At 60.1% G+C, this 55,793-nt stretch carries 55 protein-coding genes and 4 tRNA genes (1 of these 59 cut by a window edge); 42 read left to right on the forward strand and 17 right to left on the reverse strand.

Annotated features, from left to right (window positions below):
• Positions 1-63: 63 nt before the first annotated feature.
• Entirely contained in the window at positions 64-1,131 is a 1,068-nt protein-coding gene (gene arsB / locus BXU06_RS00685) for an ACR3 family arsenite efflux transporter (RefSeq protein ID WP_077302529.1), read from the forward strand.
• Here the strand turns inward: arsB and BXU06_RS00690 are convergent.
• On the reverse strand, positions 1,121-1,315 hold the full coding sequence (locus BXU06_RS00690) for a hypothetical protein (protein ID WP_150125053.1): 195 nt from the start codon (positions 1,313-1,315) through the stop codon (positions 1,121-1,123). The genes arsB and BXU06_RS00690 overlap by 11 nt on opposite strands.
• A 218-nt stretch (positions 1,316-1,533) precedes the next feature.
• Between BXU06_RS00690 and BXU06_RS00695 the strand changes: the two genes are divergently transcribed.
• Positions 1,534-2,004, forward strand: coding sequence for a hypothetical protein (locus BXU06_RS00695; RefSeq protein ID WP_077296040.1), 471 nt, complete (start codon positions 1,534-1,536; stop codon positions 2,002-2,004).
• Between the two features lie 282 nt (positions 2,005-2,286).
• Here BXU06_RS00695 and BXU06_RS00700 read toward each other — a convergent pair whose 3' ends face one another.
• Together BXU06_RS00700 and BXU06_RS00705 are read right to left on the reverse strand one after the other, a co-directional pair.
• The gene (locus tag BXU06_RS00700) at positions 2,287-3,183 is read right to left on the reverse strand and encodes a pyridoxamine 5'-phosphate oxidase family protein (protein ID WP_150125054.1); all 897 of its coding nucleotides are present in this window, start codon (positions 3,181-3,183) and stop codon (positions 2,287-2,289) included.
• Positions 3,184-3,186: 3 nt separating this feature from the next.
• Positions 3,187-3,819, reverse strand: a complete 633-nt coding sequence (locus BXU06_RS00705; protein WP_077296041.1) for a glutathione S-transferase family protein — start codon at positions 3,817-3,819, stop codon at positions 3,187-3,189.
• A 110-nt stretch (positions 3,820-3,929) separates the two neighbouring features.
• Here BXU06_RS00705 and BXU06_RS00710 point away from each other — a divergent pair, with 110 nt between their 5' ends.
• A complete protein-coding gene (locus BXU06_RS00710; RefSeq protein WP_077296042.1) occupies positions 3,930-4,838 on the forward strand; it encodes a LysR family transcriptional regulator in 909 nt (302 codons plus the stop codon).
• Positions 4,839-5,083: 245 nt separating this feature from the next.
• The gene (locus BXU06_RS00715) at positions 5,084-5,962 is read left to right on the forward strand and encodes a DUF4157 domain-containing protein (protein ID WP_077296043.1); all 879 of its coding nucleotides are present in this window, start codon (positions 5,084-5,086) and stop codon (positions 5,960-5,962) included.
• 72 nt (positions 5,963-6,034) lie between these two features.
• Here BXU06_RS00715 and BXU06_RS00720 read toward each other — a convergent pair whose 3' ends face one another.
• Entirely contained in the window at positions 6,035-7,024 is a 990-nt protein-coding gene (locus BXU06_RS00720; RefSeq protein ID WP_077296044.1) for an IS5 family transposase, read from the reverse strand.
• Positions 7,025-7,176: 152 nt separating this feature from the next.
• Between BXU06_RS00720 and BXU06_RS00725 the strand changes: the two genes are divergently transcribed.
• The 5 genes from BXU06_RS00725 to ruvB all read left to right on the forward strand — a co-directional run bounded on the left by BXU06_RS00725 (position 7,177) and on the right by ruvB (position 11,230).
• Entirely contained in the window at positions 7,177-7,803 is a 627-nt protein-coding gene (locus BXU06_RS00725; RefSeq protein ID WP_171982070.1) for a DNA/RNA non-specific endonuclease, read from the forward strand.
• Between the two features lie 109 nt (positions 7,804-7,912).
• Positions 7,913-8,878, forward strand: coding sequence for a prenyltransferase (locus tag BXU06_RS00730; protein WP_077296046.1), 966 nt, complete (start codon positions 7,913-7,915; stop codon positions 8,876-8,878).
• Between the two features lie 4 nt (positions 8,879-8,882).
• Entirely contained in the window at positions 8,883-9,473 is a 591-nt protein-coding gene (gene ruvA / locus BXU06_RS00735; protein ID WP_077296047.1) for a Holliday junction branch migration protein RuvA, read from the forward strand.
• Positions 9,470-10,135, forward strand: coding sequence for a phosphatase PAP2 family protein (locus tag BXU06_RS00740; RefSeq protein ID WP_077296048.1), 666 nt, complete (start codon positions 9,470-9,472; stop codon positions 10,133-10,135). Before ruvA ends, BXU06_RS00740 begins: the two co-directional genes overlap by 4 nt.
• Before the next feature lie 48 nt (positions 10,136-10,183).
• Entirely contained in the window at positions 10,184-11,230 is a 1,047-nt protein-coding gene (gene ruvB, locus BXU06_RS00745; protein ID WP_077296049.1) for a Holliday junction branch migration DNA helicase RuvB, read from the forward strand.
• 58 nt (positions 11,231-11,288) lie between these two features.
• On the opposite strand, the gene BXU06_RS00750 is transcribed toward ruvB, so the two are convergent.
• Positions 11,289-11,975, reverse strand: a complete 687-nt coding sequence (locus tag BXU06_RS00750; RefSeq protein WP_077296050.1) for an enoyl-CoA hydratase/isomerase family protein — start codon at positions 11,973-11,975, stop codon at positions 11,289-11,291.
• 150 nt (positions 11,976-12,125) lie between these two features.
• Here BXU06_RS00750 and BXU06_RS00755 point away from each other — a divergent pair, with 150 nt between their 5' ends.
• The 4 genes from BXU06_RS00755 to BXU06_RS00765 all read left to right on the forward strand — a co-directional run bounded on the left by BXU06_RS00755 (position 12,126) and on the right by BXU06_RS00765 (position 16,960).
• Complete coding sequence (locus BXU06_RS00755) at positions 12,126-14,285, forward strand: UvrD-helicase domain-containing protein (protein ID WP_077296051.1); 2,160 nt, start codon at positions 12,126-12,128, stop codon at positions 14,283-14,285.
• 49 nt (positions 14,286-14,334) lie between these two features.
• Entirely contained in the window at positions 14,335-16,155 is a 1,821-nt protein-coding gene (locus tag BXU06_RS00760) for a tetratricopeptide repeat-containing response regulator (protein ID WP_077296052.1), read from the forward strand.
• A gap of 266 nt (positions 16,156-16,421) precedes the next feature.
• Complete coding sequence (locus BXU06_RS17635) at positions 16,422-16,574, forward strand: hypothetical protein (RefSeq protein ID WP_171982071.1); 153 nt, start codon at positions 16,422-16,424, stop codon at positions 16,572-16,574.
• Positions 16,575-16,744: 170 nt separating this feature from the next.
• Positions 16,745-16,960: a YdcH family protein gene (locus tag BXU06_RS00765; RefSeq protein ID WP_077296053.1), complete on the forward strand. Its 216-nt coding sequence runs from the start codon at positions 16,745-16,747 to the stop codon at positions 16,958-16,960.
• Positions 16,961-17,050: 90 nt separating this feature from the next.
• On the opposite strand, the gene BXU06_RS00770 is transcribed toward BXU06_RS00765, so the two are convergent.
• The 5 genes from BXU06_RS00770 to BXU06_RS00790 are packed head-to-tail and all read right to left on the reverse strand — an operon-like array spanning position 17,051 to position 20,542.
• Entirely contained in the window at positions 17,051-17,941 is an 891-nt protein-coding gene (locus BXU06_RS00770; RefSeq protein ID WP_077296054.1) for a patatin-like phospholipase family protein, read from the reverse strand.
• The gene (bioC, locus tag BXU06_RS00775) at positions 17,938-18,852 is read right to left on the reverse strand and encodes a malonyl-ACP O-methyltransferase BioC (RefSeq protein WP_077296055.1); all 915 of its coding nucleotides are present in this window, start codon (positions 18,850-18,852) and stop codon (positions 17,938-17,940) included. Before bioC ends, BXU06_RS00770 begins: the two co-directional genes overlap by 4 nt.
• A 19-nt stretch (positions 18,853-18,871) precedes the next feature.
• Positions 18,872-19,642 carry a pimeloyl-ACP methyl ester esterase BioH gene (gene bioH / locus BXU06_RS00780; RefSeq protein ID WP_077296056.1) on the reverse strand — a complete coding sequence of 257 codons (771 nt, stop codon included), beginning with the start codon at positions 19,640-19,642 and terminating at the stop codon, positions 18,872-18,874.
• Positions 19,639-20,274 carry a class I SAM-dependent methyltransferase gene (locus BXU06_RS00785; RefSeq protein WP_077296057.1) on the reverse strand — a complete coding sequence of 212 codons (636 nt, stop codon included), beginning with the start codon at positions 20,272-20,274 and terminating at the stop codon, positions 19,639-19,641. Before BXU06_RS00785 ends, bioH begins: the two co-directional genes overlap by 4 nt.
• A 31-nt stretch (positions 20,275-20,305) precedes the next feature.
• A complete protein-coding gene (locus BXU06_RS00790; protein ID WP_077296058.1) occupies positions 20,306-20,542 on the reverse strand; it encodes an addiction module antidote protein in 237 nt (78 codons plus the stop codon).
• A gap of 69 nt (positions 20,543-20,611) precedes the next feature.
• Between BXU06_RS00790 and BXU06_RS00795 the strand changes: the two genes are divergently transcribed.
• The gene (locus BXU06_RS00795; RefSeq protein WP_077296059.1) at positions 20,612-21,601 is read left to right on the forward strand and encodes an IS5 family transposase; all 990 of its coding nucleotides are present in this window, start codon (positions 20,612-20,614) and stop codon (positions 21,599-21,601) included.
• 290 nt (positions 21,602-21,891) lie between these two features.
• On the opposite strand, the gene BXU06_RS00800 is transcribed toward BXU06_RS00795, so the two are convergent.
• Positions 21,892-22,812, reverse strand: coding sequence for a DMT family transporter (locus BXU06_RS00800; protein ID WP_077296060.1), 921 nt, complete (start codon positions 22,810-22,812; stop codon positions 21,892-21,894).
• 119 nt (positions 22,813-22,931) lie between these two features.
• Here BXU06_RS00800 and BXU06_RS00805 point away from each other — a divergent pair, with 119 nt between their 5' ends.
• The 11 genes from BXU06_RS00805 to BXU06_RS00850 all read left to right on the forward strand — a co-directional run bounded on the left by BXU06_RS00805 (position 22,932) and on the right by BXU06_RS00850 (position 34,156).
• Entirely contained in the window at positions 22,932-23,825 is an 894-nt protein-coding gene (locus BXU06_RS00805) for a LysR substrate-binding domain-containing protein (RefSeq protein WP_171982072.1), read from the forward strand.
• Positions 23,826-23,950: 125 nt separating this feature from the next.
• On the forward strand, positions 23,951-25,141 hold the full coding sequence (gene dapC, locus BXU06_RS00810) for a succinyldiaminopimelate transaminase (RefSeq protein ID WP_077296062.1): 1,191 nt from the start codon (positions 23,951-23,953) through the stop codon (positions 25,139-25,141).
• Positions 25,142-25,474: 333 nt separating this feature from the next.
• Positions 25,475-26,296, forward strand: coding sequence for a 2,3,4,5-tetrahydropyridine-2,6-dicarboxylate N-succinyltransferase (gene dapD / locus BXU06_RS00815; protein ID WP_077296063.1), 822 nt, complete (start codon positions 25,475-25,477; stop codon positions 26,294-26,296).
• 301 nt (positions 26,297-26,597) lie between these two features.
• A complete protein-coding gene (locus BXU06_RS00820; protein ID WP_077296064.1) occupies positions 26,598-27,485 on the forward strand; it encodes a YafY family protein in 888 nt (295 codons plus the stop codon).
• A gap of 2 nt (positions 27,486-27,487) precedes the next feature.
• Positions 27,488-27,682 (forward strand): hypothetical protein, encoded by a 195-nt coding sequence (locus BXU06_RS17165; protein WP_150125055.1) that lies wholly within the window; start codon positions 27,488-27,490, stop codon positions 27,680-27,682.
• Between the two features lie 192 nt (positions 27,683-27,874).
• On the forward strand, positions 27,875-28,792 hold the full coding sequence (locus tag BXU06_RS00825) for an ATP-binding protein (RefSeq protein ID WP_077296065.1): 918 nt from the start codon (positions 27,875-27,877) through the stop codon (positions 28,790-28,792).
• Between the two features lie 70 nt (positions 28,793-28,862).
• The gene (locus tag BXU06_RS00830) at positions 28,863-30,158 is read left to right on the forward strand and encodes a hypothetical protein (protein ID WP_077296066.1); all 1,296 of its coding nucleotides are present in this window, start codon (positions 28,863-28,865) and stop codon (positions 30,156-30,158) included.
• Positions 30,155-32,158, forward strand: a complete 2,004-nt coding sequence (locus BXU06_RS00835; protein ID WP_150125056.1) for a hypothetical protein — start codon at positions 30,155-30,157, stop codon at positions 32,156-32,158. The genes BXU06_RS00830 and BXU06_RS00835 overlap by 4 nt, the downstream gene beginning before the upstream one ends.
• 5 nt (positions 32,159-32,163) lie before the next feature.
• Positions 32,164-32,799 (forward strand): OmpA family protein, encoded by a 636-nt coding sequence (locus tag BXU06_RS00840; protein ID WP_077302531.1) that lies wholly within the window; start codon positions 32,164-32,166, stop codon positions 32,797-32,799.
• Positions 32,800-33,028: 229 nt separating this feature from the next.
• Positions 33,029-33,613, forward strand: coding sequence for a DUF4339 domain-containing protein (locus BXU06_RS00845; protein WP_077296068.1), 585 nt, complete (start codon positions 33,029-33,031; stop codon positions 33,611-33,613).
• A 57-nt stretch (positions 33,614-33,670) separates the two neighbouring features.
• Positions 33,671-34,156, forward strand: coding sequence for a hypothetical protein (locus tag BXU06_RS00850; protein ID WP_150125057.1), 486 nt, complete (start codon positions 33,671-33,673; stop codon positions 34,154-34,156).
• 54 nt (positions 34,157-34,210) lie between these two features.
• On the opposite strand, the gene BXU06_RS00855 is transcribed toward BXU06_RS00850, so the two are convergent.
• The 6 genes from BXU06_RS00855 to ftsY form a co-directional block, all read right to left on the reverse strand.
• Positions 34,211-34,675, reverse strand: a complete 465-nt coding sequence (locus tag BXU06_RS00855; RefSeq protein ID WP_077296070.1) for a hypothetical protein — start codon at positions 34,673-34,675, stop codon at positions 34,211-34,213.
• Positions 34,676-34,679: 4 nt separating this feature from the next.
• A complete protein-coding gene (locus BXU06_RS00860) occupies positions 34,680-34,982 on the reverse strand; it encodes a hypothetical protein (RefSeq protein ID WP_077296071.1) in 303 nt (100 codons plus the stop codon).
• A 22-nt stretch (positions 34,983-35,004) separates the two neighbouring features.
• Positions 35,005-35,859: an RNA polymerase sigma factor RpoH gene (gene rpoH / locus BXU06_RS00865; protein WP_077296072.1), complete on the reverse strand. Its 855-nt coding sequence runs from the start codon at positions 35,857-35,859 to the stop codon at positions 35,005-35,007.
• A gap of 235 nt (positions 35,860-36,094) precedes the next feature.
• Positions 36,095-37,003 carry a permease-like cell division protein FtsX gene (gene ftsX / locus BXU06_RS00870; protein ID WP_077296073.1) on the reverse strand — a complete coding sequence of 303 codons (909 nt, stop codon included), beginning with the start codon at positions 37,001-37,003 and terminating at the stop codon, positions 36,095-36,097.
• The gene (gene ftsE, locus BXU06_RS00875) at positions 37,000-37,653 is read right to left on the reverse strand and encodes a cell division ATP-binding protein FtsE (protein WP_077296074.1); all 654 of its coding nucleotides are present in this window, start codon (positions 37,651-37,653) and stop codon (positions 37,000-37,002) included. Before ftsE ends, ftsX begins: the two co-directional genes overlap by 4 nt.
• A 22-nt stretch (positions 37,654-37,675) precedes the next feature.
• Positions 37,676-38,794, reverse strand: a complete 1,119-nt coding sequence (gene ftsY, locus BXU06_RS00880; RefSeq protein ID WP_077296075.1) for a signal recognition particle-docking protein FtsY — start codon at positions 38,792-38,794, stop codon at positions 37,676-37,678.
• Positions 38,795-38,907: 113 nt separating this feature from the next.
• Here ftsY and BXU06_RS00885 point away from each other — a divergent pair, with 113 nt between their 5' ends.
• The 17 genes from BXU06_RS00885 to rpoC form a co-directional block, all read left to right on the forward strand.
• The gene (locus BXU06_RS00885; RefSeq protein ID WP_150125058.1) at positions 38,908-40,290 is read left to right on the forward strand and encodes a pitrilysin family protein; all 1,383 of its coding nucleotides are present in this window, start codon (positions 38,908-38,910) and stop codon (positions 40,288-40,290) included.
• Positions 40,280-41,608 (forward strand): pitrilysin family protein, encoded by a 1,329-nt coding sequence (locus tag BXU06_RS00890; RefSeq protein ID WP_077296077.1) that lies wholly within the window; start codon positions 40,280-40,282, stop codon positions 41,606-41,608. The genes BXU06_RS00885 and BXU06_RS00890 overlap by 11 nt, the downstream gene beginning before the upstream one ends.
• Before the next feature lie 111 nt (positions 41,609-41,719).
• Complete coding sequence (gene rsmD, locus BXU06_RS00895) at positions 41,720-42,274, forward strand: 16S rRNA (guanine(966)-N(2))-methyltransferase RsmD (RefSeq protein ID WP_077296078.1); 555 nt, start codon at positions 41,720-41,722, stop codon at positions 42,272-42,274.
• A 79-nt stretch (positions 42,275-42,353) separates the two neighbouring features.
• A complete protein-coding gene (locus tag BXU06_RS00900; protein ID WP_077296079.1) occupies positions 42,354-42,602 on the forward strand; it encodes a YfhL family 4Fe-4S dicluster ferredoxin in 249 nt (82 codons plus the stop codon).
• Between the two features lie 149 nt (positions 42,603-42,751).
• Positions 42,752-42,836: transfer RNA gene (locus BXU06_RS00905), tRNA-Tyr, on the forward strand.
• A 37-nt stretch (positions 42,837-42,873) separates the two neighbouring features.
• Positions 42,874-42,947: transfer RNA gene (locus tag BXU06_RS00910), tRNA-Gly, on the forward strand.
• A gap of 14 nt (positions 42,948-42,961) precedes the next feature.
• Positions 42,962-43,036, forward strand: a tRNA-Thr gene (locus tag BXU06_RS00915).
• Positions 43,037-43,072: 36 nt separating this feature from the next.
• The gene (gene tuf / locus BXU06_RS00920) at positions 43,073-44,263 is read left to right on the forward strand and encodes an elongation factor Tu (protein ID WP_077296080.1); all 1,191 of its coding nucleotides are present in this window, start codon (positions 43,073-43,075) and stop codon (positions 44,261-44,263) included.
• Between the two features lie 19 nt (positions 44,264-44,282).
• Positions 44,283-44,358: transfer RNA gene (locus BXU06_RS00925), tRNA-Trp, on the forward strand.
• Between the two features lie 65 nt (positions 44,359-44,423).
• Positions 44,424-44,777: a preprotein translocase subunit SecE gene (secE, locus tag BXU06_RS00930; RefSeq protein WP_077296081.1), complete on the forward strand. Its 354-nt coding sequence runs from the start codon at positions 44,424-44,426 to the stop codon at positions 44,775-44,777.
• A 3-nt stretch (positions 44,778-44,780) separates the two neighbouring features.
• Complete coding sequence (gene nusG, locus BXU06_RS00935; protein ID WP_077296082.1) at positions 44,781-45,314, forward strand: transcription termination/antitermination protein NusG; 534 nt, start codon at positions 44,781-44,783, stop codon at positions 45,312-45,314.
• Positions 45,315-45,405: 91 nt separating this feature from the next.
• Positions 45,406-45,837: a 50S ribosomal protein L11 gene (gene rplK, locus BXU06_RS00940; RefSeq protein ID WP_077296083.1), complete on the forward strand. Its 432-nt coding sequence runs from the start codon at positions 45,406-45,408 to the stop codon at positions 45,835-45,837.
• A 1-nt stretch (position 45,838) separates the two neighbouring features.
• Positions 45,839-46,540 carry a 50S ribosomal protein L1 gene (gene rplA / locus BXU06_RS00945; protein WP_077296084.1) on the forward strand — a complete coding sequence of 234 codons (702 nt, stop codon included), beginning with the start codon at positions 45,839-45,841 and terminating at the stop codon, positions 46,538-46,540.
• A 282-nt stretch (positions 46,541-46,822) separates the two neighbouring features.
• Positions 46,823-47,350: a 50S ribosomal protein L10 gene (gene rplJ / locus BXU06_RS00950; protein ID WP_077296085.1), complete on the forward strand. Its 528-nt coding sequence runs from the start codon at positions 46,823-46,825 to the stop codon at positions 47,348-47,350.
• 44 nt (positions 47,351-47,394) lie between these two features.
• Complete coding sequence (rplL, locus tag BXU06_RS00955; protein WP_077296086.1) at positions 47,395-47,766, forward strand: 50S ribosomal protein L7/L12; 372 nt, start codon at positions 47,395-47,397, stop codon at positions 47,764-47,766.
• Positions 47,767-47,949: 183 nt separating this feature from the next.
• Positions 47,950-52,062 (forward strand): DNA-directed RNA polymerase subunit beta, encoded by a 4,113-nt coding sequence (rpoB, locus tag BXU06_RS00960; protein WP_077296087.1) that lies wholly within the window; start codon positions 47,950-47,952, stop codon positions 52,060-52,062.
• 211 nt (positions 52,063-52,273) lie between these two features.
• On the forward strand, positions 52,274-55,793 hold the 5' portion of the coding sequence (gene rpoC / locus BXU06_RS00965) for a DNA-directed RNA polymerase subunit beta' (RefSeq protein ID WP_077296088.1). The gene runs 677 nt beyond the window's last position; only the first 3,520 of its 4,197 coding nucleotides appear in the window; the start codon lies at positions 52,274-52,276; the stop codon falls past the right edge of the window.

A 55,793-nucleotide genomic window follows, 5' to 3' on the forward strand; every position in this document is an offset into this window, starting at 1 on the left:
GCAAGCCCGCTTTCCCGATCCATTTTGTTGAATGTGTGTGGTTTTTTGACCCCGGAGCCCATGATGTCCCAGGCCTGCCCTCCCGCGCCAATGCGCGTGTTTGAACGTTATCTCACCCTATGGGTGGCGCTGTGCATTGTGGCCGGCATTGCACTGGGCCAGCTGTTGCCAGGGGTGTTTCAGGCGATTGGCCGGCTGGAAGTGGCGCAGGTCAACCTGCCGGTGGGCGCGCTGATCTGGGTGATGATTATTCCCATGCTGGTGAAGGTGGATTTCACCGCGCTGGGTCAGGTGCGCCAGCATGTGCGCGGCATTGGCGTCACCTTGCTGGTGAACTGGCTGGTCAAGCCGTTTTCCATGGCGCTGCTGGGCTGGCTGTTTGTGCGCACCCTGTTTGCCCCGTGGCTGCCTGCCGATCAGCTGGACAGCTATATTGCCGGGCTGATTCTGCTGGCCGCCGCGCCGTGTACCGCCATGGTGTTTGTCTGGAGCCGGCTGACTCAGGGCGACCCGCTGTTTACCCTGTCGCAGGTGGCGCTGAACGACAGCATCATGGTGCTGGCATTTGCCCCGCTGGTGGCGCTGCTGCTCGGGGTGTCGGCCATCAGCGTGCCGTGGGACACCCTGCTGACTTCGGTGGTGTTGTATATCGTGATTCCGGTGGCGCTGGCCCAGCTGTGGCGCAAGGCGCTGCTGCGTCGTGGCCAGGCGGCGTTTGATGCCGCCATGGCGCAGATTGGCCCGTGGTCGATGGCGGCGCTGCTGCTGACCCTGGTGCTGTTATTTGCTTTTCAGGGCCAGGCCATCTTGCGCCAGCCGCTGGTGATTGCCCTGCTGGCCGTGCCGATTTTGCTGCAGGTGCTGTTCAATTCGGCACTGGCCTACTGGCTGAACCGGGTGGTTGGCGAAAAACACGCCATTGCCTGCCCGTCGGCGCTGATTGGCGCATCCAATTTCTTTGAGCTGGCCGTCGCCGCCGCCATCAGCCTGTTTGGCTTCGAGTCTGGCGCGGCGCTGGCCACGGTGGTGGGGGTGCTGATTGAAGTGCCGGTGATGCTGCTGGTGGTCAGGGTGGTGAACGCCAGCAAGGGCTGGTACGAGCGCGGCAGTGCAGTGAAGGCTAATGCGTGAGCTGGCGCGCCGCCAGGGTGACCCGCTCGCGGTCCAGCGGCACCTGAGCGGCGGGCCGGGCAAAATCTGCCGCCGCCAGCAAGGAAAGCGCCGGGCTTAGGCCATCTTCTGCCGGTATCCGCGCGGTGGCCGCCATCGCGGCCAGGGCAAGCCCAGCCAGCAGCAGGGGGTAGGATTTGTGCATGATCATGCTCCAGTGCCAGACAGCAGTAGATAAGCATGAACAATACCCGCTGCCCACCCCCTGGCCGATTACAGCAAATTACAGCATCCGCCGATGCGCCATCTGTTTGAGCGCACAGGGTTTTCCTTGATGCGCATCATGGCCGCCCCTGTGCGCTGGGGCTACGGTCAGGGGGCGTTGCCAAGCCTGGCACGCACAATCTGGACAGAAAGCCCACCATGGAATGGAACCATTACGCCATTGCCCGCGCCGTGCATGTACTCGGTGTGGTGCTGTGGATTGGCGGCGTGGCGATGGTCACCACCGTCTTGCTGCCCGCCATTGCCCGGCGTATTCCGCTGGCCGAGCAGTACGCCATGTTTGAAGCCATTGAACAGCGCTTTGCCTGGCAAGCCAGATGGACCACCCAGCTGGTGGGAGTCAGCGGCCTGCTGATGCTGTGGCTGACCGACGGCTGGGCCCGGCTGGCGCATACCGGCTGGCTGCACGCCATGCTGTTCACTTACGCCGTGTTTACCCTGATGCTGTTTGTGCTGGAGCCGTTTGTCGTGCATCGCTGGCTGGCCGCACAGGCCAAGGCCAACCCGGCGGCCACTCTGCGTCGCCTGCAGCGCATGCACTGGCTGCTGCTCACCCTCAGCCTGCTGACCGTGCTGTTTGGCGTGGTGGGCGCGCATGGCGGCTGGTGAGCCGGTTGCCTAGTAGCCAGTCACTATGATCTGAATCGACTGACAGGCGATTAGAGCGCTTTCGGCATGAGTGTCACCTCAGGTGTCGTTCCCGCGAAGGCGGGAACCCAGACCGCGCCACAGCGTGCGCGGTGGGCATGGCGCAGGTAGCGCTGATGAGCGCTCACCCCGCTGTACGCTGTGGACACGCCTGGATTCCCGCCTGCGCGGGAATGACGCGGTGGGGCGCGGCGAGTGGTTCGTCGTGGAACGTGAGCCATCGTGTTTCAACGTGACTGGCTACTAGCCCACTTCCCGCACGCCCAGCGCCCCCTTGGCGTAACGCACTTCGCGCACCTGCAGGCGCAGCAGCCGCGCGGCACCCGGATGCGCCGCCAGCAGCGGCCCGTGTTCAATCAGCGCGCTGTCTGCCGCCAGCCACAGCATGTCTCCATTGATAAAATCCAGCCAGAGCAGGCCCGCCCGTGGGTTGAGCTGCACATTGCCCAGCGTGTTGAAGTAGCCATTGCCGGCGTAGTCGGGCAGCAGCAGCGTCTGTTCATCCACACACTGCACAAACCCCGCCGTACCGCCGCGATGGGAAACATCCACCCCATGCGCCGGCTGGCCGTCGTTGTCTGGGTGGGCGCTGGCGATAAAGCAGGTATCGGCCTGGGCAATCAGCTGGCGGGCGCGGGCATTGAGTGTGGCGCTGCGCTGCACCGGCGGCGCGGGCTGGGCGTGGGGCTGATAGTCCAGCTGGCGCGGCTGGATGTATTTGGGGCAATTGCCAAAACTCTGGTTGATGGCCACCTGCCAGCCGTCGGCCTGTTGCTGGGTCACCCGGCCATTGGCGCGGTTGCGCCGGCGGGTGTGCGCCTGCAGGCCAAGCAGCCCGACTCTGGCCCCGGCAGACAGCGCGTCGGCCAGCGGGTCGCCAGTGGGCAGGCGGGCGTGAATCATCAGCGTGTGTGCGTCAGGCGACTGGACAAAGCCAGGCGGCCCGCTCAGTACGCTGGCCCACGGCTGGCCGCTGGCGTCCACACCGCCCACCAGCAGCCACGGCAGCTGCTGAAAAAACTGCCGGTGGGCGTCGGGCATGGCCGGGCGGATGATCCGGCTGCCCACCTCGGCCAGCCGTTCGCGCTGGCCGGTGCGTGCCTGCAGCGCCTGTTCGCCGGCATGGAACGCCTCGTCCATGGCTCAGGCCGCCAGGCCGATGGCGGTTTTCGGCATCGGCACAAACCCCGGCAGCGCTTCAATCCGCGCCAGCCAGGCGCGCAGGTGCGGATAATCGGCCAGCGACACATTGCCTTCTGGTGCGTGAGCGGTGTAGCTGTAGTGGGCAATGTCGGCAATGCTGGGCTGATTGCCCAGCAAAAAGTCGCGCTGGCTGAGTTCGGCGTCCATCACGGTAAACAGCGCATGCGCACGGGCAATCACCTCGGTTGGGTTAAAGCTGGCACCAAACACCGTCACCAGCCGCGCTGCGCACGGGCCATACGCCAGTTGCCCGGCGGCCACCGACAGCCAGCGTTGCAGCTGCGCGGCTTCGGCTGGCTCGCGTGGCAGCCAGTGCGCCGCGCCGTAGCGCGACGCCAGGTAGTGCAAGATGGCGTTGGAGTCGGCCACAGTCACTTCGCCATCCTGAATCACCGGCACCTGGCCAAAGCAGTTCAGCGCCAGATAGGCCGGGGTTTTATGCTCTCCGCCAGCCAGGTCCACATCAATCGGCTTGACCGGCAAGCCAAGCAGCGACAGGAACAGCTCGGCGCGGTGGCTGTGGCCAGAACGGCTAAAACGGTACAGGGTAATGGGCTGGGCGGGGTGGTTCATCAGGGCGCTCCTGGGTGGGGGAAGGGATGTCTGGCAGTGTGGTGTAGTCCGATTTACGGATAAATGGGGTAAAGTGGATTTCACTACTGCAAAAACTGGAGCAATCTCCTGTGGACAAACTCAAGGCGATGACCATCTTTGTGCAGATTGCCGACGCCGGCAGCCTCAGCGCTGCCGCCCGCCAGCATGGCCAGTCATTGCCCGCCGTGGTGCGCAGCCTGGCTGCGCTGGAAGGCGAACTGGGCGTGCGCCTGTTCAATCGCACCACCCGGCGCATCAGCCTGACCGACGAAGGCCACCAGTACCTACAAAGCTGTCGCGGCGTGCTGGCCGCGCTGCACGATGCCGAAGCCGCACTGAAGGACGAAGCCGCCGAGCCCGCCGGCCAGCTGGTGATCACCGCGCCGGTGCTGTTTGGCCAGCATTACGTCGCCCCGGCGGTGACCACACTGCTGCAGCGCCACCCGCAGCTGCGCTGCCGGTTGTGGCTGCTCGACCGGGTGGTGAATCTGCTGGAAGAAGGCATGGATATTGGCGTGCGTATTGGCCCGCTGGACGATTCCAGCCTGATTGCCCGCCCGGTGGGCCAGGTGCAGCGCATGGTGGTGGCCAGCCCGGCGTATCTGCGTCGGGTGGGTATTCCCGACCATCCGCGTCAGCTGCAGCACGCCCAGTGCCTGGGGTTTTTGTCTACCGGCCCGCTGTGGTGGCGGTTTGCCGAGGCAGGCCGCAGTTTCAGTGTGCCGGTCAGCGGCGCGCTGGAATTCAACCACATCGCCCCGGCCATTGACGCCTGCATTGCCGGCATGGGCTTTGCCACCTTCCTGTCGTACCAGGTAGCCGATGCGCTGGCGGCGGGTCAGCTCACGCCGGTTTTGCGTGCGTTTGAACTGCCGCCGCGCCCGGTGAATCTGGTGTATCCACACGCCCGGCTGCTGCCGGCGCGGGTGCGCCGTGCGCTGGACTGGCTGGAGGCTGACTTGCGCGCACGGCTGGCGGCGTTGGCACCGCTGGGCTAAGCGCCGCTCACAACGCCCTCATGGCGTGGTTGCGCGGCCTTGTCGTGTCTGCGGTCGCACGCCTGGCCAGGAGCGCTGCGCTGAGTGTTGTGACCCACTCTCCGTCGCGCATGGGGGGGACTGATATCGCTTGTCATGGGATTCTATGCTGTAATGCTGGAAGAATTTGTCTGGGCATCGCTGCTTGCCGGCATGGGCCTGCGTTCAGCTTGCCCGTTGCCATCCCGCGCTGAATCAGGAATTGTATGGCCACCCACACCGACCGCCCATCCCGCCGCGACCTCCGCCTTCCGGCCTCCAGCCGAGCGCCTACTCGCCAGCTTGCCGTTGCACCGCCCGCGCCGTGGGTCGATCAGCGCCCGGAAACCGCGCAACTGGCCCGCCTGTCCTCACTGTCTACCGCCTCGCCTCAGCTTGGCCAGTTACGCGCCCAGCAGGCGCAGGCAGATGCGCGGGTTCCGTCCCAGCCTTTGCATCAGCTTGCTGCAAGGTTTGATCCCCAAGCGAAAGACTCACAAGATAGGGCAACAGAGAGCCAGAGCCACGGGCTGGGCCAACACACGGTTTTACCGAATCAGACCGGTTTGCCAAGCCAGCTCAAAGCCAGTGTTGAATCATTGTCTGGCATCTCTCTGGATACTGTGAAAGTACATTATAACTCCAGCAAACCGGCTCAATTGAATGCGCTTGCTTATACACAGGGTACTGACATTCATATTGGGCCAGGACAGGAAAAACACCTGCCACATGAGGCTTGGCATGTTGTGCAGCAAGCGCAGCATCGCGTCAAACCCACTGAGTCCAGGTTTGCCATCAATGATGATCCTGGGTTGGAAAAAGAAGCCGATGCAATGGGGCACCGAGCTGTGCAGCTATTTGGGCGCAGTGCGGTCAATGACAAAGTAAAGCCACTATCTCGTGTGGCCCATGTTTCTGCCCCCAGACAATTATTTTCGCTACCTCCCGGAGCACCGCCTGTCGCGGGTCAGCGAAACCATACGCTGGTGGGCGGTGTGCCAACGGAAAGCCATGTCACCACTAGGGACGCGCTGAAAAAATCAGCATTTCACCGAAGAAGACCGAAGCGGGCCGCATCGATTCGGCATGAGCGCTTTGGCGAGTAAAAAATGCCTGCTCACCGTCATTTTCGGTCAGTCTTCACCCTGTTGGGCGGCAAATTTCCTCATTTCCCCCTTTCAGGACGCACCTTGGGTGTTCAGCGCAAACAGTCGCCGCCTGGCCGTCAACAGATTCGCCAACCCAAAAAGGGTGTGCAGCCGCGCCGTGTTCTTCGCCAGCCCACGGTAGGACACCTTCTTCATGCCAAAGAGGTTCTTGATGATCTTGAACGGATGTTCAACCTTGGCCCGGATCCTGGCCTTGGCCTGTTCGATCCGCTCCTGCAGTCGTCCGACCGGCGTATCCGGCAACGCCTTGCGCTTGCCCGCACGCATGGCAATTTCCCATTCAACCCGCCTGCCCCGGTTCTCTTCCCGCTTCTCAACCCCTTGGTAGCCTGCATCGCCAAAGGCAAGCCGCTCTTCGCCATGCAGCAAGGCATGCGCCTGGGTAACATCGCTGATGTTGGCTGACGTGGTGACCAGGGTATGCACGATGCCCGTTTCAGCATCCACCCCAATGTGTGCCTTCATGCCGAAGTACCACTGGTTGCCCTTTTTGGTCTGATGCATTTCAGGATCACGCTCACCGCTTCGATTTTTGGTCGAGGACGGCGCAGCAATGATGGTGGCGTCAACAACCGTGCCTTCCTTGAGGATCAGGCCCTTCGCGGCCAGTAGGGCGTTGATGGTCTCGAAGATGCGCTCGGTCAGCTGGTGCGTTTCCAGCAGGCGGCGGAACTTGAGCAGGGTGGTGGCGTCTGGTGCAGACTCCCGCGACAGGTCTATGCCAACAAATCCCCGGATGGCCTGGCTGTCATAGATGGCGTCTTCGATGCCTTCGTCTGAGAGTCCGAAGCATTGTTGGGCGATGTACATTCGCAGCATCCGCGCTACGCCAATCGGCGGTCGGCCCCGGCCTGTTCCTTTCGGGTAGAACGGCTCAATCTGCGCGACCAAGGCGGCCCATGGCGTGACTTTGTTGATTTCGTCAAGAAACCGGTCGCGCCGCGTGACCTTCTTCTTTGTCGCGTATTCCAGTTCGGAAAAGCTGGCTTGCGTCTTCATGTGACCACCCACGTTCAATGTGCTGATGTTCGCAGATCAGGAGGCTTAGATCCAGCTGTTGGGGAATAAATCAGCGCGTCCCTAGGCATGGCGCTGCAAATGATTTGGTTGGCACGGTTCCAGGTGTTGCCATTCTAGGGTGGCAGCATATCTTGACCGTTGGCGCTTCCGGGGCCTGGGTGCGGTTTCATTTGGTCAATGAAAAGATTGGCGGGCTAGGCAATCAGGCGAATTTGGTTCCGACCAGCCAGGCGACAAACCATTGCGCGGTCTGGAAAAGCTTCGAAACCCGAATTAAAGCCTTGGCTCAGGCACAAACAGGGATTCATGTGACGGTGGATGTGACATATCCAGCCCAAAATCATGGCATTGGGTTGGCCGCAGTCAGTCATTATTACCCCACCAATATCGCCGCCCGCGTGTATTATTGGAACCCCCATACGGGTAATTATGTGTTGGACGCAAACCAGCCAAACTTTGCACCATTTCCGCTTTTGCCCCCTGCTGTGGCCGGGGTGACAAATCTAAGCGTACAAAGCTGGCTGTGGGTGAAGAACACACTGATGGCTGGACAGATGACCAAAAGTCAGGCCGAAACCTTCCTTGACGCTTTGCAAGATGGGAGAGCGGATAACTACCGACAGCAATCTGGTGAACCAACCGATGAAATGAGGTTGCTGGATGCATTGGATAATGTGGCCGATGTCGAGTGTGACGCAGGTGTGCTGCCTCACTCTAGTCGAGAGCAGGTTCTGAATGGCGCTTATCAGCTTCCCTGACAAACGCTGAAAAAAATGTCGTTTGCTCAGCGCCTCCGGCATCACTGGCACTCCCGGTATACTGCAGCCTGCTTTTTTGCTGTCTCACCCTGTTTGCCGGAGCCTGCCGATGACTGCCCCTGCTGTGCCCGCCCTGCCTGCCGAACCGCACCCTGGCCAGTTTGCCCATCAGGGCGCGCGCTGGCTGGCGGCCACTCGGCCTGCCTTTCTCACCGTATCGCTGGCCGGCAGCCTGCTGGGGCTGGCCGCCTGTCTGCCGGCAGTGAGCTGGGCGCTGGTGGGCTGGGCCTTGCTGGCGGTGCTGCTGCTGCAGGCCGGGGTGAATGTGTTCAATGACTACTACGACCATCTCAGCGGCAACGACGCAGCCAATACCGAGCGGCTGTTTCCATTTACCGGCGGCAGCCGCTTTATCCAGAATGGGGTGATGTCGGCGGGGCAGATGCTGGCCCTGGCGCTGGCGCTGTTTGCCGGGGTGACGGTGATTGGCGTCGGGCTGGTGTGGCTGCGTGGGCCGGCCTTGCTGGCGCTGGGGCTGGCCGGGGTGGTGCTGGGCTGGGCGTATTCGGCACCGCCGTGCAAGCTCAATAGCCGGGGGCTGGGCGAGCTGACCGTGGCGCTGACGTTCTATGGCGTGCCGCTGGGCATGGCGCTGGTGGCGGGTGGGCAGGTCAGCCCGGCGCTGGCCTGGGCCAGCGTCAGCCAGGCGCTGCTGATTACCGCGCTGCTTTACGTCAACCAGTTTCCTGATCGGCGCGCCGATGCGCTGGCCGGCAAGCGCCACTGGGTGGTGCGCTTGCCGCTGGCCGGGGCGGTGGCTGGCCATGCGCTGCTGCTGGCGGCGGCCTATGGCTGGCTGGTGCTCGGCCTGGGTCTGGGCCGGCTGCCGATGGCCGCCGCGCTGGGCTTGCTCACCCTGCCGCTGTCCTTGCGCGCCGCGCTGCAGCTTGGCCGGCATGCTGACACCCCGAGCCGGCTGCGTCCTGCGATAATAGCCACTTTGCTGGCGGCCAACCTGCACCCCGTGTGCCTGGCCGTCGGGCTGGCCCATGCGGCCTACTTCACCGGAAACTGACGCCATGATTGGACGCCTGAGCGGCCATCTGCTGGAAAAGCTCCCCCCGCATCTGCTGCTGGATGTACACGGGGTGGGCTATGAAGTGGATGTGCCGATGAGCACGTTTTACCAGCTGCCCGCCACGGGCGAGCCGCTGACCCTGTTCATTCACCAGGTGGTGCGTGAAGACGCGCTGCTGCTGTATGGCTTTGCCAGCCGCGACGAGCGGGAAACCTTCCGCCAGCTGCTTAAGGTCACCGGCATTGGTGCCAAGATTGCCCTGGCCATCTTGTCTGGCCTATCAGCAGACGAGCTGGCGCTGGCGGTGGCCAGCGAAGATGTGGGCCGCTTGTCCAAGGTGCCGGGCATTGGCAAGAAAACTGCCGAACGGCTGATTCTGGAGTTGCGCGGCAAGCTGGGCCTGCACGGCAGTGGTGTGCCCGGTGCGCTGCCGATGCAGGCCGGCAATGACCACAGCGCCGATATCACCAATGCGCTGCTGGCGCTGGGCTACAACGACAAGGAAGCCGCTGCCGCCACCAAGCATCTGCCGCCGGGTACTTCGGTGGAAGATGGCATCCGCCAGGCGCTGAAAGCGTTGGTCAAGGCATGAGGCGCGGGCTGTTTTATCCGCATCGCCGCCGCTGGGCGCTGTCGCCGCTGGCCGGGCTGGGGCTGCTTGGGTTTGCCGCGCTGGCGCTGGGTTTTGGCCATCCGCCGGTCAGCGTGCTGGACGCCGAGCTGGGCCAGACGCTGTTTGGCTGGCGCGACGGCTGGCTGGCGCAAGGCTTTGGCCAGTTTGCCCAGGTGTCCAACTGGCTGGGCCATGCGCCGATACAAACGCTGTGGGTGCTGTTGCTGGCTGGCCTGATGGCCACGCTGGGCCGCGACCGTCCCGCTGCTGGCGTGCTGGTGGCCAGCATGCTTGGCCAGTGGGGGGTAAACCAGCTGGTCAAAACCCTGATTGACCGCCCGCGTCCGCAGCTCGACCCGCTGCTGCACACCGTGGGTGCGTCGTTTCCCAGCGGCCACGCCATGAGCGCCACCGTGCTGTACGGTTTTATTGCCCTGTGGCTGCTGCCGCGCTTGCGTCCGGCGCAACAGCCGTGGCTGCTGGCGCTGGCCATGCTGTGGATTGCCGCCCACGCGCTGGCCCGGCCTTATCTGGGCGCGCACTATGTCAGCGATGTGCTGGCGGGCGTGGCGCTGGGCCTGGTGTGTCTGAGCCCGGCGCGGCGCTGGCTGCAGGGCCAGACCCGCATGGCCTATCTGTAATGTCTGTCAACGCCGGGCCGGCTCTGGCCCCGGCGGAAAGCGTGCCTGATGATCGAACCCGACAAACTGTCTGCCAGCCCGGCCGCGCCCCGGCTGGTGGCGGCGCAAACCCAGTCCAGCCAGGAAGACGCGCTGGAGCGTGCGCTACGCCCGCGCCTGCTGGATGAATACGTTGGCCAGCGCAAGGCGCGCGGCCAGCTGGAAATTTTTATCGAAGCCGCCAAAAAGCGCGGCGAAGCGCTCGACCATGTGTTGCTGTTTGGCCCGCCCGGCCTGGGCAAAACCACGCTGGCGCATATCATCGCCCGGGAAATGGGGGTAAACCTGCGCCAGACCTCCGGGCCGGTGCTGGAGCGCGCCGGCGACCTGGCCGCGCTGCTGACCAATCTCGAGCCGCACGATGTGCTGTTCATCGACGAAATCCACCGCTTGAGCCCGGTGGTGGAAGAAATTCTTTACCCGGCGCTGGAAGACTACCAGCTGGACATCATGATTGGCGAAGGCCCGGCGGCGCGCTCGGTGAAGCTGGACTTGCCGCCATTCACCCTGGTGGGCGCCACCACCCGCGCCGGCATGCTGACCAACCCGCTGCGCGACCGCTTTGGCATCACCGCCCGGCTGGAGTTTTACACGCCGGAAGAACTGGCCCGGATTGTCACCCGTTCTGCCGGCCTGTTGCAGGTGGAAATGGCCGCAGATGGCGCGGACGAAATTGCCCGCCGCGCCCGTGGCACGCCACGGATTGCCAACCGTTTGCTGCGCCGGGTGCGCGACTTTGCCGAGGTGCGCAGCGATGGCCGGGTGAGCCGCGACATTGCCGACGCCGCGCTGTCGATGCTGGATGTCGACCACGCTGGCCTGGATGTGATGGACCGCAAACTGCTGTCGGCGATTATCGAAAAATTTGCTGGCGGCCCGGTCGGGCTGGATAACGTGGCGGCGGCGATTGGCGAAGCATCTGACACCATTGAGGATGTGCTGGAGCCGTATCTGATCCAGCAAGGCCTGCTGCAGCGCACCCCGCGCGGGCGCATGGCCACCGTGCTGGCGTATCAGCATTTTGGCCTGACCGCGCCGGATCGTTTGCTGGGGTGAGTGAGGGGACGGGGAGGTGCGCGTGCTGGGCTGAGAACGCGCCAGCTCCCCGCATGACTTACCCCCTGGCCTGCGGGGCAAACTTGGCCCAGCGCGGGCGCAGCAGGCGTTTCAGCCGGGTGTAGGCCACCCGGTCCTTGCTGGCCAGTTGCGCCGCCAGCGCCAGGGTTTCCGGCAGCAGCGCGTCTACCGGCAAGGCCCGGTCAACAATCTGGCGCGCAGCGGCTTCGTCGCCGCCCAGCGCGCGGCCAGTCATCACCATTTCCCAGCGCGCCTGCTCATTGGGCAAGGTATTCACGCATTCCACCATCACCGGCGACAGCCCCAGTTTCAGGTCGATTTCCGGAAAGCAGATGCGGCCCCGATCGGCGCGCATGGTGCGAAAATCGCATACGCTGGCCATCAGCGCACCGCCGCCGTAGGCATTGCCGCTGATGCACGCCACGGTGGGTAGGTTCAGCCAGGCGATCCGCGCCAGAAAGCCATCCAGACGCGGCACAAAATGCTCAAACAGATACGGCATGCCCTTGCTGCGGATGTAGTCCAGATTGATGCCATTGCTCCAGGCTTTTTCGTGATTGGACGCCAGCACCAGCGCGCGGTTGGCCGCCGGGTCGGCTTCGATGGTGTCCAGGTGCTGCGCCAGTTCGTCGAGCACGGCGTCGTCGAGCATATTGCCGTTTTCGCCGTCAATCATTGTCAGCAGGTAGACAGTGTCCTGCAGGTCCAGGGTGAAATACGCCATGATTCAGTCTCCATTCTCCATGAGGGTGGGCCGCTGTGTGGCCGCGTGGCCCACATCATGCCTCAAACGTTTGTTTGAATTCAACAGGCAAGCCTCTGTTCTTCCGCCGGAATCAGGTAGAATCCCGGCTTTGATTGATGTGGGTAGGGCATGTTTTCCGATCATCTGGCCGGCTTGAATCCGGAACAGCTGCGCGCGGTCACTCTGGCGCAGGGGTCTGCGCTGGTGCTGGCCGGGGCTGGCAGCGGCAAAACCCGGGTGCTGACCACGCGGATTGCCTGGCTGATTGCCGGGCAGCGCGCCATGGCGGCCAATATCCTGGCGGTGACCTTCACCAACAAGGCGGCCCGGGAAATGCACACCCGTTTGTCGGTCATGCTGCCGATCAATCCGCGCGGCATGTGGATTGGCACCTTTCACGGCTTGTCCAACCGCTTTTTGCGCACCCACTGGCGCGATGCCGGCCTGCCGCAAACCTTTGCCATCCTCGACATGCAGGACCAACTGGCGGCAATCAAGCGGCTGATGAAGTCCCTGCAGGTGTCGGACGAGAAATTTCCGCCGCGCCAGGTGCAGGCGTTCATCAACAGCCATAAAGACCAGGGCCTGCGCGCCGAGGCGCTGAAGCCCCACGATGCCTTCAACGCCAAGCTGACTGAACTTTACGCCGCCTACGACGCCCAATGCCGGCGCGAAGGCGTGGTGGATTTTGCCGAGCTGCTGTTGCGCAGCTACGAGCTGCTCAGCAACAACGAAGCCCTGCGTGAGCATTATCGGGCACGGTTTTCGCATATTCTGGTGGACGAGTTCCAGGACACCAACAAGCTGCAATATGCCTGGCTTACCCCGTTTGCCGGCCCGCACGCCAGTGTGTTTGCCGTGGGGGACGACGACCAGTCGATTTATGCCTTCCGGGGCGCCGAAGTGGGCAATATGCGCCGGCTGATGGCCGATTTTCAGGTGGCCGAGCCGATCAAGCTGGAGCAGAACTACCGCTCCTGCGGCAATATTCTGGACGCCGCCAATGCGCTGATCCAGCATAACGATGGCCGGCTGGGCAAAAACCTGTGGACGGACGCGGGTGCCGGCGAGCCGGTTCGCCTGTATCGCGGCTGGACCGACGGCAACGAAGCCGAATTTATTGTGGACGAAGTGCGCGCGTTGCGCCGCGACGGCCATGCACTGGCCAATATGGCGGTGTTGTATCGTTCCAACGCCCAGTCGCGGGTGCTGGAGCATGCGCTGTTTCAGGCTGGCTTGCCGTATCGGGTGTATGGCGGCCTGCGTTTTTTCGAGCGCCAGGAAATCAAGCATGCGCTGGCGTATTTGCGGCTGGTGGCCAGCCCGGAAGACGACAATGCCTTGTTGCGGGTGATCAATGTGCCGGCGCGTGGTATTGGCGCACGCACGGTGGAAAACCTGCAAACCGCCTCGCGTGAGCGCGGCGTCAGCCTGTGGCAGGCCGCGTGCGGCCAGGGCGGTGGGCGCAGCGCCGCCAGCCTGGGCAAGTTTGTGCTATTGATTGAACAGCTGCGTCAGGATGCGCTGCGTTTGTCATTTGCCCAACTGGTCAGCCACCTGATAGATTTCAGCGGGCTGCGTGCGATGTATCAGAGCGACAAGGACGGCGGCGAAGAGCGGCTGGAGAACCTGGACGAACTGATTTCCGCCGCAGTGAGCTTTGCCCCGGAAGATCCGGCGCAGATTATTGCCGAGTTTCTGGCGCATGCGTCGCTGGAAGCCGGCGAGCATCAGGCCGGTGCCGGCGAGGATGCGTTTCAGCTGATGACCGTTCACGCCGCCAAGGGGCTGGAGTTTGACTGTGTGTTTGTGTCTGGTCTGGAAGAGGGGCTGTTTCCACATGAAAATGCCCTGAACGACCGCCACGGCATCGAAGAAGAACGCCGGTTGATGTATGTGGCAATTACCCGCGCCCGTCAGCGCTTGTATTTGACGCAAGCGCAACAACGTATGCTGCACGGTCAGACCCGTTATCCGCTGCCGTCACGTTTCATGGATGAAATTCCGCCAGCGCTGACGAAAAATCTCTCCGAAAGCATGACGGCTGGCTTATCATCGCGCCACGCGCCCGCGACGACGCGCGCGCCGGCCGCGCGCAGCAGCGGCCCGGCCCGGCAGGAACTGCCCGGCGGCTGGCGCATTGGCCAGTCGGTTGCTCACCCGAAATTTGGCGTCGGTGTTATCCTGAACGCCGAAGCCCTGGGCGAAGAACTGCGGCTGTATGTAAATTTTGCCGAGCATGGCGCCAAATGGCTGGACATGCGTTTTGCCAAACTGACCCCTGCCTGAGCCGCGCCCTGGCGACGGATTGAACCTTACGCATTACGGAACTGAGCCTATGTCTAAAGATCAACCACTGTCGGCTTCTTATCAGACGCTGCTGAACCGGTCCAATCCGAAACTGATGAGCCACGACGAGCAGAACCCCTACGCGTCCAAACTGATCCTGATTGTGGATTCGGTGCCGGAAATGCAACGGGCGTTGACCATGACCCTGGCCAGCTTCGGTGCCAACAAGGTGGAGTTTGCCACCCGACCTGGCGACGCCATGGCCAAGCTTGGGCGTTACTCGTTTGATATCGTGCTGTGCGACTTTGACCTGGGCAACGGCTACGACGGCCTGCACCTGCTGGAAGAAGCCAAGTCGCGCAATCTGATCAAGCAGTCCTGCGTGTTCATGATCGTGTCTGGCGAGCGCCGCTCACAGCGCGTGCTGGCCGCCGCCGAACTGGAGCCGGATGGCTACCTGCTCAAACCCTTTACTGGCGAACAACTGCGCGTGCGGCTGGACCGCGCCATGCGCCGGCGCGAATCGTTCCGCTGTGTGGACGACGCGCTCAAGCAGAACGATCTCCTGGTGGCGATCAACTCGTGTAATGAGCGGATTTCCGACGGGGACGAGTTTGCCCTGGACTTCATGCGTCTGCGCGGCACCCTGTCGCTGAAGATTGGCGACTATCTGTCGGCCAAGTCGCTGTACGAAGAAGTGATGGCGATCAAGGCGCAGCCGTGGGCGCAACTGGGGCTGGCCAAATCGCTGACCCAGCTCAAGCAGTACGACGAAGCCAAGGTGATGTTTGACGAAGTGCTGTCGAAAAATGGCCGGGTGATGGAAGCCTACGACTGGCTGGCCAAGCTGCACGAAGCGCAGAACGATCTGGCCGCCGCCCAGGAAACCCTGGAAAACGCCGTGCAGCTGTCGCCGCTGGCCATCCGCCGCCAGAAGGAACTGGCGGAAGTGGCCGTGCAGAATCACGACTACGACACCGCCGAGCGCGCACTGAAAAAAACCATCGACGTGGCCAAGTATTCGGTGTACCGCGCCGTGGAAGACTACGCCGCGCTGGCGCGGGTGCAGATTGCCAAGGGCGACCTGCAGTCGGCCACCCAGACCGCTGGCACCGTGCGCCGCGAGTTCCGCCACAATGCCACCGCCGAGTGGATGGCCAGCATCATCGACAGCCAGGTGTACAAGAAGCAGGGTCAGCCGCACCGGGGCCGGGAACTGCTCGACGAAGCGATCAAGCGCATGCCCGAGCTGGAAGAAAAACTCTCGCAGCAGGCCAAGATGGAGCTGATTCAGGCCTGCTATGCGCAGGGCCGCGAAGACGTGGGCAACCGCATGGTGCAGGACATCGTGCGCAACAACCATGATAACCAGCATGTGCTCGACCGCCTGACCCGCATCTACGAACAGGTGGACCGTCTGGAAGTGGGCAAGCAGCTGATTGCCGAAAACGTTCAGTCGGTGGTCGACATCAACAACCAGGCCGTGCGCCTGGCCCAGGCCGGCCAGCTGGAAGACGCCGTGCACATGTTCTCGCAGGCGGTGGAAGAGCTGCCGCACAACCAGCAGATCCTGCTCAACGCGGTCAACGCCATCCTGGCCATGGTGCATCGCAAGGGCTGGCACGAAACCTATATGGCGCATGCTTACAACTACCTGGAACGGGTGCGCCAGATGGACCCGCTCAACGGCAAGTACCAGAAGCTGCATCGCTCCTACCGTCAGGTGATCGAACAGCATGGCAAACAGCAATGGACGCCGATGCTGCCCAAAACCGAGGAAGAGCTGGCTGCCGAGGCTGCTGCGGTGGAGGCCACGGCCAAAAATACCAAGCCGGGCGGCACCCGGCCACCGGTAAAAACCGTCAGCTAAGCGGGGTGGGCTGGAACAGGCCCGGTGTGTCCGCTGTGCGGGGCACACCGGGCCTATGCATGATAGGGGGCCATCGGTGGGGTGCCGCTGGGCGGCGCATGCCTTTGTCAGATAAAAAACTGTTTTAATTCAACCTGTCATGGCGGGTTGGCATGGTGTGACAGGATTGCGACACTTGTGTGCGTGTCTTCGGCATGATGCTGGTCAAGCGCGCCACAGGCTTCTATGATTTGTGCAGTGCAACACATCTCATCAGGAGCCCGACCATGACCGACCACGCCAACGCCACGCTCAGCGAAACCAGCGAACACAGCAGCGACACGCTGCAATACCCCTACACCATCACCGAAAAACTGCAGGACAGCCTGCATCAGGCGCTGGACAGCGCCGAGTCACCGCGCGACCTGGGTATTGCCTGATTGCTTCCGGGCCAAACCCTGCCCCACCCTGGCTGGCCGACTGATGGCCATGCACCTTGGTGGGGCAAATTTTGTGCGCTGGATCAAGACAAACACCGGGTGATGCGAGTAGTATAAAACCGTGTCACGGCAGCGCTGTTGCTGCCCGTCCCATCATCAAGGAGTGCCGTATGTTTCCCGAGTATCGTGACCTGATCACCCGCCTGAAAACCGAAGACGCCCACTTTACCCGTCTGTTCGACAAGCACAACGCCATCGATCAGCAAATCAAGAACATGGAAGCGCGCATCGAACCGGGCTCCCCGGAAGAAATCGAAACGCTGAAAAAAGAAAAGCTGCACCTGAAGGACGAGCTCTACACCATTCTGCGCACCGCCGCCGCCTGAGGCCAGCCGCCCGCAACGGGGTGACGGAGTGACAACGCCCGCCTGACGTTCTGTCGGCGGGCGTTTTGGCGTCTGCCTATCCTATGCCGCTTACAGCTTCAATGCCCGCCGAATGGCCGGCAGCGCCGCCTGTGCGGCCTTTTCGCCTTCCAGAATTGCCTGGTTTTTCTGAGCAAAGTCGGTCGAGCCAATCCGGGAAATATCCGGACGAATCACCACTGTGGCGCGCTGCAGCTCCGCTTCGCCCAGTTTCTGCCCCATGATATTCAGCGTCTGGTCCAGCGTGTTCAGCGTGCCGCTGCCTGGCTTGCGGCTGGGTTTGGTGGAAATATCCACCGCAATCACAATATCGGCCCCCATTTCCCGGGCGGCGTATACCGGCACCGGGCTGACCACGCCGCCATCCACGTATTTGCGCCCCTGAATCAGCACGGGTTCAAATACACCGGGCACTGCTGCCGAGGCGCGCACCGCCTGGCCGGTGTTGCCGCGCCGGAACACCACCCGGTTGCCATTGGTCAGATCGGTGACCACCGCGCCAAAGGCGCGGTTGAGCTTTTCAATCGGGCGCTGGCTGACTTGCTGGTTGATATAGCGCTCCAGCTTTTCGCCCTTCACAAAGCCGCTTTCACCCAGAATCAGGTCGCTGATCGACGCGGGATCCAGCGCCACCGCCATATTCTGCAACTGTATGCCGGTGTAGCCGGCAGCATACAGGCTGCCTACCACCGCACCGGCGCTGGTGCCGGTGACAATGTCCGGATAAATCCCGTGTGATTCCAGCAACTTGATCACCCCAACATGGGCAAAGCCCTTGGCCGCGCCGCCGCCCAGCGCCAGGGCGAGCTTGGGCTTGCTGGCTGGCGTGGGGGCGGGGGGCGCGCTGGCGCAGGCGCTCAGGCACAGGGCGGCGGCCAGGGTCAGCAGGCGGCGGCGGGAGAGGGTGAGCAGGGGGGCAGTGCTTACAGCAGGGTGTGTCATCGGCGCGGGGTATCGGGGCGAGGTTGGAATTCAATGATCTGGCTGCCGTCGTCCAGCTTGCGGCTGGGGCGTTGCGCCGGCTTCCAGGCGTGGCCGTACACCACTTCGTAGGTGGCTGGCAGCTTGCCGTCGCGGCGCAGGGCATCGTAGCGGGCGGTGATATCGCGCCAGGCGGTTTTGCCCATCAGGCCGGTTTTGCGCCCCTGGGTGACGTTATGCGCACCAATGCCTTTCAGGTCGTGCATCACGCCCTTGATGTCATCGTAGGTGAGGACGATTTTTTCCATGTCCATCACCGGCGTGGCAAAGCCGGTGCGCACCAGCGCATCGCCAATGTCGTGCATGTCGATAAAGCGGTTGACGTGCGTGTGGCCGTCGATGCCGGCAAAGGCGTGGTTCAATTCGCACAGGGTGTCCGGCCCCAGGGTGGCAAACATCAGCAAGCCATCCACGCGCAGGGCACGGTGGAATTCGGCAAATACCTGATCCGGGGTATTCACCCACTGAATGGCCAGGCTGGACCAGACCATGTCCACGCTGGCGCTGGCCAGCGGCAGCTGTTCGATGTCGGCGCACAGCTGCCAGGGCTCGGCCTTGCGGAACAGCCGGCCCAGCAGGCCGCCGCGTGGCGCAGCCTGCTGTTTTTGCCGGGACACCTGCAGCATGCTCGGTGCCAGGTCCAGCTCGATCACCTGAGCGTCGGGGTAGCGGCTGCGCAAGCCCACCGCCCCGTAGCCGGTGCCGCTGCCGGCATCCAGAATACGCAACGGCGCGTGGCGGATATAGTCCAGGCGCTCGCTCATGCGGTCGGACACTTCGCGCTGCAACACCGCAGCGCCATCGTAGCTGTGCGCGGCGCGGTCAAACGCCTCACGCACGCGGGATTTGTCGGTATAAAACGGTTCGGTCATCAGTATTACCGGCGTCACGTCAGGCGTGGCGCTGCAAAAAGGGAATCAGGTCAGCCAGAAACTCGGCTTCGTGCGACAGGAACGGCGCATGCGAAGCCTGGGGAAATTCGGTGAGCGAGCAGCCCGGAATGGTCGCCGCCAGCCAGCGCGCCGCGCCAATCGGCGTCAGCGCGTCGCGCTGGCCGTAGCTCAGGTGGGTGGGCACGCGCAGGCTGGGCAGTTCCGGGCGCACATCGCTGCTTTCCAGCACCGCCAGCGCATCGTCCAGCGCGCTGGGGCGGCCATGGGCAAACAGCTGGTGCTTCATCTCGGCCAGCACGGCGTGCGCCGAATCGCTGCCCAGGGTTTGCAGGGCCAGAAAACGGCGCAGGGTTTGCTCGAACTGCTGGCCCAGATTATCGGCAAACTGGCGCATCACCGCCACTGGCTGGGCATGCGGCCAGTCGGCCTGCTGCATAAAGCACGGGCTGGACGCCACCAGGGTCAGGCTTTTGACCGAGGCCGGCGCATCCAGCGCCCAGCGCGCCCCCACCAGGCCGCCCAGCGACCAGCCCACCACCTGCACCGGCAGCGGAAAACTGGCCTGCAGCGCCTGGGCCAGCGCCGGCAGGGTGTACGGGGCCACGCTGGCGCTATGGCCATGGCCGGGCAAGTCTACCTGATGCACGGTAAAGTGGTCGGCCAGCGCCGCCGCCACCCGCGCCCACACGCCGCCGTGCAGGCCCCAGCCATGCACCAGCACCACATCCGGACCGCGTCCGCTGGTTTCAAAATATAAAGAAGGGCTCATGCCGGCCTATCATCCGCAGAATCGGACAGTTTGACCAGCTGTATCACCCGAAAGGTTCCGCCCCACAGGGCCGGCTCGTCATGCGCCACACGCAATTGGGTGTAGCCGACAATGTCGGCAAAGCGGCGGTTGATGTCGGTGGCCAGCCAGCGCAGCGGCACATTCAGCGCCTGTCGCCAGCGCGGTGGGGTGGTGCCATCGGGCAGGAATTTGTCGAAAATCGCCACCCGCCCGCCGGGGGCCAGCACCCGCTCCACCTCGCGCAGGGTGCGGATCGGGTCGTCCACCACGGCGAGAATCAGGTGCAGTACCACCAGGGTGTAATGGTTGTCTGGCGCATCCAGCGCTTCGGCATTCATCACCCGCGCGTCAACCGTCATCCCCAGCCGCGTCGCCCGTTTGCGCAAGCGCGCCAGCATGGCCGGTGAAATATCCGTGGCCACCAGCTCGGCGCAGCTGCCCAGCTCGGGCAAATCCAGCCCGGTGCCCGCCCCGACCAGCAACACCCGGTCGCGCGCCCCCGGTCCGGCCAGCCGGATGGAACGCTGCCGCTGCCGGCTGAAACGCCCGGCCAGCAGATCGTAGATCGGGGCGTACAGCGAGTAGCGCAGGTGGGGCCAGGAAGGGGGCATGATCGGGCTCGGGGGGATTGACGGGCTTGGGTTAGGGGTGGCGCACCGGGGTGGCGGTGAGTCTGACCCCCAGCGCGTGCAGCAGTTTCAGCACGGTATCGTAGCGCGGCTTGGCCCCTGGCGTGAGCGCCTTGTACAGGCTTTCCCGCCCCAGCCCGGCGGCGTTGGCCAGCTGCGTCATGCCGCGCGCCCGTGCGACATCGCGTATTGCCGCCAGCAACACATCCGGATTGGGGTCTTCCAATGCAGCGTTTAGGGACGCGCTGATTTATTCCCCAACAGCTGGCTCGAAGTCTCCTGATCTGCGAACATCAGCACATTGAACGTGGATGGTCACATGAAGACGCAAGCAAGCTTTTCCGAACTGGAATACGCGACAAAGAAGAAGGTCACTCGGCGTGACCGGTTTCTTGACGAGATCAACAAAGTGACGCCCTGGGCCGCCTTGGTCGCGCAGATTGAGCCCTTCTACCCAAAAGGAACAGGCCGGGGCCGACCGCCGATTGGCGTAGCGCGGATGCTGCGAATGTACATCGCCCAACAATGCTTCGGACTCTCAGACGAAGGCATCGAAGACGCCATCTATGACAGCCAGGCCATCCGGGGATTTGTTGGCATAGACCTGTCGCGGGAGTCTGCACCAGACGCCACCACCCTGCTCAAGTTCCGCCGCCTGCTGGAAACGCACCAGCTGACCGAGCGCATCTTCGAGACCATCAACGCCCTACTGGCCGCGAAGGGCCTGATCCTCAAGGAAGGCACGGTTGTTGACGCCACCATCATTGCTGCGCCGTCCTCGACCAAAAATCGAAGCGGTGAGCGTGATCCTGAAATGCATCAGACCAAAAAGGGCAACCAGTGGTACTTCGGCATGAAGGCACACATTGGGGTGGATGCTGAAACGGGCATCGTGCATACCCTGGTCACCACGTCAGCCAACATCAGCGATGTTACCCAGGCGCATGCCTTGCTGCATGGCGAAGAGCGGCTTGCCTTTGGCGATGCAGGCTACCAAGGGGTTGAGAAGCGGGAAGAGAACCGGGGCAGGCGGGTTGAATGGGAAATTGCCATGCGTGCGGGCAAGCGCAAGGCGTTGCCGGATACGCCGGTCGGACGACTGCAGGAGCGGATCGAACAGGCCAGGGCCAGGATCCGGGCCAAGGTTGAACATCCGTTCAAGATCATCAAGAACCTCTTTGGCATGAAGAAGGTGTCCTACCGTGGGCTGGCGAAGAACACGGCGCGGCTGCACACCCTTTTTGGGTTGGCGAATCTGTTGACGGCCAGGCGGCGACTGTTTGCGCTGAACACCCAAGGTGCGTCCTGAAAGGGGGAAATGAGGAAATTTGCCGCCTGACAGGGTGAAGACTGACCGAAAATGACGGTGAGCAGGCATTTTTTACTCGCCCAAGCGCTCATGCCGAATCGATGCGGCCCGCTTCGGTCTTCTTTGGTGAAATGCTGATTTTTTCAGCGCGTCCTTAGGTACAGGGCGATGGTTTCCTCATCGTCCAGATAGTCTGCTGCGTCAAACGGGGTAACTTGGGTCATGGGTTATTCTCCAATCACGCCAAGTGTATCCATAAGGATACACTTGGCCAAGCTTTTATTTTCTTCTCACCGCCTCACCACCAACCCCAGCCCCGCCACAATCGGCAGTGCTCCCAGCAAATCCGTCAGTGTCACTGTTTCGCCCAGCAGCGCCACGGCCAGCAGGGTGCCAAACAGCGGGTTGAGCAGGTGAAAGCTGCTGGCCTTGGCCGCGCCGCCGTGGCGCACCAGCCACAGCAGCATCAGCGTGGTGCCAATCGACACCACGGTGGCCTGATAGGCCAGGCTGGCCAGTACCAGCGGGGTGGGGGTGAGCTGCAGGCCTTCAAACCATAGCGCGGGCGGCAGCAACACCAGGCCGCTGGCCAGGAGTTGCAGGCGGGCGATGCGCCAGGGGTTGAGCTGGCTGGCGGCGCGGCGGTTGAACAGGGTGGACACCGCCAGCGCCAGCGTGCCGGTCAGAATCATGCCCACGCCTAGCAGGGCGGCGTCATCCAGTGCGGCAGTGCCTCCGGCGCGACCGGCCATGATCCACGCCACGCCGCCCAGGCCGCACAGCAGGCCCAGCAGCCGACGTGCGCCCAGCGGTTCGTGCAGCCACAGCGCCGCCATGGCGGCGGTGATCAGCGGGCTGGTGCTGACCAGAATCGCGGTCAGCCCGGCGGGCACATGGCGCAGGCCATGGTAGCCCAGCCCCAGATAGACGGCATTGGTCAACAGGCCGGCAATCAGCGCGTGCCGCCAGGCCGAGGCGGGGGCCTGGGCTTGTTCTGGGGTGTCACCGGGCAGCCAGCGTCGCAGCAGCCACAGCAGCGCGCCCGCTGACAAAAACCGCAGGCTGAGCAGGGTGAACGGCCCGCAGCCGGTCATTGCCTGTTTGCCGGCGATGAACGCCGAGCTCCAGATCAGGCTGAAGGCGCAGCCGACCACGGCAATGCGCCAGGCGGGGGTGGACAGTGCCGGGGACGGCAGGGACAAGCTGGACATGATGGGCTCCGGGTGGACAGTGCATGGCCTCACTGTATCGGCGCGTAGCTTATTTGCAAAATTGATAATTCATGCTTGATAATCAGCTAATACAATTTTGCTTGCCCTGAGGAATGCCGATGTCTGCCCTTGCCCGCCATCTGGAGCTGGACTGGCTGCGTGCGCTGGTCACCATTGTCGATTGTGGCAGTTTTTCTGTGGCTGCCGAGCAACTGGGGCGCAGCCAGTCGGCCATCAGCCTGCAAATCAAGCGGCTGGAAGATACCGTGGGCCAGCCGGTGCTGCTGCGCAGCCAGGGCCGGGTAAGCGGGCCAACCGGCGAGGGCCGCGTGTTGCTGGATTATGGCCGGCGCATGCTGCGGCTGAACGACGAGGCCTGGGCTTGCTTTGCTCAGCCCACGCTGGCGGGCCGCTTGCGGCTGGGTTTGCCGGAAGAACTGATGGAGAGCGTGTTTCCGCCGGTGCTGGCGGCGTTTTCCCGTGCCTGCCCCAGAGTGGTGCTGTCGGTGCGCTGCGATTTGTCGGTCAAGCTGGCAGCGCAGCTGGACGCCGGCGAGCTGGATCTGGCCCTGGCCAAGCGCGTGGCCGGCCAGCCGGCGGCCACGCTGGGCGACGGCTGGCAGGTGCTGCGCCGCGAGCCCTTGTGCTGGTTTCGTGCTGACGGCAGCGAAGCGGGCGAGCAGCGTCCGCTGCCGCTGGCGGTGTTTCATGAAGGCTGCGTGTTTCGCGGCGCGGCGCTGGGTGCGCTGGCGGCCAGCGGCCAGCGCGGCGAAGTGCGCTTTACCGGCAGCAGCATCACCGCCTTGCGTCATGCCGTGCTGGCCGGGCTGGCCATTGCCCCGTTGCCGGCCAGCCTGGGCGTGGCTGGCATGCACCCGATTGGCACCGGCCTGCCGGATTTGCCCGATTGCGAACTGGTGGCACGGTTTGCCGCTGGCGAAGCGCAGCCGGCAGCCCAGCGGCTATGGGGCTTGCTGGCCGAACAACTGCGCCAGCCGGCCAGACCGGGGTGAGTGGGCATCCGTGCCCGCAGGCCGTACCTGCGCAGCCCTGCATCTTTGCTTTGCGTAAACCGTCTGTAACTTTTACCATTGACGGTTGTGCTGCCTCCCACCCATTTTCCACTCGCGAAACGCCGATGAACCCGAACCTGTCGCTGCTGCAACCGTATCCGTTCCAGAAACTGCGCGAGCTGTTCCGTGAGGTCAGCCCCAACCCGGCGCTGACGCCGGTCAACCTGTCGATTGGCGAGCCCAAGCACGCCACCCCGGCCCTGGTGACCGATGCCCTGGTGGCCAATCTGGCCGGCCTGGCCCAGTACCCGGCCACCCAGGGCAGCGAGGCACTGCGCAGCGCCGCCGCCAGCTGGCTGAGCCGCCGCTACGGCCTGCGCGCGCTGGATATCCAGCGTGAAATCCTGCCGGTGAACGGCAGCCGCGAAGCGCTGTTTGCCTTTGCCCAGGCGGTGATCGACCCCAGCGCCGGCAAGCCGGTGGTGATTTCGCCCAACCCGTTTTACCAGATTTACGAAGGCGCGGCGCTGCTGGCCGGGGCCGAACCGTACTACGTGAACTGTCTGGCCGACCAGCGGTTTCAGCCAGACTGGGCCAGCGTGCCAGAAGCCATCTGGCAGCGTACCCAGCTGGTGTTTGTCTGCAGCCCTGGCAACCCCACCGGCAGCGTGATGTCGCTGAACGACTGGCAGGATCTGTTTGAACTGTCGGACCGCTACGGCTTTGTGATTGCCTCGGACGAGTGCTATTCGGAAATCTACTTCGACACCCCGCCGCTGGGTGGGCTGGAAGCCGCCGCCACGCTGGGCCGCGACGACTTTACCAATCTGGTGATGTTTACCAGCCTGTCCAAGCGCTCCAATGTGCCAGGCATGCGCTCCGGTTTTGTCGCCGGCGACGCCCGCGTGCTGGAAAAATTCCTGCTCTACCGCACTTACCACGGTTCAGCGATGAGCCCGGCCATTCAGGCCGCCAGCGTGGCCGCGTGGGGCGACGAAGCCCACGTCGAGCATAACCGCCAACTGTACGCCGAGAAGTTTGCCGCCGTGACCCCGCTGATTGCCCAGGCGCTGGACGTCAGCTTGCCTGAGGCCAGCTTTTACCTGTGGGCCAAAGTGCCCGGCGACGATGCCGAGTTTGCCCGCGAGCTCTACCGCGAACAGCACGTGACCGTGCTGCCCGGCAGTTTTCTGGCGCGCGATGCCCACGGTGTTAACCCTGGCGCGGGCTATATCCGCATTGCCCTGGTGGCCCCGCTGGCCGACTGCCTGGAAGCCGCCCACCGCGTGGTGGCGTTTGCCCGCAGCCGCGCCTGATGCCTGTTAGGGATACGCTGAGAAAATCGTCATTCCCGCGAAGGCGGGAATCCAGAGTGTTGATTTTGCTGGGTTTTGCTTTTGGCAAACACGATTTTTCTGAATCAATCCGCGCGTCCTTAGCCGTCGGGCGTGTGTTCTTTAAGGAAACGCTGAACAAGTGGTTATCCCCGCGCAGGCGGAAATCCCGGATGTTGATTTTGCCGGGTTTTGCGTGCAGCAAAAACAGTTGTTCTGCATTCATCAGCGTTTCATTAATTGTTCTTTAACTCTGTTCTTTTAGAAGATATTTGCATGTCTGTTCCCATCCGTATCGCCAGAGGCCTTAATACCATGCACCCGATCCAGACCCTGATCGACGAATCCTTTGAAAAACGCGCTGACATCTCGCCGGCCACCGCCTCGCCCGAACTGAAATCTGCGGTGATGCAGGTCATCGACGAGCTCGACACTGGCCGCATCCGCGTGGCGGAAAAGCACGGTGACGAATGGGTGGTGAACCAGTGGGTGAAAAAAGCCGTGCTGCTGTCGTTCCGCATCCGCGACAACGCGCCGATGGCCGGCGGCTGCATGCAGTACTACGACAAGGTGGACACCAAGTTTGCCGACTACACCGAACGTGAATTCCGCGAAGGTGGTTTCCGCGTGGTGCCCAACGCCGTTGCCCGTCGCGGCAGCTTCATCGGCAAGAATGTGGTGCTGATGCCGTCCTACGTGAACATTGGTGCCTATGTGGACGAAGGCACCATGGTGGACACCTGGGCCACCGTCGGTTCGTGCGCGCAAATCGGCAAGAACGTGCATCTGTCCGGTGGCGTGGGCATTGGCGGCGTGCTGGAACCGCTGCAAGCCAACCCGACCATCATCGAAGACAACTGCTTCATCGGCGCGCGCTCGGAAGTGGTGGAAGGCGTGATTGTCGGCGAAGGCTCGGTGATCTCGATGGGCGTGTACATTGGCCAGTCCACCAAGATTTACGACCGCGAAACCGGCGAAGTCAGCTATGGCCGCATCCCGCCGGGCTCGGTGGTGGTGTCGGGCAACCTGCCGTCGGCAGACGGTAGCCACAGCCTGTACTGCGCGGTGATCGTCAAGAAAGTGGACGCCAAGACCCGCGCCAAGACCAGCATCAATGAGCTGCTGCGCGGGGTGTAAGCGCTGAGGCGGGCCAGTGTGACGCCAGCCTGTCTGTTATGCCGTTGCAGGTGAAATTGAAAAAAGCCGGTGTTTTCTTGAATGAAAACACCGGCTTTTTTGCTGTCAGCGCGAGATGATGGTGGGAATTTCGCATTCTTTGAAATTTCAGCCGAAGCGCGTAAAAATACGCCACTAGCGTTGCCATGCGCCGCAGTCTTAAAGCATACTCCGATATGACAATTTCCGATCCGTACTGACATGCCCTGTCAGGCTGATGTGGTTTACTTGCCGGGTTACTCTACTTTTTGCGGACTGCCTCATGTCGGTTGACTCACCCAAACACGAAATGCTGGCCAACCGGCTGGCGGAAATCCTGCTCAAGCTCAATCTGGACGAACGGCCCAGCCGTCAGGAGCTGGCCGCAGAGTTCAAGGTGACCGAACGGACCATCTATCGCGACTTGAACCGCCTTGGCAGCATTGTCGAACAACTGCCGGATGGGCGTTACCAGCTGGTGAGCCAATACCGGGGCAAGCTCAAGCCTAAAGACCTGCAATCCTTCGCCCAGCTGGCCGGGGTGGAGCAACTGTTTCCAGAAGCCAGCCCGCAGTTTCTGGTGGCCTTGCTCGATACCCTGTGCCAAGGCAGCCTTCTGGTGCATGGCCACCAATACGAGCGCTTCAAACCTCACGACAAAAGCTTTGATCAATTGAATGAGGCCGTCGCCGGACAACGTGTCTGCCGGCTGACCTATAGCGACAAGCCCCGCGAACTGCACCCCTACCGGCTGATCAACAAAAACGGCATCTGGTATCTGGCCGCCACCGAGCAAGGCCAGCTCAAGGCGTTTGCCTTCAGCCGGATCAGCCAGCTGAAAGTGACCGAGCAGAGCTTTACCCCTGACGCCACGATTCAGGCCAATATCGAAAACGAAGACGACATCTGGTTCAGCCGGGAAAAAACCGAAGTGCTGCTCAGCATCGCCCCCGAAATTGCCTACTATTTCCGCCGCCGCAAGCTGCTGCCCAAGCAGGAACTGGTGCGCGAGCTGGAAAGTGGCGGCTTGATCGTCAGCAGCCAGATCAGCCATGTCGATCAGATCCTGCCGCTGGCCCAGTTCTGGCTGCCGCGCATCCGCGTTGTTGAGCCGGCTTGGCTGCGCGAGCGGCTGGAGACGGTGCTGCGCGATTACCTGGAGCAGAAGTGACCATGCCGGTTGCTGCGCGTCCGTTGCTTTATCAGTGCCCGGCTTGCGGCTGGCGGCATATCGTGACCCCCATCGGCGATGTGCTGCTGGGCGAGCCTGCTGCATGCCTGCACTGTGGCCATCATCCCCTTTCCATCCAGCCGGCCAGTTTGTTTCAGGCTGCGCTCAAGCGTTTACTGGAGTTTCGACAATCATGAGCGAATTGCAAGACCTTGCCCGCAGTATTATTGATGCGATTGTCAAAGATGCACCGGCCACGCTCAGGCTAGTGGTGGGTAGGAAGTGCTTGGTATATATTTTATGACTTATGATATGATTAATGGCATTCTGCATTTTTTACAAGAGCGTGTGCGCGCACCGTCTCTAAACTGATAAGGCCTTGAGTGAAAATGGAAGAGCTGCCTATTTCTGAAAAATTGCCTAACCAATCTATTCATGAGTTACGTAGCCCTCGTATTTCATTAGAAAATGATGTGGTCTTGGCACCTGAAACTCGCCGAATGTTTGAGGAGGCGATTGGCGCTATGCGACATCATAAAACAATTTATACGGACTGGGGGTTTGGTGCAGTTGACCCAATGGGCCGTAACATGATTCTCAACCTGTATGGGCCTCCGGGCACAGGTAAGACATTGGCAGCTGAAGCGCTGGCTGGTACGTTAAAGCGCCAGTACCTACATATTGGCATCTCAGAACTTGAAAGCAAGTATGTAGGTGAAACCGCAAAAAACATCACTGCAGCATTCAAATCTGCTGCAGCTGAAGGCGCTCTGTTGTTTTTTGATGAGGCTGACACTCTGCTGGGTGCGCGCCTTTCCTCTGTTACCCAAGGCATTGATAATGAAATCAATTCGATGCGCTCAACGTTACTGATTGAGTTGGAGCGCTTCGATGGTATTGTTGTTTTTGCGACCAATTTTGCAAAAAACTACGATAACGCTTTTGTTAGCCGTATTCGCTACCATATTGAGTTCAAACTTCCCGATTTAGAAGGGAGAAAACTATTGTGGCAGCGCTTGCTTGTGCCTGGTGTCCCTTTGGCTGAAGATCGTGATTCTATTATTGAGCGCTGTGCCATTGCTTCCGATGGCTTATCTGGCCGAGAGATCCGAACAGTTCTTCGTACAGCGTTCCCTCGCGCCCTTGTTGAGCATGTAGAAAATCCATGTGTTCAATGGAGACATTTTGAGACGGCAATTGCCGATGTGCATGCGGCAAATCGTAATGTTGGTAGTTATAAGCATGTGGTGAGTAATGATAATGTTAGCTCTGATGCTGGGAGAAAATTACTAGGTTTTTCTGATTGATTTCTATTGCATATCTTTTTGGGTGTGCGCAACCATTTATATTGTATGAATTATTGCTAGGGAGTTAGGCATGGGATTTTGGAGCTCAGTAGGGAGTTTTTGTAGCTCAGTTGTCAGTTCAGTTAGCCGAGCAGCCAGTGCAGCCTGGGAGACGACAAAAGACATTGCTAGCAAGGCTGTAGGTTGGATGGCGGAAAAAGCAGAAAGCTTTGTTGATAATGTAAAAGAGGTTTGGCGTACGGTTAAGCCTTATATCGAGCAAACACGCAAAGTATTGCAAACAGCTGCCAAGGTGGTAGGGATACCCTGGCTTAGCTCTGCGTTAACGATGCTCGACAAAGGCTTGGGCGCATTGATTGCATTTGAAGATTCGCCAATTGCCAAAAAAGTTGATGCTGCGATCAAATGGGCGATCGAGTTGGCTCAACGCTGGCAGAAAGCTAAGCCTGGGCAGCAAACCGAGCAAGAGGATGGCCTGCTTTCTGCTGATGAGCTTGAGGTTGCCAAAAAGCATCAGGAAAATCTTCGTTTTGCTGAACGTGAAGTTGTTTCAGAAGACCAACGGCACCAGCTAGAACTGGCATCAGCCATCAATGATTTTGAGATTGCAAAGAAGGACTTGGCAGATACTATTGATGCTGCTCCAACTGATTTTGAGCATTATCTTCGTCTCCGTGCTACACAAAAGCTACTTAATATGGCTGACAAGAAATTCCGTGTAGCAAAAAATGTAGATGACTTGACCGCCGATGATTTGTTCCTTGTGCGCATTGCTTCTGATCTTATTAAAGCAAAGCCAGAGCTTAGTAAGGAGGCTGCTGTACGTTTGGATCGCCTATTAACTGAACGCTATGGTAAAAGGCTTACCCCCTTTGTTTTTGAAGAGCTTATCGCATCATGGGCTAAGCGTGTTGAGGCATTGAAGGAGAAATGGGATGCCAGCAACCGTAGTTATGCCAACGAGAAAATGCTACTAAAAAGATTAGGGCATGCCAAAGAAATTCAAATTGAGCTGTCTGCTGAAGAGTCGGCAGCGCTATCTAGACTTGAGATTGAGGTGCCTGCACAAAAACAGGCGCTTGATGATCTGGATACTCAGCAGCGTGATATCAAGCGCTATGTTGGTGCGGCAGAAGGCTTTTTGCAGTTGTTGGAAAAAACACCTAAACAGATTGAAAAGGAAGATCGTAGCTACTTGCTTGAGGATGGCGCACATATTGGCAAGCTCCTTATTGATTGCGCAGAGAACAACAAAAAGTTTAAAGACTTAGCCGAGGAAGATCAGTCGTTGGTTACTGACTATGCCAATATTTTCCAGAGGGAATCGGAACGTCGTATGAAAGAAATTTTGGAGGTTACTGTATGAACCCGAGTGAAATTCTTGGTTTTTTATTGCCACAATTGAACGACCCTCTACAGATGGTATTTCTTGCCATTATTTTATTAATGATGGGGGTTACCATCATTAGCGCACATCGATCTGCGCATCCTACATCATGGGAAAAGAAATGGAATCGAGGGGCACCTGATAACTCTAGTAATGCTCTGGATATTGAGCATGGCAGTGTAACGGACCTTTGGCATGCCGTGGCAACAGCCCCGGAAAAATTGGCTGAGATTATGCCTGGTATGCTATTAGTTATCGGTTTGTTAGGCACTTTTCTTGGCTTAGGCCTAGCTCTTAATCATGCATCGAATATTCTTGGCCAAGCGGATGCTTTAAGTGCAAGTGGTGCAGCAAATAGCATGCAGGATTTATTAAGCTTGCTGCAAGGGTTGGGCACTAAATTCAAAACATCAACTTGGGGTATTGCTGGATTTGTCTTGCTCAAGATCTGGAGTGAATTGACGCGTTTTGAGGAAAAGCGCCTGACATGGGTTATTGGCAAGGTGAAAATTGAGCTGGAAAACCGAAAACAGGAGCAGTCTTTTGCAGAGGTAGTCAAGCAAAAATCGTTGTTTGACCAAATTGATGGTGCATCCAGTAAAATGGTTTCTGGGTTTGCTGAGCAGATTACTCAATTGATGGAGAGCAATAAATCTTTGCATCAGCATGCCCAGGAATACTCGGATGGGAAAATCAAAGGCATCCGCGATGATCTTGGGCAGATTCGTGCCGTGACTCAGATTACCAGTGCTGCGATGGTTGCTGGGTTTGCTGAGCAGATTGCGCAACTGATGGAGAGCAATAAATCTTTGCATCAACATGCCCAGGAATATTCGGATGGGAAAATCAAGGGCATCCGTGATGATCTTGGGCAGATTCGTGCTGTGACTCAGATTACCAGTGCTGCGATGGTTGCTGGGTTTGCTGAGCAGATTGCTCAACTGATGGAGAGCAATAAATCTTTGCATCAACATGCCCAGGAATATTCGGATGGGAAAATCAAGGGCATCCGTGATGATCTTGGACAGATTTATGCCATGACCCAGATTACCAGCACTGCAATGGCACAGTTTACTGAAGGAACTCAAGGTGTTGTCGAAAATATGGCTGAAGCTGCCCAGCGCATGGCTATGGCATCACAAAGTATGGCAAGTGGTGCTGATAAAGTAGGTGCTGGCGCCAATGAGCTAGTAAGTGCAATTGATGCCTTTAAAAGCCAATTCACTGAAGTGCTTGATAATGTGCGCAAAGACTTGGGGGCCGCAATTCATAATATGAGTACCCAGGCTTCTGAAACATTGGAACGTGGCAGTACGCAACTCGGAAATGCAACAAGAGAGATATCTACTGCTCTTGGTGTATTGTCCTCTGATGTTAAGGACACAATGAGTGAAGTTAAAACTTCCATAAATAAGGCGCTTGAAGCCCAGCTGCGAGCAGCCACTGAATTTACTGTATCTAGTGGATTCTTGAACGAAAATATTGCGGCAACCACTGAGATGGTTCACAAATTGACCCGGCCAATTGAAGATGGATTACGTTCAGTGTCTGAATCTGGTCAACATATGCGGGGAATTGGTCAAAATCTTAAACAATCCATTGACAGCATGGAACAGATTGCCACTAATTTGGTAGAGCTACCTGCTACATTAGAGCCACTGAGAACCTTGCCTAGTAAACAGCAAGAACTGATTTCTGCGCTCTCTCCCTTATGTGCTCTTCCTGCACAGCAGCAGGCGATTCTGGTGGAGCTTCAAAAATTAATTGCTATTAATTTGGTCGAGCTACCTGCTACATTAGAGCCACTGAGAACCTTGCCTAGTAAACAGCAGGAATTGATCTCTGCACTCTCTCCCTTAGGTGCTCTTCCTGCACAGCAGCAGGCGATTCTGGTGGAGCTTCAAAAATTACGGGATGATCTGAATTCATACACTAAAGTAACAAAGCTGGCAGACCCTGTGCTGACTGAAAGCGATTGAACGCCATGAAAGACAAGCCAAGTGAATGGATCGCCATTTCTGACCTCATGGCTGGTGTCATGGCTGTGGTCATGCTACTGCTGGTAGTTTCCGTGTTACAGAAAAGCATGAGTGAAAGACACTATCAGGAAGAGCTGGCCAAAACGAAGGGATCTATGAATGATCCTATCGTCAAGGTAACACAGGCGCTTAGTGAAATGCTTAGCAAGCCTGGAGCAACTGAGTTGATGGCGCTTGATCAGAAGACCAATCGACTCACGCTACGTGATGGCGTATTTACTCGTGGTAGCGCCTGTCTTACCTCTGAGGCCCGAGCTGCTGTTGAGGCAGTGCAAGGCCAATTAGCACAATTTTTGAGGAGCAGCCCGAAGGCACGCATTTTAGTAGAGGGCTATACTGATAACCTACCAGTCAAGCAGCCTGTTACCGATTACCAGCGCTTTTGTACTGTGTATGATGATAATTTTACTCTTTCTGCCGCTCGTGCTCGTGAAGCTCGTCGAGCTTTGGTTGGTACGCTTGATGATCAGGCATTAAAACGTATTGTTGTAGCTGGTTATGGGGAGTCTCGGCCACTTGAGGGGTTACATCCTTCCGACTCGAAAAACCGTCGCGTAGAGGTCCAGTTTGTTATGGACTAAATTCAAATATACCCAAGCGTCACTACTAAAAAACCCAGAGCTAGATTTTTTTTAGTCTCTGGGTTTTTTAACATTTATCTTTATTCGTACTAAAGATAAACGGCCACACATATACGACTCTACCTGTCAGTCCACTCTGTTTTAATTGTTCATGCATCGTGCCTTTGCCAGCCAGCCAGTCTGCTGGTGGCTTTCTGCATTTACCTCAATATCCCGATCAGGAGAGATCATGGACGCCGTAACGCAAAACCAATCTGACAAGCAGTGGTTCTACGAAAGCGAAGGACAGCGCAAGGGCGGTGTGCCCGAGGTAGAAATCATCGCATTGATTAAAGAAGGAAAACTCACCCATGGCGCTGCCGTCTGGTGCAAGGGCATGCCTGACTGGATGAAAATTGAAAACACCGAGCTACGTGTGCATCTGGATGACAGCGCGCCGCCGCCACTGACGGGCGAGCATGTCAACAACACGCTGGTGTGGGTGCTGGCGTTTGCTCCGCTACTGGGCTTTATTCTGGAGGGCCTGGTTGCAGGGTTTGTTTATCGTGGAAATGACCATCTCATTGAGTTGGCCATGGCACATAACAAGTTCTGGTATGTGACCATTGCCTTGAACATCGGTCTGTCGTTCTGGGATGAAAAGCGTCTGCAGGAAGGTGGATTGAATACTGAAAAATTCAAGGGCTGGGTGTGGCTGGTGCCCGTGTATCTGTTTCAGCGTGCCAAGGCGCTAAAACATAATATGGCCTATTTCGCCGTGTGGATTGGTGCTTTTGTGCTGATGTTGAGCATGGCTGCTGAATATAGCCGCTAAATCTGCTTGGCGTATGCATCGATCTGCCCGACAGGTGCATCGCTCCTGTGAGATGACATGCCCTGCTGTGCATTCATCGAAAAAATCTGCGCTGGTTCATTGGCGAGTGACGCATCCTGTCAGCAGCCTATGTTGAAATGTACTGACCCGTTTCTGGGAAGCGGTGGTTTTGAATATTCAACATGGAGTTTCGGTATGTCTGTTTTGGGTAAATGGCGGTCTTTGTCTTTGGGGTTTTGTGCTCTTGTGATGGTTGCTGGGTCAACACTGGCTCAGGCAGAGAGCGTGCCAAAGTTCAAGCAAGGGGAGGATTATGCGCAGGTCCGCAGTAAATTGCTGAATGCCGGCTGGAAGCCACGGCGTATGCCAGATGCCGATCAATGCATGCAGGGAGATGATCGTTGCCAGGGTCGGCCCGAGATGGAAGCTTGTGCAGGAAGTGGTCGAGCCAATTGCCGCTTCGCCTGGAAGCGGGCTGGGGCGCTTCTGACCATTTTTACGGTAGGTTCGCCCGCCGTGTTTGAGGCTGCCAGCAATGAGTAGCTTTTGAACGAGAACGCCCCTTGCTCATTTCATGGGTAGGGGGCTTCTTGCTGTTTAGTTGCGTACTTTTCGAACCACTTCAAAAGGAAGGATATTTTCCGCACAGGCCGAGAATAATGCGCCAAAGAGCCTTTGGTCGTCTGTGAGTATGGTGTGATCCGCCGCCAGCCTCACCAGTGAGCTATCGGTGAGGCCATAGGCCAAAAATGTGTCTTGGGCACTGTCTGTCGCGATGTCGGAATGAACCTGCCTGAACTGCGCAAACAGAATCCTGGCGGTTTCATACGCTAATCGGGCCGCGTAGCCACGCAGATCAATCAGGTTGGACACTTCCGCCGCAATGTAGGGGGTGATGCACACCTCCTGGTGATTGACCATGACATCAATAACTGTCTGGTAATCTTGCAGGGTGAATTTATTCAGGCGTTTGGAGTTCTTGATGTGCCGGCCACCTTCTACTGCGCCAATCACAAGCAAAAGCAACAGGTTTGTGTCGATGATCAGCTTCTTTTGAGCCACGGCTTTAGGTTTCCGTGTAGGGTTTGAAACCTTTGAATTGCCCGCTGTGGCTGTCCACAAAGAAAACTTTGCATTCCCGGCGTTTTTTCATGATCGCAGCCAGCGCTATCAGGTTGGCTGCTGCGGGGTCTGGCGCATTGTCAGAGGCAGGCGGGGCATCACCCGCCAGTTCATAACTGAGGGTGATTTCATAAAGCGAACTGTCGGCAGAGAGCAATGCCCCCTCAAGCACCAAGTCTCTGGCACCTTTTACCAGCTTCTCGACATGCTGCTGGGCGATGCGGATCGCCTCGTCAAACTCTATCATCGCCTGCCCCGCTATCTTGCATTTACGCTGCCGTCACCAGTGCCTGCTTCATCTTCTGCAGCGCCTTGGCTTCAATCTGGCGAATCCGTTCTGCCGACACACCGTATTCCGCTGCCAGGTCGTGTAGGGTCAGGCCGCCGTCGTCGGCCAGCCAGCGTGATTCGACAATCCGGCGGCTGCGGGCGTCCAGGGTGGACAGTGCTTCTTCCAGGCCTTCGCGTTGCAGGCGGTCGAAGGCTTTTTTCTCGATCTGGCGGGTGGGTTCGTTTTCGGCGTCGGCCAGCCAGTCAATCGGCGCGTAGCCGCCTTCGTCGTCGTTGTCGTCCGCCATCAGCGCCACGTCCTGGCCGCTCATGCGGGTTTCCATTTCGCGCACTTCTTCCGGCTTCACGCCAAGGTCTTCGGCAATCTGGCGGGCTTCCTTGTCGGTCAGTGCGGAAAAACCGGACTTCATCGAGCGCAGGTTGAAAAACAGCTTGCGCTGCGGCTTGGTGGTGGCCACGCGCACCAGACGCCAGTTGCGCAGGATGAATTCGTGGATTTCCGCTTTGATCCAGTGGATGGCAAATGAGAACAGCCGCACGCCGCGTTGCGGTTCAAAGCGCTTGACGGCTTTCATCAGGCCGATATTGCCTTCCTGGATCAGGTCGGCCTGCTGCAGGCCGTAGCCGGCGTAACCGCGAGCAACGGACACCACTACGCGCAGGTGCGACATCACCAGACGCCGGGCGGCGTCCAGGTCGTTATCGTGATGCAGGCGGGTGGCCAGTTCGGTTTCTTCTTCCTGGCTCAGCATCGGCACGCTGTTGACAGTCTGGATGTACTGTTCAAGGCTGCCGGCGGCAGCCGGGATGGGCAGGGCAAACGTAGCACTCATAGGGTGGACAACCTCCTGTATTGCGCTAATCTTAGCACTCGCCACGAGAGAGTGCCAAAACAGTCAAACAGTTCCTGGGAAAATTTTTTCTATGGGAGGGATAGCCTGTCACTATGCTGGAATCGGATTGTGGCCGGGGCAAGGGATGACTGGGGTCAGCAGCGCCGGCCCCCGCGTTTGCGCAGGCAAAACAGGGGGCCGGGGTGGGCTGGGGTGTGGTGGCCTTGCAACAGCGTTATTGCGGTTCAATCTGGCGCAGGATATGCCCGGTGGCCAGACGGGCACCCAGGGCGGCCAGCAGCGCCACGCCGCCCAGCAGGACGAGCACTTCGTCGGCGTTGAGATTGCGCAGGGTGGCATGGTCGTTGTACAGGGTGGCCAGCTCGGCCAGCGCCGGGTTGGCGCTGGCAATCAGCCAGGCGCTCAGGCCCCAGGCAATCAGTGCGGCCAGCACGCCCTGAAACACGGCAAAGTAAACAAAGGGCCGGCGGATGAAGCCGTCGGTGGCACCAATCAGCTTGGACACTTCAATTTCATCGCGCCGGCTGAGAATCTGCAGGCGAATGGTGTTGGAGCTGGCCAGCACCATGGCAATGCCCAGCGCGGCACCCAGCAGCAGGGTGAGCTGGTGGCCCAGGCTGAGCAGGCTGTGCAGTTTTTTGGCCCAGCCGGCGTCAAACTGGGTGGCTTCCACCATCGGCAGGCCGGAGAGTTCCTTTTGCAGGCGCTCCAGTGGCTCGGGGGCGGTGTCTTTTGGGTCGATAATAAAGGCGTCGGGCAGCGGGTTGCTGCCCAGGCCTTCGGTCAGCCCGTTCAGGCTGTTGCGTTTCATCAGGTCTTGCAGCGCCTGCTCCTTGCTGACAAAGCGGTGCGATTTGACCAGCGCGTGCTGCTTGAGGGTCTGATTGACGGTTTCCACGTCGGGCCGGTCGGCGCTGGCTTCCATGAACAGGGTGATTTGTGGCGCGGCGGCCAGGCCGTTGCTCCAGCTCGACAGGCTGGCCACAATCAGATACAGGCCCAGCGGCAGGCTGATGGCGACGGCAAGCATGAACAGGCTGAGCAGGCTGCCAAGCGGCTGGCGAATCAGCGTGCGCAGGGCCGAGCGGGCGGCGCGGCCATGCAGATAGAGCAGATGTTTCATGCGGTGAAGTGTCCGTGTGCAAGCCGGATGATGCGTCGGCCATACTCGTTCATCAGCGTTTCATCGTGTGCAGACACCACGACGGTGACGCCAACCTGATTGAAAGACTTGAACAGCGCCATGATGTCGTGGGCGTAGTCGCGGTCCAGATTGCCGGTGGGTTCATCCGCCAGCAGGATGGAGGGGCGGTGTACCACGGCGCGGGCGATGCACAGGCGCTGCTGTTCGCCGCCAGACAGGCGGATCGGGTTGGATTTCTCCCGCTCCAGCAGCCCCACTTTGTCCAGTGCGGCACGCACCCGTTTGGCGGCCTCGCGCCGGTCAAAGCCAATCACGTCTAGCGGTAGCATGACATTGTCGAATACCGAGCGGTCGAACAGGATTTTATGGTCCTGGAACACCAGGCCGATATGCTGGCGCATATAGGAAATCTGCGTGCCGCCCAGCTTGCCCAGATTCTGGCCGTTGATCAGCACGGTGCCGCTGGTGGCACGTTCAATTCCGGCAATCAGCTTGAGCAGGGTGGATTTGCCCGCGCCGGAATGGCCGGCCAGAAACACCATTTCGCCCTTGTCCACCTTGAATGACAGGTTTTTCAGGGCGTCAATCCCGCCAGGGTAGCGTTTGGTGACTTGGTCAAATTGAATCATGGGGTGTCCGTAGGGGCCGGCGTCAGTCAAACAGCGCGTCAACGTAGTCGCGGGCCGAGAACGGGCGCAGGTCGTCCAGGCCTTCGCCTACGCCGATGAAGCGCAGCGGAATCGGGTGTTCGCGGGCAATGGCGGCAATCACCCCGCCCTTGGCGGTGCCGTCAAGCTTGGTGAGGATCAGGCCGGTGAGCTTGAGCGCATCGTCAAAGGCGCGCACCTGCATCAGCGCGTTCTGGCCGATATTGGCGTCCAGCACCAGAATCACTTCGTGCGGCGCGCCGGGCAGGGCCTTGTCGATTACCCGCTTGACCTTGCGGATTTCTTCCATCAGGTGCAGCTGGGTGGGCAAACGCCCGGCGGTGTCGGCCAGCACGATGTCGATCTTGCGCGCCACCGCTGCCTGGATGGCGTCGTAGCACACCGCTGCCGAATCCCCACCCTGCTGGGTGATCACCGTTACATTATTGCGCTCGCCCCAGGCCATCAGTTGTTCGCGTGCGGCGGCACGGAAGGTGTCGCCGGCTGCCAGCAGCACCGATTTGCCCTGCAGCTGGAAGTATTTGGCCAGCTTGCCGATCGAGGTGGTCTTGCCTGCACCGTTGACGCCAGCCAGCATGATCACACAGGGCTGGTGGCCGCTGGTGTCCAGCGGGATTTGCAGCGGGGCAATCAGTTCGGTCAGCGATTCTTTCAGCGCGCCTTTCAGCTCGCTGCCGTCTTTCAGCCCGCGCAGGGTGACCCGCTCGCGCACTTCCTTGAGCAGGTGGGTGGTGGCCGGCACGCCCATGTCGGCGGTCAGCAGTACGGTTTCCAGCTCTTCGTACAGATCTTCGTCGATCTTGCCGCCGCCAAACAGGCCGGCCAGTGATTTGCCCAGCTTGTCACGGGTTTTGGACAGGCCGGCTTTCAGCCGGTCGGTCCAGCTGGCCTTGCGTGGCGCTTCGGCTACGGGTTCCGCACTGACGGCAGGCACGCTGGGCGCAGCACTGGCGGCAGGCGCTACGCTGGCTGGCGGCGCGCTTGGGGTGGCCGGTGCGGCAGCGCTTGCCGGTGCAGCAGGTTCAATATCAGCCGCGGCTGGAGCCGGGGCTGGCGGGGCGAGATCTTCCGCCTTGGGTTTTTTCTTGAAGAAACTAAACATGGTGTCAGGGTGTCAACTTCCCGGCGTTTGGTTCATGATGCGGGCCTGTCAGACCCGAGTCTGACGGCATAGTGCTGCGATTGTAATAAGTTTTGATGGAGAACGGGAAAACCATGTCTCAAACAACCCCTCGCTGGGGCGTGCTCGGTCTGCTGGCCGGCCTGTGGCTGAGCCTGCCCGCCCTGGCCGACGAGCCCGTGGAAACCACGCTGCGCAACGGTCTGAAAGTGGTGGTCAAGGTAGACCGGCGCGCGCCGGTGGCTGTTTCGCAAATCTGGTACCGGGTGGGCAGCGTTGACGAGGCTTCCGGCATCACCGGGGTGTCGCATGCGCTGGAACACATGATGTTCAAGGGCACGGCGCAGGTGCCGGCAGGTGAATTCTCGCGGCGCATTGCCGCATTGGGCGGCAAGGAAAACGCCTTCACCAGCAAAGACTATACGGTGTACTTTCAGCAACTGGCCAATCATACCCTGCCGCAGGCCATGGCGCTGGAAGCCGATCGGATGACCGGGCTGCGCATCGACGACGCCGCGTTTGCCAGCGAGATCAGCGTGATCCGCGAAGAGCGCCGTCAGCGCACCGACGACCAGCCCACCGGTGTGTTGTTTGAGCAATTGTTTGCCACGGCGCTGACCGCCAACCCGGCGCGTCAGCCCATCATTGGCTGGATGGGCGACCTGGAGCGCATGCGCGCCGACGATCTGCGCCAGTGGTATCAGCGCTGGTATGCGCCCAATAACGCCATTCTGGTGGTGGTGGGCGATGTCGATCCACAGCAGGTGTTCAAACTGGCTGAACAGCATTATGGCCCGCTGCCGGCGCGCAGCCTGCCGGCGCGCTCGGTGCTGCCCGAACCCAGCCAGTACGGCGAGCGCCGGCTGACCATCAAACGTCCGTCGCAGCTGGGCTATGTGGCGCTGGCCTGGCAGGCACCACGGCTGAGCAAGATCAATGACAGCGAACCTTATGCGCTGGATATGCTGGCTGCCGTACTGGACGGCCACGCCGCCTCGCGCCTGCCGCGCGCGCTGGTGCGCGAACAGCAGGTGGCCAGCAGTGTGAGCGCCGGCTACGACATGACCGGACGCGGCGCGTCGCTGTTCACCCTGATTGCCGTGCCGGCTGCCGGCAAAACCGCTGCCCAGGCCGAGGCCGCGCTGAAGCAGCAGATTGCCCGGCTGGTGAAAGAGGGCGTGACTGAGGCCGAACTGGCGCGGGTGCGCACCCAGCTCAAGGCGGCGCGGGTGTATGAAAAGGATTCGATGTTTGGCCAGGCGATGAAAATTGGCCAGCTGGAAGCGCTGGGCTTCTCCTGGCGTGACGACGATGCCATCGACCGGCAGCTCGACGAGGTGACGCCAGCGGCGGTGCAGGCGGTGGCCAAACGCTATTTGACTGATGACCGGCTGACTGCCGCCGTGCTGCTGCCGCAGGCCGTGCCTGCCGGTCAGGTGGCGGCACCGACGCTGAATGGAGGCGCACATGTTCGCTAAATCACCCTGGATGCTGGTGCTGGCGTGCTGCCTGAGCTGGGCTGGCCTGGCGCAGGCACTGGAGACCCAGCGCTGGCAAACGCCGCAGGGCGCGCAGGTGGTATTTGTGCCCAGCCGGGATAATCCCCTGCTGGATGTGCGGGTGGACTTTGACGCGGGCAATCGCCGCGACAGCGCCAGCAAGCCCGGTGTTTCCGACCTCACCCTGAGCATGCTCGACGCCGGCACCACCCGACTGAGCGAAGAAGCCATCAAAACCCGGCTGGCCGACCTGGCGGCGCAACTGAATGGCAGCAGCGATATCGAGCGGGCTGGCGTCAGCTTGCGCGTGTTGTCCGACCCGGCCCAGCGCGACCCGGCGCTGGCCTTGCTGGCCGATATGCTGGCCCAGCCAGCGTTTCCTCCGGCCCTGCTGACACGGGAAAAAGCCCAGATGCTGGCCAGCCTGCGCCATGCCGACGACGATCCGGCGGATCGCGGCGAACGGGCGTTGCGCCGGCTGATGTATGGCGATCATCCCTATGCCCTGGCGGCACGGATGACGCCGGAAGCGGTGCAGCGGATTCAGCGTGACGACATCCTGCGCTTCTGGCGTGAGCATTACACCGCCCGGCGGGCGGTGGTATCGCTGGTGGGCGACGTGTCGCGCGCGGACGCCGAGCGGATTGCCGACCAGCTGACCGCCCGCCTGCCGGTGTCTGCTCAGGCGCTGGCGGAGATTCCGCCGGTGAACGTGGCGGCACAAGGGCAGCAGCAACGCCTGGTGCATGCCAGCACACAAACCCATCTGTTGCTGGGGGTACCGGTGTTGCGCCGGGATGACCCGGATTATTTTCCGCTGCTGGTGGGCAATTACGTGCTGGGCGGCGGCGGGTTTGATTCGCGGCTGATGCAGGAAGTGCGCGACAAGCGCGGGCTGACCTATGGCGTTTCCAGCCATTTCAGTCCGATGGCGCAGGCTGGCGAGTTTGTTATTGCGCTGAGCACGCGCAATGAACAGGCCGATCAGGCGCTGAGTGTGGTGCAGGACACGGTGCGCGATTTTATTGCCCACGGCCCCAGCGAAGCGGAGCTGACCCAGGCCAAGCAGCACATCATTGGCGGCTTTCCGTTGCGGCTGGACAGCAACCTGAAGCTGATGGGCTATGTGTCGATGCTTGGCCAATATGGCTTGCCGGATGACTGGCTGAACCGTTATCCGGAACGGGTGGCAGCGGTGACGCTGGCGCAGGTGCGCGATGCCTGGAAGCGGCGGCTGTCGCTGCCGGCGCTCAATACAGTATGGGTGGGGCCTGCCCCTGTGGCATCGCCTTCCTGAGCGTGAGCTGCGCAAGACGGTTTCTTCTTGCTCGCGGGGGGCGCATAATATGCGCCCCCCGCACATCTTTGCAGCAGCCATTGGCGGGGCCAGAATCAGCAAGGAGCGGGCATGGCGGGCAAGGCAGGGCAAAATACGGTGCGAATTATCGGCGGTGCCTGGCGACGGCGGGTGCTGTCGTTTCCCGACCAGCCCGGCTTGCGCCCCACCCCGGATCGGGTGCGCGAAACCGTGTTCAACTGGCTGGGGCAAACCCTGGACGGCCTGAGCGTGCTGGACTTGTTTGCCGGCAGCGGTGCCATGGGGTTTGAAGCCGCGTCACGCGGTGCCCGGCGGGCGTTGCTGGTGGAAAAGGCCAGCAAGGTGGCGGCGTCGCTGAATCAGCACCGCCAGACGCTGCAGATGAGCCAGGTGGAGGTGGTATGCGCCGACGCACTGGCCTGGCTGGCGCATAGCCAGGAATGCTTTGACGTGATTTTTCTGGATCCCCCGTTTGCGTCGGATTTATTGCTGCGGGTGCTGCCGCTGGCGGCAGCGCGGGTGCGCGACGGCGGGTATCTGTATATAGAGTGTGCGCAATGGCCCGAGTTGCCGGGCTGGGACGTGGTGCGCAGCGGGCGTGCGGGTGTGGTGCACTACGGCCTGTTGCAGCGTGCGCCGGCCTGATGGCCGCTGCTTGCCGTGGCTTGCGACCCCGGCACAGAAATGACACAATTCCACGCATTGAATACTTGAGGAAATTACTATGTCTTTAATGATTACCGACGAATGCATCAATTGCGACGTGTGCGAGCCGGAGTGCCCGAACCACGCCATTTCGCAAGGCGAAGAAATTTACCAGATCGACCCCAACCTCTGTACCCAGTGTGTGGGCCACTATGATGAGCCGCAGTGCCAGCAAGTGTGCCCGGTGGACTGTATCCCGCTGGATCCGGATCACGAGGAAAGCGAAGAAGAATTGATGGCCAAGTACAAGATCATCTCGGGTTCCTGAGTGTGGTCGCACTCTGTCCGCCGGCCTGGCCGGCGGGTTTTGGGTTAAAAAACAAGCAGCAACGCCACAGTTTGAAAATTTTTTGCGAAATCCTGCAAAAAAACGTTGACAGAGTGAAGTGCTAAACCCATAATGCACATCTCTTGAACGGAGGGATTCCCGAGCGGTCAAAGGGATCAGACTGTAAATCTGACGGCTCTGCCTTCGAAGGTTCGAATCCTTCTCCCTCCACCAGATTTTTTAGCGGCGTGCGTTTTTAGTTGGGAATTGTGCGGGTGTAGCTCAATGGTAGAGCTGAAGCCTTCCAAGCTTAAGACGAGGGTTCGATTCCCTTCACCCGCTCCAATGCAAGTCAGTAGGCCCATGTAGCTCAGGGGTAGAGCACTCCCTTGGTAAGGGAGAGGTCGGCGGTTCAATTCCGCCCATGGGCACCAATTTTTTCGACTATCAGCTTTTTAGGGCATTTCACCATGGCTAAGGAAAAGTTCGAGCGGACGAAACCGCACGTAAACGTTGGCACCATCGGTCACGTTGACCACGGCAAGACCACCCTGACCGCTGCGATCACCACGATCCTGTCGAAGAAATTCGGTGGCGAAGCCAAGGGTTACGACCAAATCGACAGCGCGCCGGAAGAAAAGGCTCGCGGTATTACCATCAATACCGCTCACGTCGAATACGAAACCGAAACCCGTCACTATGCTCACGTTGACTGCCCGGGTCACGCTGACTATGTGAAAAACATGATTACCGGCGCAGCCCAGATGGACGGCGCTATCCTGGTGTGCTCGGCTGCTGACGGCCCGATGCCGCAAACCCGCGAACACATCCTGCTGGCCCGCCAGGTTGGCGTGCCGTACATCATTGTCTTCCTGAACAAGGCTGACCTGGTGGACGACGCCGAGCTGCTGGAACTGGTGGAAATGGAAGTGCGCGACCTGCTGTCGTCCTACGACTTCCCGGGCGACGACACCCCGATCGTGACCGGCTCCGCCCGTCTGGCGCTGGAAGGCGACCAGTCCGAATACGGCGAACCGGCCATCTTCCGTCTGGCCGACGCCCTGGACAGCTACATCCCGACCCCGGAACGCGCCATCGACAAGCCGTTCCTGCTGCCGATCGAAGACGTGTTCTCGATCTCCGGTCGCGGTACCGTGGTGACTGGCCGTGTTGAGCGTGGCGTGGTCAAGGTGGGTGAAGAAATCGAAATCGTGGGCCTGAAGGCTACCGTCAAGACCACCTGCACCGGCGTGGAAATGTTCCGCAAGCTGCTGGACCAAGGTCAGGCAGGCGACAACGTGGGCGTGCTGCTGCGTGGCACCAAGCGTGAAGACGTTGAGCGTGGCCAGGTGCTGGCCAAGCCGGGTTCGATCACCCCGCACACCGAGTTCGGCGCAGAAGTGTATGTGCTGGGCAAGGAAGAAGGCGGTCGTCACACCCCGTTCTTCAGCAACTATCGTCCGCAATTCTACTTCCGTACCACCGACGTGACCGGCGCCGTGAGCCTGCCGGAAGGCGTGGAAATGGTGATGCCGGGTGATAACGTGGCCATTACCGTGGCCCTGATTGCCCCGATCGCCATGGAAGAAGGTCTGCGCTTCGCCATCCGTGAAGGTGGTCGTACCGTTGGTGCCGGTGTGGTTGCCAAGGTTATCAAATAAGCAGTATAATTACCCTTTTAGGCCAGTAGCTCAATTGGTAGAGTATCGGTCTCCAAAACCGAGGGTTGGGGGTTCGAGACCCTCCTGGCCTGCCAAATAAGACTAACCGGCGCCTAGCGCCGGTTAGTCTTTGCTGTATTGAAGCGAGCATATTGTTTCCATGGAATCCCAGGACAAACTCAAGCTGGTCGGCGCGCTATTGTGCGTCGTGGCCGGCATTGCAGGCTTTTACCTGATCCCCGAGGGGCAGGGCGTGTTGCGAGTGTTGGCTGTGCTGGCCGGGATTGCGGCGGCAGCTGGCGTGGTGTGGTTGTCCCAGCCGGGCAAGGACTTTGTGGTGTATGCCCAGGAGTCGGTTGCCGAAGCCAAGAAAGTGGTCTGGCCCACCCGCAAGGAAGCAACGCAGATGACCGGCATGGTCTTTGTGTTTGTCTTTGTGCTGGCATTGTTTATGTGGCTGGTCGATTCCGGCCTGTCCTGGCTGTTCTACGACATTCTGCTCAAGCGAGGCTAAGCGATGGCAATGCGTTGGTATGTGGTTCACGCTTACTCGGGCTTCGAGAAGAGCGTGCAAAAAGCGTTGAAAGAACGCATTGACCGGGAAAACATGCAGGATCGCTTCGGCAAGATTCTGGTGCCGGTTGAAGAAGTGGTGGACATGAAGAACGGCAAGCGCTCGCTGACCGAGCGCAAGTTCTTCCCCGGCTATGTGCTGGTTGAAATGGAAATGACCGACGAATCCTGGCACTTGGTGAAAAGCACCCCCAAGGTTACCGGTTTTGTCGGTGGCACCGCCAACCGCCCTGCGCCGATTCCGCAAAAGGAAGTCGATGCCATCATGCAGCAAATGCAAGAAGGCGTGGAAAAACCGAAGCCGAAAATCCTGTTTGAAGTGGGTGAGCGTGTGCGCGTGATCGACGGCCCGTTTACCGATTTCAATGGTTCGGTGGATGAAGTGAACTACGAACGCAACAAGCTGCGGGTGTCGGTGCAGATCTTTGGCCGTGACACCCCGGTGGAACTGGAATTCAGCCAGGTCGAAAAGCTGTAAGCGATCTGGAGCAAGTGAGGCGTTTCGCCTCGTTTCAAACCGGGCAGCAGGACTGATACCCCTGCGTGATGACCCGCATTAGGAGCAAACTGTGGCAAAGAAAATTGTCGGCTATGTCAAGCTGCAAGTGCCCGCTGGTAAAGCCAATCCGTCGCCGCCTATCGGCCCGGCTCTGGGTCAGCGCGGCCTGAACATCATGGAATTCTGCAAGGCCTTTAACGCTCAGACCCAAGGTCTGGAGCCGGGCCTGCCGATTCCGGTGGTGATTACCGCCTACGCGGACAAGTCGTTCACCTTCATCATGAAGACCCCGCCGGCGACCATTCTGATCAAGAAGGCCGCAGGCATCCAGAAGGGCAGCCCGAAGCCGCACACCGACAAGGTGGGCAAGCTCAACCGCGCTCAGCTGGAAGAAATCGCCAAGACCAAGCAACCCGACCTGACCGCTGCCGACATGGACGCTGCTGTGCGCACCATCGCTGGTTCCGCCCGCAGCATGGGTATCGAAGTGGAGGGTGTGTAACATGGCGAAGATTTCCAAGCGTCTGGCCGCTCTGAAAGCCACCGTTGACCGCAACAAGCTGTACCCTGTTGACGACGCCCTGACCCTGGTCAAGAGCGCCGCCACCGCCAAGTTCAACGAATCCGTTGACGTGGCCGTGAACCTGGGTATCGACCCGCGTAAATCCGACCAAGTGGTCCGTGGCTCTGTGGTTCTGCCGCGCGGCACCGGCAAGTCGGTGCGTGTGGCCGTGTTTGCCCAGGGTGCCAACGCCGAAGCCGCCAAGGCTGCCGGTGCTGACATCGTTGGTTTCGAAGATCTGGCTGACCAGATCAAGGGCGGCATGATGGACTTCGACGTGGTCATCGCCACGCCGGATGCCATGCGTATCGTCGGTCAACTGGGTCAGATCCTCGGCCCGCGCGGCCTGATGCCGAACCCGAAGGTGGGCACCGTGACCCCGAACGTCACCGAAGCCGTGAACAACGCCAAGGCAGGTCAGGTGCAGTACCGTACCGACAAGTCCGGCATTGTGCACGCCACCATCGGTCGCGCCTCGTTTGAAGTGGAAGCCCTGCGCACCAACCTGGCTACCCTGGTTGAAGCACTGATCAAGGCCAAGCCGGCCTCGTCCAAGGGTGTCTACCTGAAAAAGATCGCCGTCTCCAGCACCATGGGTGTGGGTGTTCGCGTCGATCAGCTGTCGCTCTCCGAGCAAGGCTAAGAATCAAGCGGGCAGCGCTTTCTGATGAAGGCGCTGCCCGTGTCGTTTGCTTTGGGCTGATGCAGCATGCTGTGTCAGATTGTCAAAGACCGCAGGAGCTGGTTCGCCGGCTTAATCCTCACCGTCAAGGTGGTGTCCTGCGCAGATGGTGCACCCGAATGCAGGTCGTTTCTGTCTGTACCGGATCATTCCGGTATCGTGAGACAACTCTGAAATCAGGTCGCCGTTATCGTGGGGGGAAGGGCAATGCCCGACCCATTCCTCAACAACAGGAGGTAGACCTTGAGTCTCAATCTTGAAGATAAAAAGGCGGTAGTGGCTGAAGTAGCTGCCCAAGTGGCAGATGCTCAGACCCTGGTTATCGCTGAATATCGCGGCGTGAGCGTCAGCAGCATGACCAAGCTGCGCGCCAAGGCGCGTGAGCAGGGCGTGTACCTGCGCGTGTTGAAAAACACGCTGGTGCGCCGCGCTGTGGCCGATACCCAGTTTGCCGGCCTGGCCGAGCAAATGGTTGGCCCGCTGGTGTATGCCGCTTCGACTGACCCGGTTGCTGCAGCCAAGGTGCTGTGCGACTTTGCCAAGACCGACGACAAAATCGTCGTCAAGGCCGGCGTATACGATGGCAAGCTGCTGGACAAGGCGGAAGTGGCACAACTGGCCGCTATCCCAGGTCGCGAACAGCTGCTGGCCATGCTGTTGGGTGTGATGCAGGCTCCGGTGTCCGGCTTTGTCCGCGCGCTGGCCGCACTCGCCGAAAAACAGCAAGGTGGCGCCACCGAACAAGCTGCCGAAGCAACCGAAGCTGCTTGAACCGACAACCCTTAAGACTTAACTGATTTCTAGAGAGTAATAACATGGCAATCTCCAAAGAAGACATCCTCGAAGCCGTTGGTAACCTGACCGTGATGGAACTGAATGACCTGGTGAAGGCATTCGAAGAAAAGTTTGGCGTGTCTGCTGCCGCAATGGCTGTGGCTGCACCGGCTGGCGGCGCTGCTGCTGCTGCTGAAGAAAAGACCGAATTCGACGTGATCCTGCTGGCCGCTGGCGACAACAAGGTTAACGTGATCAAGGTCGTGCGCGCAGTGACCGGCCTGGGCCTGAAAGAAGCCAAGGATCTGGTGGACGGCGCTCCGAAGGCAGTCAAGGAAGCCGCACCGAAGGCTGATGCTGAAGCCATCCTGAAGCAGCTGCTGGATGCCGGCGCGAAGGCTGAAGTGAAGTAATCGTCGTTAAGACGATGCAGCAAAGGCTGGCGGAGCAATCTGCCAGCCTTGTTGCGCTTGTGTAGTGTGTTCTTTAAGACCGGCGGCAGGACGGATTCCTGCAAAAGAGAAAGCAAAAGCCAGCTTATTCCCGCTTGAGCTGACTTTTGTTTTCTTGCGCCACCCCACCTCGTTGGAGACTCTATGAGTTATTCGTTTACTGAGAAAAAGCGTCTTCGCAAGAGCTTTGCGAAACGTGCCGGTGTTCTCGACGTCCCCTTCCTGTTGGCGACACAGATCGATTCGTATACCGAGTTCCTCCAGTTGGGCGTGCCGTTCGACAAACGCGAGAGCATCGGTCTCGAAGCGGCGTTTCGTTCCATCTTCCCGATTCACAGCCACAATGGTTATGCCCGCCTGGACTTTGTCCACTATGTGTTGGGCGACCCGCCGTTTGACGTGCCGGAATGCCAACTGCGCGGCATCACCTTTGCCGCCCCGCTGCGCGCCCGCATCCGCCTGACCATCCTGGACAAGGAATCGTCCAAGCCGGTGGTCAAGGAAGTGCGCGAAAACGAAGTGTACATGGGCGAAATCCCGCTGATGACCGGCAATGGCTCGTTCATCATCAACGGTACCGAGCGGGTCATCGTCTCCCAGCTGCACCGTTCGCCGGGCGTGTTCTTCGAGCACGACCGTGGCAAGACCCACAGCTCGGGCAAGCTGCTGTTCTCTGCCCGTGTGATTCCTTACCGTGGCTCCTGGCTGGACTTCGAATTCGATCCGAAGGACCTGCTGTACTTCCGTATCGACCGCCGCCGCAAGATGCCGGTGTCGATCCTGATGAAGGCACTGGGCTATAGCGAAGAACAGATCCTGGCTGAATTCTTCAGCTTTGACACCTTCTACCTGACCGAAGACGGCGTGTACATGGAGCTGGTGGCCGAGCGGATGAAGGGTGAAGTCGCCAAGTTCGATATCGTCGCGCCGGATGGCAAGCTGATTGTCCAGAAAGACAAGCGCGTTACCGCCAAGCATATCCGCGACATCCAGGCTTCCGGCCTGACCCGCGTGGAAGTGCCGGCTGACATGCTGGTGGGTCGTGTGCTGGCCAAGAACGTGGTCAACCCGGACAGTGGCGAGCTGCTGGCCCGTGCCAACGACGAAATCACCGACGAACTGCTGGCCAAGCTGGATATCTGCGACGTCAAGCAAGTGGACGTGCTGTACACCAACGAACTGGATCAGGGCGCATTCATTGCCCAGACCATGCGCAGCGATGACATCCTTGACCAGTTCCAGGCCAAGGTGGCCATCTATCGCATGATGCGTCCGGGCGAACCGCCGACCGAAGATGCGGTGGAAGCGCTGTTCCAGCGGCTGTTCTTCAACGAAGACGCCTACGACCTGTCGCGTGTGGGCCGGATGAAGTTCAATCGCCGCATTGGCCGCGATGAACTGGTCGGCTCGGGCACCCTGTCCAACGAAGACATCATTGCCGTGATCAAGATCCTGGTCGATCTGCGCAATGGTCGCGGTGAAGTCGATGACATCGATCACCTGGGCAATCGTCGGGTGCGTTCGGTGGGCGAACTGGCCGAAAACCAGTTCCGCGCCGGTCTGGTGCGTGTCGAGCGCGCGGTCAAGGAACGCCTGAACCAGGCTGAGTCCGACAACCTGATGCCGCACGACCTGATCAACGCCAAGCCGGTCAGCGCCGCCATCAAGGAATTCTTTGGCTCCAGCCAGCTGTCGCAGTTCATGGACCAGACCAACCCGCTGTCGGAAGTGACCCACAAGCGTCGCGTTTCCGCCCTCGGCCCGGGTGGTCTGACCCGCGAACGCGCCGGTTTTGAAGTGCGTGACGTGCATCCGACCCACTATGGCCGCGTCTGCCCGATTGAAACGCCGGAAGGCCCGAACATCGGCCTGATCAACTCGCTGGCCATTTATGCCCGCACCAACGAGTACGGTTTCCTGGAAACCCCGTACCGCAAGGTGGTGGACAGCCAGGTGACTGACGAAATCCATTACCTGTCGGCCATCGAAGAAGGCCGTTACGTGATTGCTCAGGCTAACGCCGAGCTGGATGACGCTGGCCGCCTGACTGACGAACTGGTGACCTGCCGGGAAAAGGGCGAAACCATTCTGGCCATGCCGGAGCGCGTGCAGTACATGGACGTGGCACCGAGCCAGGTGGTGTCGGTGGCGGCATCACTGATTCCGTTCCTGGAGCACGATGATGCCAACCGTGCCTTGATGGGTGCCAACATGCAGCGCCAGGCCGTGCCTTGCCTGCGTGCGGAAAAACCGCTGGTCGGTACCGGTATCGAACGCGCGGTGGCCACCGACTCGGGCACCACCGTGGTGGCTCGCCGTGGCGGTCTGGTCGAGTATGTCGATGCTAACCGGGTGGTGATTCGCGTCAATGACGAAGAAGCGCTGGCCGGTGAAGTGGGTGTCGATATCTACAATATGACCAAGTACACCCGGTCGAACCAGAATACCAACATCAACCAGCGTCCGATCGTCAAGGTAGGCGACCTGGTAGCACGCAACGACGTGCTGGCCGACGGTGCCTCGACTGACCTGGGCGAATTGGCGCTGGGTCAGAACATGACCATCGCCTTCATGCCGTGGAATGGCTACAACTTCGAAGATTCGATCCTGATTTCCGAGCGCGTGGTGGCTGATGACCGCTACACCTCGATTCACATCGAAGAACTGCAAGTGGTGGCGCGTGACACCAAGCTCGGCCCGGAAGAAATCACCCGTGATATTCCGAACCTGTCCGAGCGCATGCAAGGCCGTCTGGACGAATCCGGCATTGTCTACATCGGTGCCGAAGTGGAGCCGGGCGACGTGCTGGTGGGCAAGGTGACCCCGAAGGGCGAAACCCAGCTGACCCCGGAAGAAAAGCTGCTGCGCGCCATCTTTGGCGAAAAAGCCTCGGATGTGAAGGACACTTCGCTGCGCATTCCGACTGGCATGCAGGGCACGGTGATCGACGTGCAGGTGTTCACCCGTGAAGGCATCGAACGCGACAAGCGCGCCCAGTCGATCATTGACGACGAGCTCAAGCGCCATCGCCTTGACCTGAACGACCAGATGCGGATTTTTGAAGCTGATGCCTTCAGCCGGATCGAACGCCTGATCATCGGCAAGGTAGCCAATGGCGGTCCGAAGCGTCTGGCCAAGGGCACCGAAATCAGCAAGGAATACCTGGACAGCCTGCCGTCCAAGCACGACTGGTTTGATATTCGCATGGCCGAGGAAGACGTGGCCAAGCAGCTGGAGCTGATGAAAGAATCGCTGATCCAGAAGCGCGAAGAATTCGACCTGAAATTTGACGACAAGAAGCGCAAGCTGACCCAGGGCGACGAACTGCCGCCGGGCGTGCAAAAGATGGTCAAGGTGTATATCGCCGTGAAGCGTCGTCTGCAGCCGGGTGACAAGATGGCCGGTCGTCACGGTAACAAGGGTGTGGTCTCCAAGATCCTGCCGGTGGAAGACATGCCGTTCATGGCCGATGGTACGCCGGTGGACATCGTGCTGAACCCACTGGGTGTGCCGTCGCGGATGAACGTGGGCCAGATTCTGGAAGTTCACCTGGGCTGGGCGGCGCGTGGTCTGGGCAAGCAGTTCAACCGCATGGTGCAGGAACAGCGCAGCGTGGGTGAAGTGCGTGCCTATCTGGAAAACCTCTACAACGGTAGCGGCAAGCCAGAAGACATCGCCAACCTGACCGACGCGGAAATCATGGACCTGGCGCATAACCTGCGCCGTGGCGTGCCGTTTGCCACACCGGTGTTTGACGGGGCCAAGGAAGAGGAAATCAAGCACATGCTGAGCCTGGCGTATCCGGATAGTGATCCGATTTCGCCGCGCATGGGCTTTAATGAATCCAAGACCCAGCTGCAACTGTACGATGGCCGTTCGGGTGAACCGTTCGAACGTCGCACCACCGTGGGCATCATGCACTTCCTGAAGCTGCATCACCTGGTTGACGACAAGATGCATGCCCGTTCCACCGGCCCGTACTCGCTGGTGACCCAGCAGCCGCTGGGCGGTAAGGCGCAGTTTGGTGGTCAGCGTTTCGGTGAAATGGAAGTGTGGGCGCTGGAAGCTTACGGCGCTGCCTACACCCTGCAGGAAATGCTGACGGTGAAGTCGGATGATGTGACCGGTCGGACCAAGGTTTACGAGAATATCGTCAAGGGCGAGCACAAGATCGACGCCGGCATGCCGGAATCCTTCAACGTGCTGGTGAAGGAAATTCGCTCGCTGGGTCTCGACATCGACCTGGATCGCTACTAAGAACTTGTAGGAAGCCCGTTGGCGTGCTGTGCCAACGGCGTCCGGCGCATGCCGGGGCGCGCAGATGCCGCATGGAGCGAGTCCGCTTCATCAGGGCATCCGTCGCGCCCGCCGCGCTGGCGCTGTGTTGCAGCACGAAATACGGGTTGGGAGCGGGTCAGGCGCTGCACTGGCAGCCCTTGGCCACCCCGAACGCCTCACTGGAGAAGTCATGAAAGCTCTGCTCGATTTATTCAAACAGGTCACGCAGGAAGAAGAGTTCGACGCGATCAAGATCGGCGTCGCCTCGCCGGAGAAAATCCGGTCCTGGTCGTTTGGCGAAGTGAAAAAGCCGGAGACCATCAACTACCGCACCTTCAAGCCAGAACGCGACGGCCTGTTCTGCGCCCGCATCTTTGGCCCGATCAAGGACTACGAGTGCCTGTGCGGCAAGTACAAGCGCCTGAAGCATCGCGGCGTGATCTGCGAAAAGTGCGGCGTGGAAGTCACCCTGTCCAAGGTGCGCCGTGAGCGCATGGGCCACATCGAGCTGGCCAGCCCGGTGGCGCACATCTGGTTCCTGAAGAGCCTGCCGTCCCGTCTGGGCATGGTGCTCGACATGACCCTGCGCGACATCGAACGCGTGCTGTACTTTGAAGGTTATGTGGTGGTGGACAGCGGCATGACCCCGCTGCAATACAAGCAGCTGCTGACCGAAGAAGACTACCTGGACAAGCTGGAAGAATACGGTGACGAATTTGGCGCGCTGATGGGCGCTGAAGCGGTGCGCGAACTGTTGCGCCGCATGGACATCAACAGCGAAATCGAAACCCTGCGCCATGACCTGGCCAGCACCAGTTCCGACACCAAGATCAAGAAAATCGCCAAGCGCCTGAAGGTGCTGGAAGCGTTCCAGCGTTCCGGCATCAAGCCGGAATGGATGATTCTGGAAGTGCTGCCGGTGCTGCCGCCGGAACTGCGTCCGCTGGTGCCGCTGGATGGCGGTCGCTTTGCCACCTCCGACCTGAACGACCTGTATCGTCGGGTGATCAACCGTAACAACCGCCTGAAGCGTCTGCTGGAGCTGCGCGCGCCGGAAATCATCGTGCGCAACGAAAAGCGCATGCTGCAGGAAGCGGTGGACAGCCTGCTGGACAATGGCCGTCGCGGCAAGGCCATGACCGGTGCCAACAAGCGCCCGCTGAAGTCCCTGGCTGACATGATCAAGGGTAAGGGCGGTCGCTTCCGTCAGAACTTGCTGGGCAAGCGCGTGGACTACTCGGGTCGTTCGGTGATTACCGTGGGTCCGGCCCTGCGTCTGCATCAGTGCGGTCTGCCGAAGAAAATGGCACTGGAGCTGTTCAAGCCGTTCATCTTCCACAAGCTGGAAGTGCTGGGCATGGCGTCCACCATCAAGGCCGCCAAGAAGCTGGTCGAGCAGGAAGTGCCGGAAGTCTGGGACATCCTGGAAGAAGTCATCCGTGAACATCCGGTGCTGCTGAACCGTGCGCCGACCCTGCACCGCCTGGGTATCCAGGCGTTTGAACCGACGCTGATCGAAGGCAAGGCCATCCAGCTGCACCCGCTGGTGTGCGCGGCGTTTAACGCCGACTTTGACGGTGACCAGATGGCTGTTCACGTGCCGCTGTCGCTGGAAGCACAGATGGAAGCCCGCACCCTGATGCTGGCCTCCAACAACGTGCTGTCGCCGGCCAACGGCGAGCCGATCATCGTGCCGTCGCAGGATATCGTGCTGGGTCTGTACTACCTGACCCGCGACAAGATCAATGGCCGTGGCGAAGGCATGGCGTTTGCCAATGTGTCCGAAGTCAGCCGTGCCTACGAAACCCGTCAGGTGGAACTCGCCTCGCGCATTTCGGTGCGCCTGAAAGAGTGGGAACTGGACGACCAGGGCGAATTCCAGCCGGTGATCCGTCGCTTCGAGACCACCGTGGGCCGTGCGCTGCTGTCTGACATCCTGCCCAAGGGCCTGGGTTTCGAGCACATCAACAAGGCGCTGAAGAAGAAAGAAATCTCCAAGCTGATCAACGCTTCGTTCCGTCGTTGCGGCATCCGCGATACGGTGATTTTTGCTGACCAGCTGATGTACACCGGTTTTGCCTTCTCCACCCGCGCCGGCATTTCCATTTGCGTGGACGACATGCTGGTGCCGACCAAGAAGGTCGAACTGCTGGCCAGCTCGCAAAAAGAAGTGAAGGAAATCGAAGAGCAGTACCGCCAGGGTCTGGTGACCCAGGGTGAGCGCTACAACAAGGTGGTGGATATCTGGGGCCGTTGCGGCGACCAGGTGGCCAAGGCCATGATGGAGCAGCTGGGTAAGGAAAAGACCATCAACCGCGAAGGCAAGGAAGTCGATCAGGAATCGTTCAACGCGATTTACATGATGGCCGACTCCGGTGCCCGGGGTTCGGTGGCGCAGATCCGTCAGCTGGCCGGTATGCGGGGCCTGATGGCCAAGCCGGATGGTTCGATTATCGAAACGCCGATTACCTCGAACTTCCGCGAAGGTCTGACCGTTCTGCAGTACTTTATCTCCACCCACGGTGCACGTAAGGGTCTGGCGGATACGGCGCTGAAGACCGCCAACTCCGGTTACCTGACCCGTCGTCTGGTTGACGTGACCCAGGATCTGGTGGTGATCGAAGACGATTGCGGCACCAGCCATGGTGTGTCGATGAAGGCGGTGCTGCAAGGCGGTGATGTGATCGAGCCGTTGCGCGACCGTATTCTGGGCCGCGTCACTGCGGTGGATGTGGTCAATCCGTCTACGGGTGAAACGGTTTACGAGTCTGGCACCCTGCTTGATGAAGCTGCCGTCGATAATATCGACGCGCTGGGCATCGACGAAGTCAAGGTGCGCACGCCGCTGACCTGCGAAACCCGCTATGGCCTGTGCGCCAAGTGCTATGGCCGCGATCTGGGCCGTGGCAAGGTGGTGAATACCGGCGAAGCCGTGGGTGTGATTGCCGCCCAGTCGATTGGCGAACCGGGCACCCAGCTGACCATGCGGACCTTCCACATCGGGGGGGCCGCGTCGCGAGCCGCTGCCGCCAGCCAGGTGGAATCCAAGTCGAACGGTGTGGCGCGCTTCTCCTCGCAGATGCGCTACGTCAAGACCGACAAGGGCGAACTGGTGGTGATTGCCCGTTCTGGTGAAGTGGTGATCCAGGACGACAATGGCCGCGAGCGCGAACGTCACAAGGTGCCGTACGGTGCCACGCTGATGGTGCAGGATGGCATGGCGCTGAAGGCCGGCCAGGTGCTGGCCACCTGGGACCCGCATACCCGTCCGATCATTACCGAGTACGCGGGCCGGGTGAAGTTCGAGAACGTCGAAGAAGGCTCGACCGTGGCCAAGCAGGTTGACGATGTGACCGGTCTGTCCACCCTGGTGGTGATCGACCCGAAACGTCGCGCTGGCTCCACCTCGAAGATGCTGCGCCCGCAGGTCAAGCTGCTGGACGAGCTGGGCCTGGAGGTCAAGCTGACCGGTTCCGATGCTTCGGTAAACATCACCTTCCAGGTTGGTGCCATTATCACGGTGAAGGATGGTCAGGAAGTGGGCGTGGGTGAAGTGCTGGCCCGCATCCCGCAGGAATCGTCCAAGACCCGCGATATTACCGGTGGTCTGCCGCGTGTGGCCGAGCTGTTTGAAGCCCGTTCGCCGAAGGACGCTGGCATGCTGGCCGAAGTGACCGGTACTGTATCGTTCGGCAAGGACACCAAGGGCA

Origin of the sequence: Aquaspirillum sp. LM1 (assembly GCF_002002905.1) — a bacterium.
Classification (GTDB): Bacteria; Pseudomonadota; Gammaproteobacteria; order Burkholderiales; family Aquaspirillaceae; genus Rivihabitans.

Excerpts from the sequence above, each read along its gene's own strand:
- arsB (WP_077302529.1), top strand. The coding sequence starts at position 64 with ATGTCCCAGGCCTGCCCTCCCGCGCCAATGCGCGTGTTTGAACGTTAT.
- BXU06_RS00690 (WP_150125053.1), bottom strand. The coding sequence starts at position 1,315 with ATGCACAAATCCTACCCCCTGCTGCTGGCTGGGCTTGCCCTGGCCGCG.
- BXU06_RS00695 (WP_077296040.1), top strand. The coding sequence starts at position 1,534 with ATGGAATGGAACCATTACGCCATTGCCCGCGCCGTGCATGTACTCGGT.
- BXU06_RS00700 (WP_150125054.1), bottom strand. The coding sequence starts at position 3,183 with ATGGACGAGGCGTTCCATGCCGGCGAACAGGCGCTGCAGGCACGCACC.
- BXU06_RS00705 (WP_077296041.1), bottom strand. The coding sequence starts at position 3,819 with ATGAACCACCCCGCCCAGCCCATTACCCTGTACCGTTTTAGCCGTTCT.
- BXU06_RS00715 (WP_077296043.1), top strand. The coding sequence starts at position 5,084 with ATGGCCACCCACACCGACCGCCCATCCCGCCGCGACCTCCGCCTTCCG.
- BXU06_RS00720 (WP_077296044.1), bottom strand. The coding sequence starts at position 7,024 with ATGAAGACGCAAGCCAGCTTTTCCGAACTGGAATACGCGACAAAGAAG.
- BXU06_RS00730 (WP_077296046.1), top strand. The coding sequence starts at position 7,913 with ATGACTGCCCCTGCTGTGCCCGCCCTGCCTGCCGAACCGCACCCTGGC.
- ruvA (WP_077296047.1), top strand. The coding sequence starts at position 8,883 with ATGATTGGACGCCTGAGCGGCCATCTGCTGGAAAAGCTCCCCCCGCAT.
- BXU06_RS00740 (WP_077296048.1), top strand. The coding sequence starts at position 9,470 with ATGAGGCGCGGGCTGTTTTATCCGCATCGCCGCCGCTGGGCGCTGTCG.
- ruvB (WP_077296049.1), top strand. The coding sequence starts at position 10,184 with ATGATCGAACCCGACAAACTGTCTGCCAGCCCGGCCGCGCCCCGGCTG.
- BXU06_RS00750 (WP_077296050.1), bottom strand. The coding sequence starts at position 11,975 with ATGGCGTATTTCACCCTGGACCTGCAGGACACTGTCTACCTGCTGACA.
- BXU06_RS00755 (WP_077296051.1), top strand. The coding sequence starts at position 12,126 with ATGTTTTCCGATCATCTGGCCGGCTTGAATCCGGAACAGCTGCGCGCG.
- BXU06_RS00760 (WP_077296052.1), top strand. The coding sequence starts at position 14,335 with ATGTCTAAAGATCAACCACTGTCGGCTTCTTATCAGACGCTGCTGAAC.
- BXU06_RS17635 (WP_171982071.1), top strand. The coding sequence starts at position 16,422 with ATGACCGACCACGCCAACGCCACGCTCAGCGAAACCAGCGAACACAGC.
- BXU06_RS00765 (WP_077296053.1), top strand. The coding sequence starts at position 16,745 with ATGTTTCCCGAGTATCGTGACCTGATCACCCGCCTGAAAACCGAAGAC.
- BXU06_RS00770 (WP_077296054.1), bottom strand. The coding sequence starts at position 17,941 with ATGACACACCCTGCTGTAAGCACTGCCCCCCTGCTCACCCTCTCCCGC.
- bioC (WP_077296055.1), bottom strand. The coding sequence starts at position 18,852 with ATGACCGAACCGTTTTATACCGACAAATCCCGCGTGCGTGAGGCGTTT.
- bioH (WP_077296056.1), bottom strand. The coding sequence starts at position 19,642 with ATGAGCCCTTCTTTATATTTTGAAACCAGCGGACGCGGTCCGGATGTG.
- BXU06_RS00785 (WP_077296057.1), bottom strand. The coding sequence starts at position 20,274 with ATGCCCCCTTCCTGGCCCCACCTGCGCTACTCGCTGTACGCCCCGATC.
- BXU06_RS00795 (WP_077296059.1), top strand. The coding sequence starts at position 20,612 with ATGAAGACGCAAGCAAGCTTTTCCGAACTGGAATACGCGACAAAGAAG.
- BXU06_RS00800 (WP_077296060.1), bottom strand. The coding sequence starts at position 22,812 with ATGTCCAGCTTGTCCCTGCCGTCCCCGGCACTGTCCACCCCCGCCTGG.
- BXU06_RS00805 (WP_171982072.1), top strand. The coding sequence starts at position 22,932 with ATGTCTGCCCTTGCCCGCCATCTGGAGCTGGACTGGCTGCGTGCGCTG.
- dapC (WP_077296062.1), top strand. The coding sequence starts at position 23,951 with ATGAACCCGAACCTGTCGCTGCTGCAACCGTATCCGTTCCAGAAACTG.
- dapD (WP_077296063.1), top strand. The coding sequence starts at position 25,475 with ATGCACCCGATCCAGACCCTGATCGACGAATCCTTTGAAAAACGCGCT.
- BXU06_RS00820 (WP_077296064.1), top strand. The coding sequence starts at position 26,598 with ATGTCGGTTGACTCACCCAAACACGAAATGCTGGCCAACCGGCTGGCG.
- BXU06_RS17165 (WP_150125055.1), top strand. The coding sequence starts at position 27,488 with ATGCCGGTTGCTGCGCGTCCGTTGCTTTATCAGTGCCCGGCTTGCGGC.
- BXU06_RS00825 (WP_077296065.1), top strand. The coding sequence starts at position 27,875 with ATGGAAGAGCTGCCTATTTCTGAAAAATTGCCTAACCAATCTATTCAT.
- BXU06_RS00830 (WP_077296066.1), top strand. The coding sequence starts at position 28,863 with ATGGGATTTTGGAGCTCAGTAGGGAGTTTTTGTAGCTCAGTTGTCAGT.
- BXU06_RS00835 (WP_150125056.1), top strand. The coding sequence starts at position 30,155 with ATGAACCCGAGTGAAATTCTTGGTTTTTTATTGCCACAATTGAACGAC.
- BXU06_RS00840 (WP_077302531.1), top strand. The coding sequence starts at position 32,164 with ATGAAAGACAAGCCAAGTGAATGGATCGCCATTTCTGACCTCATGGCT.
- BXU06_RS00845 (WP_077296068.1), top strand. The coding sequence starts at position 33,029 with ATGGACGCCGTAACGCAAAACCAATCTGACAAGCAGTGGTTCTACGAA.
- BXU06_RS00850 (WP_150125057.1), top strand. The coding sequence starts at position 33,671 with ATGCCCTGCTGTGCATTCATCGAAAAAATCTGCGCTGGTTCATTGGCG.
- BXU06_RS00860 (WP_077296071.1), bottom strand. The coding sequence starts at position 34,982 with ATGATAGAGTTTGACGAGGCGATCCGCATCGCCCAGCAGCATGTCGAG.
- rpoH (WP_077296072.1), bottom strand. The coding sequence starts at position 35,859 with ATGAGTGCTACGTTTGCCCTGCCCATCCCGGCTGCCGCCGGCAGCCTT.
- ftsX (WP_077296073.1), bottom strand. The coding sequence starts at position 37,003 with ATGAAACATCTGCTCTATCTGCATGGCCGCGCCGCCCGCTCGGCCCTG.
- ftsE (WP_077296074.1), bottom strand. The coding sequence starts at position 37,653 with ATGATTCAATTTGACCAAGTCACCAAACGCTACCCTGGCGGGATTGAC.
- ftsY (WP_077296075.1), bottom strand. The coding sequence starts at position 38,794 with ATGTTTAGTTTCTTCAAGAAAAAACCCAAGGCGGAAGATCTCGCCCCG.
- BXU06_RS00885 (WP_150125058.1), top strand. The coding sequence starts at position 38,908 with ATGTCTCAAACAACCCCTCGCTGGGGCGTGCTCGGTCTGCTGGCCGGC.
- BXU06_RS00890 (WP_077296077.1), top strand. The coding sequence starts at position 40,280 with ATGTTCGCTAAATCACCCTGGATGCTGGTGCTGGCGTGCTGCCTGAGC.
- rsmD (WP_077296078.1), top strand. The coding sequence starts at position 41,720 with ATGGCGGGCAAGGCAGGGCAAAATACGGTGCGAATTATCGGCGGTGCC.
- BXU06_RS00900 (WP_077296079.1), top strand. The coding sequence starts at position 42,354 with ATGTCTTTAATGATTACCGACGAATGCATCAATTGCGACGTGTGCGAG.
- tuf (WP_077296080.1), top strand. The coding sequence starts at position 43,073 with ATGGCTAAGGAAAAGTTCGAGCGGACGAAACCGCACGTAAACGTTGGC.
- secE (WP_077296081.1), top strand. The coding sequence starts at position 44,424 with ATGGAATCCCAGGACAAACTCAAGCTGGTCGGCGCGCTATTGTGCGTC.
- nusG (WP_077296082.1), top strand. The coding sequence starts at position 44,781 with ATGGCAATGCGTTGGTATGTGGTTCACGCTTACTCGGGCTTCGAGAAG.
- rplA (WP_077296084.1), top strand. The coding sequence starts at position 45,839 with ATGGCGAAGATTTCCAAGCGTCTGGCCGCTCTGAAAGCCACCGTTGAC.
- rplL (WP_077296086.1), top strand. The coding sequence starts at position 47,395 with ATGGCAATCTCCAAAGAAGACATCCTCGAAGCCGTTGGTAACCTGACC.
- rpoB (WP_077296087.1), top strand. The coding sequence starts at position 47,950 with ATGAGTTATTCGTTTACTGAGAAAAAGCGTCTTCGCAAGAGCTTTGCG.